Below are 57,671 nucleotides of genomic sequence, written 5' to 3'. Positions count from 1 at the left end.
GGTGTCGGCGAGCGGCAGCCGGATCTCGATTCGCGTGCCGGTACCGTCCGCCCTGGCCGACTCGGCGCGGATGCTGCCGCCATGCGCGTCAATGATGCCCTTGCAGATGGCAAGGCCGAGGCCCGTCCCGGCCCGCTGTCCATCCGCCGCTCGCACGCGATAGAACATGTCGAAGACGCGCTCGCGGTCTGCGGGCGGAATGCCCGGTCCTTCGTCGCTCACGACAATTGCCAAGGCGTTTTTGCCGGTCGAACCGGTGACGGTGATGGTGGAGCCGGAGGGGGCGTATTTGGCGGCATTGTCGAGCACGTTGGCAAATACCTGCTGCATCAGGATCGGGTCGACATCCACTGCCGGCAGATCGTCAGCGACGTCAAGGACCAATACATGGCTTCTGAGGGCCGATCCGAGCTGGTGTGCTGCCGCCCCAACCAGTTCGCGCGCCTCGCTCGGCTGCCGATTGAGTTTCAATGCCCCATACCCCAACCGCGTCATGTCGAGGAGGTTCTGGACGTATCGGTTGAGCCGATCGCCCTCTTCCTTGATCGTCTCGGCAAGCTGTCGCCGGCCGTTGCTGCCCAGCGCATCGTCCGCCTCGATCAGCGAGCTTGCCGAGCCGATGATCGAGACGAGCGGCGTGCGCAGGTCGTGGCTCACCGAGGAGAGCAGCGCCGAACGCAGCCGCTCGGTTTCCGCGAGGATACGGGAGTCCTGAAGGTCCGAGACCAGCCGCGTGCGCTCGACGGCGATCGCCACCTGATCGGTCAGGGCATCGAGAATGCGCAAGTCGTTCGGTGTCAACGACCGCCGCTCCTCGAAGGTGATGCCGAGAACCCCATGGGTTCCTTGCGCCGTCTTGAGCGGCAGAAATAGCCAGTCCGAGGAGGGAAGCGTGGCGGTTGTCCAACCGGCAGGTTCCCCATGCTCGAAGGCCCAATGGGCTGCGCCGTAGTTGCGCACGTCGAGTTCATCGAGCGGCGGAAAGGCGCCGCCGATCTCCAGCCGCCCGGCCGCACCCGGTGTGAGCGCAATTGCCTGGCATCTGAGGATCGCTCCGACATTGCTGACGGCAGTCCAGATGACATCATCGAAGGAGGCTGCGCTCGCGAGTTTGCGGCTGAACTCGTAAAGGTTTGCTGTACGCTTCGCGATCGCCCTTTGGGCGTTCACCTGATTGCGCAGCCGTGCAGCCAAATTCCCCGCCAGGACAGAGGTCGCATAGAAGAGCACCAGCGTCAGGATATCGTCCTGCCGGTGCATGACGAAGGTGTGGGAAGGCTCGGTGAAGAAGAAGTTATAGGTGAAGAAGCTGACGGTCGCCGCATAGAGCGACGGCCAAAGCCCCAGGCGGGTCGCGGTGATGAGAACGCCGGTCAGGAACACGAGCGACAGGCTGGCGACCGGCAGGACGCGCTCGATCGCGAAGGCGGTTGCGGTGGCAAGAGCGACAATGCCCGTTGCGGCAAGATAGGCCTTCGGGTCGCGCTCGACCCGGACGCGGCCGGCACGGATGGCCGTTCGACGGGCCTCCTCCTGATCGGGGGCAATCAGGGTGATTTCGAAGTCCTCTCCCTGGCGGATCAGCGTTTCGGCCACCGTCTCTCGTGTGAAGGACGCAAGGAGCCCACGCGGGCGGGGACGACCGACAAGGATTCGATTGACGTTGCGGGATCTTGCGAACTCCAGAATCTCCTCGGCGATATTGGCCTCGGCATTGATGCTGGCGACCTCCGCGCCGAGCGTCTCGGCAAGCCGCAGGCCTTCGGCGATCCGGTCCTTGGCTTCGTCTTCGAGGGTTTCGCTGGATGAGGAAATGATATTGACAGCAAGCCATGGTGCGCGGGCACGGTCGGCCATGCGTTTTGCGGCGCGCACAAGCGACTTCGCCACGGGGGACTCGTTGATGCACACCATGATGCGATCCTGCGTCGGCCAAGGACCACTGATCGCGTGCGTCTTCATGTGCGCGATCATCTGGGCGTCCACCCGGTCGGCCGCCACGCGCATGGCCAGTTCCCGTAGTGCCGTCAGATTGCCCTTGGAGAAGAAATTCTCGATGGCGCGGGCGATCTGACCATGCAGATAAACCTTGCCCTGGCGCAGGCGCTCGATCAGCTCTTCCGGGGGAAGGTCGATCAGCTCGATCTCGTCGGCAAGTTCCAGGACCTTGTCGGGCAAGGTCTCGCGCACGCGCACGCCGGAGACGCGCGCGACAATGTCGTTGAGGCTTTCCAGATGCTGGATGTTGAGCGTGGTATAGACGTCGAGGCCGGCGGCGAGCACGTCCTCCACATCCTGCCAGCGCTTTTCGTGCCGACTATCAGGCACGTTGGTGTGGGCAAGCTCGTCGATCAACGCCAGTTGCGGCCGGCGCTCAATCAGGGCGTCCAGGTCCATCTCGTGGAGGATGCGGCCGCGATAGAGATGCGGGCGGCGCGGCAGGACGGTCATATTTCTGAGTAGTCGTTCCGTCTCCTGGCGTCCGTGCGTCTCGACGATGCCCACCAGCACGTCGACGCCTTCGGCCGCGCGTTTCCGCGCGGCCTGGAGCATCGCATAGGTCTTGCCGACCCCGGGTGCTGCGCCAAGGAAGATTTTCAGTCTTCCGCGGCCCTCCTTCTCCGCCTCTGCGAGAAGGGCTTCCGGCTCAGGGCGGTTTTCACCGTTCGGCGCTGGCGCCATCCATCGATCCTGTCGCGTCCGTTTCAATCGGCGCCCGCTCATCGAGCGCCAGGTTCAGCTTCAATACATTGACGGCCGGCGCACCGAATATCCCGAAAAGCGGCGTTTCGATATGCCCGTCGACCATGCGGCGCAGGTCCTGGGCGGAAAGACCTCTCGCCTTGGCAATGCGCGCTATCTGTAGATAGGCGCTTTCGGGGGAAATGTGCGGGTCGAGACCGCTCGCCGAAGATGTTACGAGATCGATCGGCACCCGCCGGCTCCCGGTCTCCGCCGCGATCATCCGGGCTCGCTCACCAACGGCATCGACCAGGTCGCGGTTCGTCGGCGCAAGGTTTGTGCCGCCTGAAGATGCCGCATCGTAGTCGACGGCGGACGGGCGACCATGAAAATATTCCGGCTGCTCGAACGTCTGCCCGATGTACTCGGAGCCGATCACCACGCCATCACGGGTGATCAAGCTCGCATTGGCCTGGTGGGGAAACAGGGCCTGCCCGACCGCCGTCATTGCCAAAGGATAGGCGACGCCGGTCAGCAGGATCATCATCGCCAGCAGGGCGATTGCCGGTCTTATCTGCGAAATCATCGTCTTCATCCTTCTTACACAAGACCGAGCGCGGAGACCGCGACGTCGATGGCCTTGATGCCGACGAACGGCACGACCAGGCCGCCCAGCCCGTAGATCAACAGGTTGCGCTGCAGCAGCTCGCCCGCCGTCGCCGGAGAATAGCGTACGCCGCGCAAGGCGAGCGGAATCAGGGCGAAGATGACCAGCGCGTTGAAGATCACGGCAGACAGGATGGCACTTGCCGGGCTCGCCAGATCCATGACGTTGAGTGCCTGCAGGCCGGGATAGGCGGTGATGAACAGGGCCGGCAGGATGGCGAAATACTTCGCCACGTCGTTGGCGATCGAGAAGGTGGTCAGCGCACCGCGGCTGATCAGCAGTTGCTTGCCGACCAGCACCACTTCGATGAGCTTGGTGGGATCGCTATCGAGATCGATCAGGTTGCCGGCTTCCTTGGCCGCCGGCGTACCGGTATTCATCGCCACACCGATGTCGGCCTGGGCCAGTGCCGGTGCATCGTTGGAGCCGTCGCCGCACATGGCCACCAGCTTGCCTTCGGCCTGCTCCTGGCGGATCAGTTCCAGCTTCTTTTCCGGCGTTGCCTCAGCTAGGAAATCATCGACACCTGCCTCTGCCGCGATCGCGGCGGCGGTCAGCGGGTTGTCGCCGGTGATCATCACCGTGCGGATACCCAAGCGCCGGAGCTCGGCGAAGCGCTCGCGAATGCCGGGCTTGATAATGTCCTTCAGGTGGATCACCCCGAGGATGCGTCGGTCGCGCGAGACGACTAGCGGCGTCCCACCCGACTTGCCGATACTCTCGACGATGCGCGTGAGATCGAGGCTCGCTTTTGCCCCGGCATAGCGGAGCATGGCATCGCTCGCGCCCTTGCGGACTTCGCCTCCATCCGTCAGGTCGGCGCCAGAAAGACGGGTCTGCGCGCTGAAGGGCACGAATTCTCCAACCCGTTCCCGAAGTGCATCGACCTCCCTGCCCAGCATCTTGTGGGCCAGATCGACGATGGACTTGCCTTCCGGTGTCTCGTCGGGAAACGAGGCGAGCAAGGCGGTTTCGATCAGCTCGCGCTCGCTCACACCTGGCAGGGGCATGAAGGCGTCGGCCATGCGGTTGCCGAAGGTGATGGTGCCGGTCTTGTCGAGCAACAGCGTATCGACATCGCCGGCCGCCTCGACCGCGCGGCCCGACTTGGCGATGACATTGGCCTTCACCAGCCGGTCCATGCCGGCAATGCCGATGGCCGACAGGAGGCCGCCGATCGTCGTCGGGATGAGCGTGACCAGCAGCGCCACCAGGAAGGCGACAGGAATCGAGGTGCCGGAGAAAAGCGCGAAGGGTTCCAGCGTCACGACGACCAGAACGAAGATGATGGTCATGCCGATGAGCAGGATGTTGAGTGCGATCTCGTTCGGCGTCTTCTGGCGCTCTGCGCCTTCGACCATGGCGATCATGCGGTCGAGGAAGCTCTTGCCGGGCTCGGCGGTGACGCGGATCACCAGCCAGTCCGAGACCAGACACGTGCTGCCGGTGACCGCCGAACGGTCGCCGCCCGACTCGCGGATCACCGGCGCCGATTCGCCCGTGATGGCCGACTCGTCCACCGATGCGACGCCTTCGATCACTTCACCGTCGGCAGGGATCAGGTCGCCGGCCTCCACCAGAACGACGTCGTCCTTATGAAGCTTCTGGCTTGACACGAGCTCGAAATTCTCATGGGCGGCCGGGTCTCCGGTGAGGCGCCGGCATTCGGTCTCCGCTTGTGTCGCCCGCAGGCTGTCGGAGCGCGCCTTACCCCGGCCCTCGGCGATCGCCTCCGCGAAATTGGCGAACAGCACCGTCACCCATAGCCAGAAGGCGATCTGGCCGACTGTGCCGGTCATCGCTGCTCCGGTGACGAGATCGCGAAGGAAAATGAATGTCGTGAGCAGCGCGACCACGCCGGTGACGAACATGACCGGGTTGCGGGAAAGCACGCGCGGATCGAGCTTGGCGACGGCGCTACGCGCCGCCTGGGCGGCGAGCGCCCGGTCGAACAAAGAAAAGTCCTTGCGCTTATGCTTGGTCATCGAAACACCTCAGAACGTCTGGTCGGCAAGCATCGCCACCTGTTCGGCGATCGGGCCGAGGGCGAGTGCCGGAAAGAAAGTGAGGCCGCCGAGGATCAGGACGACCACCATGAGCAGGACGACAAAGAGCGGACCGTGGGTCGGAAACGTGCTGGCCGAGGCCGGTGCTGGCGTCTTCGTCGCAAGCGCCCCGGCAATCGCCAGCATCGGCACGATGAAGGCGTAGCGGCCGAGAAGCATGGCGATTCCCTGTAGCGTCGTGTGGAACGGCAGGTTGGCGCCGAAGCCGGCGAAGGCCGAACCGTTGTTGCCGGTGGCCGAGGAATAGGCGTAGAGGATCTCCGAGAGCCCATGGGGGCCGGGATCCTGAACCGCAGCCAGGGCCGACGGAACAATGGCGGCAACCGCGCCGAAGACCAGGATGCCGACCGGCATCGACAGGAAGGTGAGGACCGCGAGCTTGACTTCCTTTGCCTCGATTTTCTTGCCGAGATATTCAGGTGTGCGCCCGACCATCAGACCGGCGAGGAACACGGTGAGCACCACGAAGAGGAGCATGCCGTAGAAACCGGCGCCGACACCGCCGAAGATGACCTCGCCCACCTGCATGTTGAGCAGAAGCGCAAGCCCGGCGAGCGGCGTGAAGCTGTCATGCATGGAGTTGACCGAGCCGTTGGAGGCGGCCGTCGTGGCCTCGGCCCAGAGCGCGGAAAGGCCGGTTCCGAAGCGGACTTCCTTGCCCTCCATGTTTCCCGCCGCCTGGTCGATCGGCAGTGCATCATAGAGCGTGTTGCCGCGAATCTCCGCGCCGTAGATGACGGCAAGCCCGACAACGAACAGGATGCCCATGGCGGCGAAAATTGCGATCCCCTGCCGCTGATCCTTCACCATGTGTCCGAACAGGAAGCAGAAAGCTGCCGGGATCAGCAGGATGTAGAGCAGCTGCAGCAGGTTCGAGAGCTGCGTCGGGTTCTCGAGCGGATGGGCGGAATTGACGTTGAAGAAGCCGCCGCCATTCGTGCCGAGCTGCTTGATGGCGATCTGCGAGGCGGCGGGTCCTTGTGCGATAAGCTGCCTTGCGCCCTCCAGCGTGGTTGTCGGCACATAGGCACTGAGCGTCTGCGGCACCCCCTGCCAGATGAGCACAAGCGCTCCGATGATCGACAGCGGCAGCAGGACGTAGAGAATTGAGCGGGTCATATCGACCCAGAAATTGCCGATCGACCTGACATTGCGGGCCGCAAAGCCGCGGATCACCGCGACGGCCACGGCAATGCCTGTGGCGGCCGAGACGAAGTGCTGCACCGTGAGTCCGACCATTTGGCTGAAGTAGGAGAGCGTCGTTTCGCCCCCATAGGCCTGCCAATTTGTGTTGGTGACGAAGCTGACTGCCGTGTTGAAGGCAAGTCCCGGGGGCATCGGCGCCAGGCCTTCCGGGTTCCACGAAAGGAGATGTTGGAGGCGCAAGACGGTGTAGAGGAACAGCCAGCCGGCGAAGTTGAAGACCAGAAGCGAGAGCGCATAGCGCGTCCAGTGCTGGTCCTGCATTGCGGATTTGCCGGCAACCGCATAGATGCCGCGCTCCACCGGCACGAGCACCGGGGAAAGCAGGGTGCGCTCGCCCTGAAATACCCGCGTCATGTAGCCGCCGAGCGGCCAGGCGAGCGCGACCAGGATGGCTGCATAAAGCAGGAACTGAAGAATATCGGTAGCCACTCCGCACCTCCGTCAGAATCGTTCCGGACGCAGCAATGCGACCGTGAGGTAGGCAAGAAGCGCCAGAGCGACAGCGCCGCCAATGAAATACTCGATCATCGCCGGCACCTCACAGGCGCTCACAGGCGCGCACGGCGACTGCGAAGGCCAGAAAGCCGCCAACGGCAAGCGCGACGTAGATAAGGTCGAACATGAGCCGAATCCCTTTCATGGATATCGGCCCGAGAAATGGCGCTACCGGGCGTAAGGGCGCCATGTTGAAGGCGAGGCGAGGTCGTAAAGAATGCGTAAAGAACGACGCGAGGATGGCAGACGTAAAGCGCGCCTTCGCCAGAAAGTTCGCGACCAGCAGCACACCATCAGCTTTCCTAAGTTCCAGGAAGACAGTTCACGGTCCGTTCGATCTTAGACCAGATGAGCGATTTACGGCGGCAAAGCCGCTAGGTTTTCCTTGTCAAACGGATTGGTTTGGAAAGGAAGAAGCTTATGGAAAGAATGGTTTATGTCGGCCTTGATGTTCACGCTGAGACGATTGCTGTTGCGACCGCGGATGATGGCCGGAATGGCGACGTGCGGTTTTACGGCATTATCGAAAACAACGCCGATTCCGTTTTACGCCTGACAAAGCGGCTGTCGGCTGCGGGTGCACGACCGGTGTTTTGCTACGAAGCAGGTCCGTGTGGCTACGGGTTGTATCGCCTACTGACAAAACTCGGATTTGATTGTGCCGTTGTTGCTCCGGCCATGATCCCGCGCCGCGCTGGAGATCGGGTTAAGACAGATCGGCGCGATGCGGAAATGCTGGCGCGACTGTGGCGAGCAGGAGAACTGACGCCGATCTGGACACCTGATGAAGAACAGGAAGCCATGCGGGATTTGATCCGCACCCGCAAGCAGGCGCTGGAAGCGCTGAAGATTGCGAAGCAACAGCTGTTGAGCTTCCTGCTTCGCCATGGTCTTCGGTATGAACGCCCCACTTATTGGACGAAAATGCACTGGCGCTGGATCAACGAATTGCGCAAATTCCGCTATCCGCATCAGCAGATAGCTTTCGAGGAACTGAAGCGCGCTATTCGCCAGATCGAAGAACGCATCCGGACGCTTGATCTGGCTATTGAAGATGCGGTGAAGCCCTGGCGGTTTGCTCCGGTCGTTGATGCGTTGAGAGCGTTGCGTGGGGTCAATACCATGATTGCCGCAACCCTGGCTGCCGAAATCGGCGATATCAGTCGGTTCTCGAACCCGCGACAGTTGATGGCCTGGCTTGGGCTGGTGCCGAGCGAACATTCCAGCGGCAGCACTACACGGCGCGGGCGCATCACCAGAACCGGCAATGCTCTGGCCCGAACCATGATGGTCGAGGCGAGCTGGTCCTACCGACATCCCCCTCGCGAACGGCACCTTCATCTTAAACGCAGCCAGCACCTTCCGCACGAGATCAGAGACATTGGGTGGAAGGCGCAGACGAGGCTTTGCAAGCGTTATCGCGATCTTTCGAGAACTGGGAAACCCCAGCCACGTGTTCTAACCGCTATTGCACGGGAGCTTGCCGGCTTCATCTGGGATATCGCTCGTAAAACACCGCTGTCGGCCTGAATGCATCGCCTTTATCTGCCTGTGCAGCATGCTGGAGATGATGGCCAGAGATCAGGGAAACCTCGACACACGCTGGGATAAATATCCGTTCTTAGAGAGAGGCAAGCCCGCATCGAATATGGTCAGGCGGTGAAAATCCGCGGATGAGAGTATGATAACCATCGGTTCGGACCATCGTCTCCAGCACCGTGCACAGGCTACATCATTTGACCTGCCTCGTGTATGCGGGGTAGTTTAAACATGCCCGGAAACCCTTAATCGCTCATGAGCAGCTCTTGTTCTGACCCATCAACGCTCGCTCGAGCTGCGCGACCGCACCAAGAACCTGAAGCGAAAACATACCCTGGGGGGTCGAGGTGTCGATCGGATCGCGGATCGACCGGAAATGCGCGCCGCGCTCTTCAAGATCCTCGATCACCTGCAGCAGGTGGCTGACCGACCGGGCCAGCCGATCGAGGCGGACGACGACGAGGACGTCTCCCGCGGTAAGCTCGCCAAGCAATTTGGTCAAGACGGGGCGAGCGCGCGATGCCCCAGAACCGTGCTCCTGTTAGATCCGATCGCAGCCGGCGGCTCGCAGCTCGTCGATCTGGGCGTCGTGGACCTGGTCGTCCGTCGACACGCGGGCGTAGCCGATCAGCCGCTTGAGGGGTTGTTGGACGTTAACGGATTTGGAGTGCGCCCCTTGGGGTGGACAGATTGGGAAATGGAATTGACCATGTCTGCCGTGTTTTCGCAGAGAGAACCATGGCAAAACATCGCAGCCACAGCATCGAGTTTAAGCGCCAAGTCGTGCAGGAATATCTGTCCGGCGAGACACTGCACGGTCTGGCAAGACGGCATGACCTCCAACGCCAACTGATCCGCATCTGGGTCAGCAAATATGAGGAAGGAGCCTTCGACGAGGATGCTCAGGCCGCTGACCTCATTCAGGCGTACGAGGCCCGGATTGCAGCACTCGAGCGCCTGGTCGGCAAACAGGCTCTGGAACTGGAGTTTCTAAAGGGGGCACTGAAAAACGCACCGCGGCCGAGAAACGAGACTACATCCGTCATCACCGGCCCCATGGCATCTCCGTCTCGGAAGGATGTCGACTGATGGGGATCGCTCGTTCGACCTATTATGACCGCCGCGATGGGCAGGCCGACGACACCGCTGTCGTCGAAGCCATGTTTGCGATCTGCGACGAGTTCGAGTTCTACGGCTATCGCCGCGTCGGCGCAGCTCTTCGTCAAAAGGGCCTTGTCGTGAACCACAAGAAGATCCGCCGTCTAATGCGCGAACACGGGTTGCAGCCGAAGGTCAGGCGGCGCTTCGTTGCCACGACCGACAGCGATCACAATGGGCCGATCTTTCCGAATTTGGCGCGCGAATTCGCTCCGACCGGACCGGACCAGCTCTGGCAGGCAGATATAACCTACGTTGCCCTGCCGGATCGCTTCGTCTATGTCGCCGTCATCCTTGATGCCTGGTCACGGATGGTCGTCGGGTATGCCATCGGACGGTCAATCGATGCCCGTCTGACTTTGGCGGCACTGAAGACGGCCATCGAATGCAGACGACCACCGGCCGGCTGCATCCACCATTCCGATCGTGGATCGCAATACGCTGCGGAAACCTATCGCCAACACCTCGGCCATCACGGGCTAGCCGGTTCCATGGGGCGCCGAGGCAACCCCTACGACAATGCAAAGGCCGAAAGCTTCATGAAGACGCTCAAGGTCGAGGCCGTGTATCCGATGGCGTTCCAAACCTATGACGACGTCATCGAACATCTTCCCGACTTCATCGAGACCATCTACAACAAACGACGGCTGCACTCGGCGCTGGGTTATCTCAGTCCGCAGCAGTTCGAGGATCAACACATCCGGCAGACGGGCAAAACCGCAGCCTGATCACTGTCCACCCCAAGGGGCGCACTCCAGAAGGGGGTCGAAATTGGGCCCGCTTTGCCAGCCTGATCGGCACGTGCAAAATGAACGGCGTCGAGCCCTACGCCTACCTGTGCGACCTCTTCACCCGTCTCGCAAACGGCCACCTCGCCAAGGACATCGATGCCCTGATGCCATGGGCATACGCCGCCCGCATCAAAGCCTCACAATGAGCTCGTCAGATACTATCCGGTGAGCTCACATCCGGCACGCAGGTAGCTTTGCCCCGTAGCCGAAATTGTAAAATCAATGGGGCGTAGACGGCGCATACACACAAATTGAGGAAGACCCAGTTAATTATGAGTCGTTAGAGAGCACGCGCGCTTAGGCTTTTGCTGCAATATAAGACCAGCCAGTGGCGGAATAGTTTTGCCCTCGATGCCGAGCCGGTCGCCAAGGTAATGGTAGAAGGAAAGGCCCTGATTCTGGCAAGTCTTCATCTGGCCAAGCATCGGGTCACGGGCAACCCGACCATCTCTGCTCATGGTGCCGCCAGAGATTTTTCGCTTGATGACAAAACTGCGCAGGTCGTTCTCTGACGTGTTGGTGTTCAGCGGGATTTCCGGTCGCTCGAGCACCCGCAGCAGTTCGGCCTTGCGGCGCATTGCTGGTCCGACTGACGATGGTCATGGACCATTCTGGCCTAACAATCCGTGCTCAAGCCCGGAGAAGTTACGGTCTCCACCGGCTATGACGTCCTTGACGCGCTTTGCTCAAGGAGGCGACGGTGGCGGTGGAGTGGACGATCACGATCCCAGGGGAAGAACGAGTTCGGCGACGTCTGCCGTCGGTGCGCGTTGAGGAGCGCCTGTTCGACGGAGAGATCGGCTTGTCGATCGAAGCGGGCAAGAAGATCATGGCGGCGCTGCAGGGCGCGGGCGTGAACCACGAGGCGGAGACCTATTCCCTCTTTCGTCGGGTTTGCCCGGATTGCCACACGTTCCGGCCGGTCAACGACGACGCGGCGGCTCCGAACCGTCTTCGGCACGGTCAAGGTGCGCAATCCCAGTGGGTGCTGTGCCGTGATTGTCACCCGGGCATGGCCGGCGTATTCGCGCCGCTGAAAGAAATCTGCCCCGATCGGGCGACGCCCGAGTTCATGGAACTGACGGCACGCTGGGAAGCATGATGTCCTACCGGCAGGCAGCGACGATGCTGGCCGAATTCCTGCCCGTCGAGCCGACAGAAACGCATGCCACCGTGCGCAAGCCACCCCTCCTGCGCGCCGCCTGACCCCAGAAAAGTACCCGGTCCACTTGTATCTAAATATAATTTCTCACTTGGCATGCATATTGCTTCTTTCCATGGCGACTTCTGCCGGGGCTGTCCTCGGCGAGGATGGCAACTCTGCAGCCTCCGACCGATTCCCGGATAAAGGGCAACAGAGAAGACAAAGATGCACTGCAGACAATAAACCATCGCTAACCCTGAAGGAGGGTAATTCGACGTGTCCAGCTTTCAGTGACAACATCTCGCCGGCCAATCGAGTGCGGCAAATATATAAATTATGTGAGGTAAAGTTAGGATGCACGTACATTTCAATAGTATTTCGACATCTATAGTTTAATATACTTGACGCAGTTAGTTGGAAGTTGTAATTTAACAGTGCACTACATGTTAAATCATCTTATCTGAAAGGAGCATCATCATGTCTCAGAATTTTATCCAGTGGCGACAGAGCACCAGCCTTGGCTTGGGCGTTAATCTGAAAATCGCCATCGCATCAGCGCTTTTCACCCTGACCGCAACCGCCGCGATCGCCGGTAGCAGCACCTTCCAGAACACCTGTTCCAACATCAGTTTCCAGTACACCGACAACGGTGGAGCCGAAATTTCCGCAACTTGCCTTCGTGCCGATGGTTCGCCGAACGGAACCAGTATTGCCATGCCCGCCATCGCCAACGTAGACGGCGCTCTGAAGCTGGAGGGCGACAGCGCGACGTTCCAGGAATCCTGCGGCAGCATCGAACTTGTCCCATCCATCAGTGGCGTCACATTGAACGCAAGCTGCCGCGATACCGCCGGCGCCTTTCACGCCTCGTCGATCCCGATTAACGGCATTGATAACAGTGACGGCACCCTGACCAACTAAAACAAGCCGGAGACGTCGATTAAGCGACGAGAGGGGTGGCCCATAGCCACCCCTGGTCATCTCAACTGACGCCGTTCGTTTCGAGAGCGGCCGTGCAAAACCCGCCACGGTAGCGGCGGAATAGTCCTGCCATGCAGGAGCTGGAGCGGCAGAGGTGATTGGCGATCTGCTGCATCGGCTGCATCCCTGGCTTTTCATTCAGCAAGATCAGTCGCCGAGGTTCCTGAGGCAGCGCATACTTAAATTCATTCTCCCGTATGGTGCGTTGGAAGTGCTCGGCACGAACACCTCCTGGCGGCGCTGTTCCCGCTCGCGAATGTAATCCTTGATGATTGTGTAGCCACCGGTGAACCCGCACTCGTCGCGGAGCCGGTCGAACACCCGTTTGGCCGTATGGCGCTGCTGCGCGGTACCTTCAGATCTTCATCGAGCCAATGGTCGATCATCGACACAAATGCATCCAGCTTCGGCCGCCGCACAGGTGACCGGCGCTGATAGCCGGGCTGAACCGAATACGACAGCATCTTGGCGACACACTGTCACGCGATATGTTGAAATGCTTGGCTGCCTGACGCCGGCTCATCCCTTCCGAGACGGCAAGTCGAACCTTCAATATAATTCCACGGTATAGATCCCCAACCCTCCTGCTTTCATCGCAGAAGGAAAATAGGTGGCCGGCTTTTACGCCGCCCGCAGCGGGACAATCCCGCCGCTACCGTGGTCTAATTTTGCACCGCCGATCTCACCATTGTTGGGGTCGGAACAAGAATTGTTCAAAATCGTACGCGGCGTTTATCAACGTTACCCTTCGCCGAAGCAGCTTGGCCGGATGGTTGCTTAATCAACCAAAGACAGCGACTGCTGATTTGACGATGATCCCACCATCCGGACTTCTGCGCATTTGATGGCCAGCGGCCGCGCGGAAGACTTGCAGCAATTGCAGCGCCGGCGACACCCGCGACCACATAATTTTCGAGCGTTCCCTGCTTCGGCTTTTTCGCACAGCCTAGCCCGTAACAATGCGCTGAGCGGAAGCCGATCTCGTGGAAAACTGTAAATCATAGAAATGCTGGCCCAGTTCTTGCTGGGGGCTATGAGCATCAAGGATGACGCCAGAAAGGATCTTCCCCATGGTGAAGCTATATGAACAGAAGGATGTCAACGAACTCGATGACAGTTCGGCATCTACGTCCAAGGCTGGCTCCGCGAGCCTAGAAGAGTTTTTCAGCGTTGGGGACTTTGCCGCAGCCGCCCATCAGGCAGTCAAACGCCTCGCAGACATGCTGTCCGGCGACAGCTTGGAAGGTGTTCGGCTGCAAAGACCTGCCGATCTTATGGCTCGCGCCCGAAACTTGATGGTGCCGGCGGACAGGGGGCGCTTCGACCTGCACCGTTTCTCGGAGATCCTCGACCTTTACCTGGAAACCGCTATCAAGGTGAACTCCCGCGGATATATGGCGCGGCAGTTCAGCTCTGTGATGCCCGTCGCCGCCGTCTTCGACATGGTTTCCGCAATGGTGCCGCAGCCGGCCTCATACTACGAGGCGGGACAGCTCCCCAACATCGCAGACAGATTGCTGGAAGAGACATTAGGTCGTCTCGTCGGCTGGCCCCATGGCCGCTTCGAGATGGTGACAACGTCCGGCGCATCGCTAGCGAACATGACCGCCGTGCTGGTCGCCCGAAACCATTGTTTTCCCCAAAGCTGGAACGGCGGTCTCGCGGCCGCCGGCTCGAGGCGCCCTGCCATCGCCGTTGGCGAGGATGCCCATTTTTCCGTCACACGCGTGGCCGGGATCATCGGCATCGGTCAAGATCAGGTGGTTCGGTTGCCGCTGAACTACCGCCGACAGATCTGCCCGGCGGGTGCAGCGGCGGCATTGGACTCAGCGGCGTTCTGCGGGCTCGATGTGTTTTGCGTCATTGCGTCGGCCGGGACAACGTCGATTGGCGCTAACGATCCGCTTCCGGAACTCGCCGCCTTGGCAAAGCGGCACGGAGCCTGGCTGCATGTCGATGCCGCCCACAATGGCGCTTTCCTGGTTTCCGACCGGCTGCGACCGCGACTTTCGGGCCTGGAACTCGCGGATTCCTTCTGCATGGATGCCCATAAGACTCTGTTCGTCCCGGCCCTTTGCACCTTGCTTTTTTACAAACAGAAGGGAATGGCGGAGACCGCCTTTCCCCAGAAGGACAGTTATGTGTTCGACCCGTTCGAAGACGAGATGACCGCCGTGCAGAGCGGCGTGAAAAATTTTGAGTGCACCAAGCGACCCGCCATCCTCAATCTGTGGTTGGCCTGGTCGCTCTATGGCCGCCACGCCTTCGCGGACAAGCTTGAGCATTTAGTGACGATGACCGGAGCCGCGCACGATTATTTGGCTAGCCAGCCAGACTTCCTCGTGCCGCACCGACCGGAGTCCAATATCCTATGCTTCGTCCATCGCCCGGCCGGAGTGGACAGCAGACGCCTGTCCCGTCTGCAAATTCAATTGCGTGACCGCGTCCGGGCGGCCGGGCAGTACCTTCTGTCGAAGGTCGACTTGGACGGACGGACAATGCTTCGCATGGTCCTCATGAACCATCAGATAGGCCTGCACGACATAGAGGGCGTGGTTGCTGAGATCCGCCGCCACGCGCGCGACATCCTTGAAAACGATGCAACGGAGAGCGAGCAAATGCGGCTTTTCCGGCTCCAGCCTGGGGAGTGACCATGCTGAACTTTGCCCCCTCTTCGCACGACTTCGCCAACTCGGTGCTGCCGGAGACGATGATGCATCCGCGCACCGTGGATGATGTTTTGGTCCTGCCCTCTTTCCTGTCCGCCCTCCAGCACGCGCAGGCCCATCTCGGCTGCCGGGTCGATGAAATGTCCCTAGAAACCCAGGCCGCCATTATCGAGCGCAGGCTATCGCAGCTCATCTCCATCGCCCGCGTCAACCCGCTCTGGCGCCAGCGCATTGACGGGGCCGTTGGCACCGGTCCCGTAAACAGTCTAAAGCGGTTCCAGGGGCTGCCGCTAACCGATAAGGAAGTCTGCCAGCAGATGTTCTCGCAGACGCGGCCCGGCATGGTCGTTCCCATCGAGCGTTGCGGCTTTCAGATTGTGGCCAGTGGCGGCACCAGTTCCGGGAAGTCGTCGGAGACCGTCTACGCGCTCGACGAGTTGCAGGAGACCTACGGTTGGGCGGGGGATTTCATGGGCCGGCACGTGATGGCGCGTTACCTCACCGGCGACGGCGCCAAATGGGTGGCCACAACGCTCGCCGATTATCAGATGTGGAGCAGCGGCACCATGGTGGGCGGCGTGCTCCAGAGGATCCCCGGCGTCAACTATATCGGCGCGGGCCCGATGAGCTTGGAAGTTTTCCAGCTGATGATGTCCTACCCGGGACCAAAGGCGATCATGGGCATTTCCGGGAGTATCGCGCTGCTGGCGAAATTTGCCGACGGGCTGTCCCGCGAGGCGCGGGACAGCTTCCGCGTCGCCCTTTACGGCAGCGGCGTGCTAACCCCCAAAGTGAGGGCGGACCTGAGAGAAGCCTATCCCAACTTGACCGTTCTCAGCTATTTCGCCGCCGTCCAGGCGGAAACCATAGGACTGCAGCTCGACCCTGAAAGCCCCGTCGTGACCGCGGTTCCAGGGCTGCACCTGGTGGAAGTGGTCAGGCCCGACGGGCAATGGGTGGAGGAAGGCGAGGAAGGCGAGCTGGTCGTCACGCGTCTGTTCGGTAATGCGACCCCGGTGCTGCGCTACAAGGTGGGTGACCGGGTCGTCCGCCGTCCGGACCTTCGGTCGCCCGGCCTTAACGCAATGCAGTTCGAATACGCGGGCCGCAGCGGCGATTTCATCCATATCGGCGACACTCAATATTCGGCGCCCCAAGCCCTAGCGGCCATCATCGCCGAATTCCGGCAACGGCAGGTTCTGGAGATCGACAGGGTCGCCACGGACACCCAATTCCAGATCGACCGCACGAAACGGCAGTTGCATATGGTGATCGGGACGCCGGACGCGGCATCCCTGTCGGCGCAGGTCGCCGCCCGTCTGGGGCCGGAAGGCTCCTCGTCCGTAATGATCGCCGGATTCGTTCGGTCCCTGTCAGTCTTCAATGCGCTGGAAGCGAACGAGGCGAGCCTACTGAGTTCCGGCTACAACTTTGCGATTCGGCTCGTCGATCCAAATGGGGCGGACCTGGTCCGCACGGAAATCGGCAAGGTGCCCTTGGTTGTCGACCGTGTTTGACTTCTGCAATCAGGACCGCCAGCGGCGGTAGAAGGGAAGATGATGTCACCACTCAATATCCAAGTTTTTGTAGATGTCGTCGCCCTGCTGCTGGGCAATCCGGCCGACGACAATGCCTTCCTGTTCGACGATAGCTTTTGCGGCGGCGAGGATTCCGGCACCGCTAAGCTGGCCAGTCCCGTCTGGCCAAGGCAGCTGGTTCGCTGGAGCGTGACACCGCTCGATGTCCAGACCCCAGTTTGGTTGTCCGGACTCTCGTTCGACGGGCTCGCAATGCCGGCAGAGACCAACGCCCCCCCGTGGGCCCTGCACTGGCAGGGATACGCCCCTTGGTGGCTAGCTCCGGGCACGCGCCATTCCTACAGGTTGACGCTGGTCACAGGCGGCCTGACCGGGCGGGCCATCAGCATCGCGGGACCGTCCCTTGTGGTTAATGCCTCCGCTGGTACGACGGCGGATTCCGTTTCGATCCACGCCGCCGCCTGACCGGGTAGCCGCACAAATCGTTGCAACAGGAGGGTACGATGCAGATCTCCATTGTCGCCGTCATCGACATCGTGACGGCCCTGAAGGAGGGCACTCTCGACGGGAATGCCTATGTCATTGATAATACGGGCCCACTCGCCTCGCCGGCGGGCCTCCGCATCACCAACGTTCCCGGCGTCCACAATGCCGACGGATCGCAGGCGACGGAGGCCGTCCTTAACTGGATCCCGGTCGGCATCGGCGGACTACCAACGACGCTGCCCCGCAGCTATCGTCACCGCTTCATCTCGAAGCCGTGGAACGATCGGAAAGCCGACATCCGCCCGCGAGTCCGCCAGCACGACAAGGTCCGATATTATGACGCCGCCCTGCTGAGCGCGGCCTGCGAGGTGCTGAAGCCTGACAATCCCGACGCGGCGGCCAGCCTGCCCCCGGTCCTCACCCGCATCGCTGGGCCGGCAGTGGAGCAGGGTGTGCTGTATCCCGCTCTATACGGTTCGCCCGATCTACTGACGGACGGCTGGTACTGGAGCGCGACTGTCGATACCGCCAAGGTCGGCCGCCACGACTACACGATGGAGGTGGCGCTCTACCGCCCCATTCAAGGGAACGGCGAGACGGTGTGGGAGCCGCAGCTCTTTACTCTGACGTGCGGCATTCAGATTACCTCCGCTCCGGGCGTCAACGGATTCACCGGCAGCTTCGCGCCCGGGCTGCTGCCGGTCACCCCTTGCTCCACCGTTGTTGCGGGAGACGCCATATGACGATTCCAAAAACGATCAATGTCCGAATGGTGGTGGACGTCTGCGGAGCACTGGAGGCCGATACGCTCGCGGGTTATCTCTACATGATCGATGACAACCGTCTCGGCGGCTCGCGCAACGAGGCAACGGCCGAGCTCGCAACGGCGGTCACATCGGGAGACCGGATTATCTGGACGTTGCTGCCCATCGAATGCGAGACGCATGCTGCGGTGCGGGCAATCGAACTGCCGGCTGAAACCTGCAAGGTCGAGCGCAATACTTATCGCGACTCCGATGTCAGCTACTGGGTCGGTCTGGTGAAACAGCCAGTCGGCAACCTGCCCTATGGCTTGACATTGGAACTCGGCAGCCGGACGCACACGGTCGACAATGGTGCCAACCCACGCCTCATTGAAGCCACTCTCCAAATGCCGCCTGGCCCAACCCAAACCGGGAGTTCATGATGCAAGCCACGATGGTTTCCCAAAACCCCCCTAGTAGCCCTTCCTTGGCTTCGACGCAGCTGAACATCGTCGCCATAGTCGACGTCTCAAGCACCCTGCGGACCGGCAGCGTCACCGGCAAAGCCGCATTGATGGACAATGGCGGTGACAGCACCGGCAAGGGTACGAACGCCCTGCGCACGGTCTGCCGCCAAGGCCAAGTTCTGAACTGGTTAGTTTATTGCAGCGACATGGAAAAGAACCCCGATGGGGGCTGGCCTCCCCTCGCGCGGATTGTGAACATTGTTTTTTTGCAGCCCGACGGCACGCCGCAGCACCGCAAAATATGTAACGATCTCAAGGTCTATGGCGGCCCAGACAAGATCCGGAGTCGGTGGACGCCGTCCTACTATTATTGGGCGGGCTCGATTCTGTCCGATTTGGTGCCCGGTCTCTATCCATATCGCCTCGTCTTCGAATGCGACACGTGCGATCCGAACTGCAAACAGTATTTCAACTTGGACGGACCCGCCCTCGATGTGATCCGGCTGGATGGCGCTACTGAAACCTAGTTTCCGCATCCGTGATGGACGGCGGCTCGAGGTCGGTCATTCCCAGTATCGCAACTGTTTGCCCGCCTCCGCGCAGGACAAAATCCGGTACCATGAGATAATATTTATCGTATCAAATCTCGTCATTTCTAAAATGTCAGAACCTGTGACAAACGGCCGCATCAACGGTTCACGTTTGACGGCAACAAGAGGAGAAGCCCCGTGAGCAAGCGCGCTGTCATCGTAGTGGATCTTCAGAAAGACTACCTTGCTGTCGGCGGGCTCGCGCTCGTCGAAATCGATGAGGCAGTCGCCAATGCGGCCAAAGTGATCAACGTGGCTCGCTCCGCGGGGGACAAGGTCATCCATGTCCGCCACGAAAACCCGGCCAATGCACAGTTTTTCGCGCGAGGAACGGATGGGGCCGAAATCATCCCGACGGTCGCACCCGCCAAGGGGGAGTTGGTAATCATCAAGCAATACCCCAACGCCTTCCGTGGGACCCAACTGAAGCACGCTCTGGACGCAGAAGGCATCAAGGATGTCGTCATCTTGGGCGCGATGTCCCACATGTGCATCGATGCCACCAGCCGCGCGGCCGCCGATCTCGGCTACAATACGACAATTGTTGAAGACGCTTGCGCCACGCGCGACGTGGAGTTTAACGGGAAGACGGTTTCAGCCGCACAGGTCCATGCGGCCTACATGTCCGCCTTGGCCTTGGCCTATGGCAAGGTCGTTACGACACGCGATCTGACCTCCAGGGATCCGAATCCAGCTTAGCGGCGGAGGGTTCCGATGGCGCTGTGAACTTAATCGCTGTAGGGCGCTGGTGCTCAGTTCGTCGCTGGGCATCGTACTGAATACGAGGACACGAAGCCAAAGAAAACGGCGCGCTGGTTTGGGCTCGATAAGAATAGAGTTCGTTTAGCAAATCGTTACCATGATTTCAATGGCTTACGATTTGTCAAAAAATAAGCAAGACAGCCCTGACGCGACCGGCTTTTGACGCCGGTGTCGCTCTGACGCGTCTGGACGAGCGAATTGCCCGATCATCCGTCGGGGCAGGGTGGATCGAGCGCCAGAATTTTGCTGACGCCTGCGCCTCACCGTGGATTGATGGCGAACTGGTTCACCTCAAAGACCTCGTCCTCCACGACGCCACTCGCGACATACGTGCCCCCACCCACGAGCTCACCATCGCCCGCGACGTCCTGCGCACCCGTCGGCGCATCGCCGGGCAAGTCCCCAACTGGGCGCTGTCCGCCGACGGCATTCGAACTCTGCGACAAACTTCGGAGATTATGTCGGCCGATGCTGACGAGCCGGCGACAGCCGACGCTATCCGGCGCGCTGCCGCCATTGATCCAGAAGTGGAAGGGGACGATGTCGATGGCGCTGAGAATCTCCCGGGCGTCGACTATGCGGCCATCGATGCTGTGCTCGCCCGATCGGAGGCTGCGATTGCGAACGCAGCACGTCCCGGCCTCGGTGGCGTCTGCAGTCAGCGTGAGAAGACATGACGGAGACGTTAAAGTTTGTCAGATTTAGGTTGAAGCATATCCTGCATGCCTCAGATAGGCGGCGCATTCGTACGGGCTGAAGGCTTTGAGAAACTTCGCCGACGCGGCGCCATGTTGCCTCGACGCTACGCTCGTCGGCCTTGCGCAGCAGGGTCTTGAGTTTGGCGAACATCATCTCGATCGGATTGAGGTCGGTGCTGTAGGGCGGCAGGAAGAACAGATGGGCGCCGGCGTCGCGGATAGCGCTGCGCGCCGGCTTGCCAGGCATTGCTCGACCCAGGCGGTGAAGGCAATGCCGTTGATCGGGCCATCGAGCACGAAAGGCGCGACGATGCGGTCGTGGCGCAGCCCGGCGAGGAAGGTCAGCGTCTTCCAATGGCCATGCGGTATTCTGGCGATCAGCGGCTGGCCGCGCTGACACCAGCCGCGGCTGCGCGTCATGTTGGTTTTGACCCAGGTTTCGTCAACGAACACCAGGCGGCGCGGATCAAGTCGATGTTGATGGGGGTCTTCCAGCGGCTTCGGAACCGCGCCACCTTCGGCCTGTCCTGCTCGCTGGCGATCAGCGTTTTTTCAAATGTCTTGCCTTCGCGGCGCAGGAAACGCCAAACGGTGTCATGAGAGACATCGATCCCGGATCGGCGGCAAGCGCCCGCACCGTCCAATCGGTCTTGGCCGCCAGCCGGCGGTGAACCGCATCGGCCGCCGCGCCCCGCAGCATCGGCTTGACATGGCCACCCATCTTGGCCGGCGCCAAACCGCGGCCGGACCGGTCGAGCTGGCCGATCCGCACTGCCGTCGCCGCCGATATCCCAAAGCGCAACGCGGCGCACCGTCATGCCCCCGGCCAAAGCGGCGGCGACGCGCTGGCGTAAATCCACAGAATAGGTCGCGCCATCATTGCTGGCCTCCTCACCAGCAATGATCTTGAATCACAATCGCAGCAAAAAGGGAATCCCGGTGCGATTCAGCTTAAAGCTGACCGACTCTAGATGAAGAACGACCGATCAGCGTGCCCAGCATCGGTATTTCGGTCCGGGGCATGGAAGAAAATGCAGGCAAGAAGCTCGCCTATTGCGTAGGCGACTATGTGCGGGAATTGAGCCGTTATATCAATCTTGAGCGGTTGGACGGCATTACCATCGCCGTCGACTACAACGAAGCGTTGCTCGATCTCGATCGAGGGTGTGAAACGGACCACCGACTTACCCCCAGCTCCGAGTTGGTCGAAGGCGTTGCGATGGCACCGAGCGTCATCCGTGACGGTGTCCTCAAATCGCATCTCGTCCTGAACGCCGCTTATATTTTTCCCTGCCTGACGACAAGGACGAGCACTACGCCCACTCCCTGCATCTGCTTGCCCATGAATGCGCTCATGTCGAACTCACAATGACGACCGACAAGGAATTCCCCGATACGCTTCTGAAAAAAATCTACGATGATGCCGCAGATGCCTGCGAAGGGCAGGCCGAAAGCGCCTGCTGGGATGAGTATGCTGCTTGCCGTATCGCAGCCCCGTTCGACCGAGATCCTCTGCAGGATTACACCAACGCATTCATCACCCATCTTCGACGAGACGATGAACCGGGCCAACGAATGTATCCAGCGCTATCGCACCGATCACGACCATGACCGAATAATCTCCGAGGTCGTGCGGTATTACAGAACCTGATGACGAGCGGCAGCTACCTGCTCGGCCATCTGGACGGTTGCAGCTTGACGATGGACGATGGCCCTGCGGTCCGCGATGCGCTAGGAGGGCATTGGTTCGCGCCGTTTTTCGAAAGGCAGCGCACCGCGCTAAGAGAACTGTGGTCAAGGTACGGGCAATGGGAAGATCGAAGCGAATTCGCACCGATCGGCGAGATCATCATCGATGTGCTGGGCGAGGGTGGCTTCTTCTTCCAATGGGACGAGCATGGTAATTGCGGCTTCCGCATTCCTTTCACGTTCGCCACGATGTAGGAAGGCCATATAGAGGCGCGGGTGCCCTCATGAGGCTGACGGCATGGGTAAGGCTGCTGCGATCCACTTCGCCTCTCGACAATGGCTTGGCGCTGACGGCTTCCGACTTCCTGATTACCGCATAGTCGCATCGAATTCCGCTGAACCATTTGGCGGTGGGATTGTCATCCGGGATTTTGGTTCCGCATGTACCGGTAGAAACCAGGAGAATCGCGTGGGTGAGGATCAGCCCCAGATAAAGGAAGGATGGCTGCAATGGATGAGGGATTTCCGCATGGCTGCGGCGAAGCTCGCAGATGTGGACAGCTTAGATGCGCCGAAGGGCGAAGAGCCCGAACTGCTGTTCGTAAAATTTGCGCTGTTTGCCCGTGCCCTGACATTGTTCGACACCGCATTATTGCTCGCCGAGCATGACAAGGTGCTCGACGTGCGCAGTACCTGCCGCAAGGTGGTCGAATGCGCGATCCATATGGATGCCGCGTGCCGCAAGCCTGACTATCTGCAGGCGCTCAAGGATGACGAAGCCAAGGCATTAAGGACATGCAGAAGGACCTTGATGCGGGATCGCGTAAGCTGCTGCAGGAATTCCTGAACGACAAGAAGGGCGCGCAGCTCAAGCCGAGTGACTTGAGCAAGGACAGCCAGTTCCCGCGCATGGCGCACATGTATCGGGAGCTCTCGGCCGACACGGCACATGTCACTTACAGCTCTCTATTACGACATCGTTCGTTCCTTCCGGACGAGACCGCCTTGTTCAGCCTCGACCCTCTACTGGAGGAGGACGAGCTGCAGGAGACACTGAACATACTCGGCCTCTCCGTTTTGCTGTGCGTCTTCAGCCTAGTGCGCATGATGCCCATTATGGCGGGCGACGAAGCATTCTATGACCTGCATGCCCGCTATAAGGTACTTGTCGCCGGCGGGCAGGCGTAGCTGGGTGAAACTGCATAAAGCGACCGGAGAGGGGCTGATGGATAAAAGCACCGTGCCACAGGAGGAGGTACATGCCTCCACTCTTTCCGCAGATCAAGGTGACGGTACAGGGCATTACCAACCAGTATGGCGCCGAATGCTTCGGTACGCAGATGTTCCACCTTCCGCGCAAGGTAGGACAGTATATTGATATCAGCACGCTCGACGGCGTGTCAATCGCGGTCGATTACGACGAGGCATTGCGCGACCTCGATCGGGGCTTCGAGGGGCTTGCCGCCAGAGAGTCGCACCAATGACGAGGATGTGGCTGGCGTGTGACTGGCCGAGCTATGATGGGCTGATCGATGTCGGGGCGGTCGGTTTCCGGCTTTTTGAAGAATTCGGCGTGCATGCACAGCCGCAACTGACGGGCAGGCCTATATCAATGTTCCTTTCACAGTGGACACGATGCCGGCAGGCTCTGCACAGGCCGAAGTGATACATAATTGTATATAGACAGGTTCAGTGATACGGTTCTGTATATCGCAGTTGCACTGACCCGCAGAATTAGCTATATAATATCCTGTATATACCCTATTATTCGATACAGGATAATGATCGTGGCATATAAAACAGCGCATATAACGCAGCAGTTACGCGCTGCTAGGGAAGGACAGAAGATTAGCCAGCGTGAGCTGAGCGCACGTTCGGGCCTGACGCAGAGCCATATTTCCCAGATCGAGCGGGGTACAATGGAGCCTGGGCTCGGCAGCTTGGTGGATGTGGCACGCGCGCTCGACCTCGAGATCATCCTTGCGCCGAAGAAGCTGATGCCGGCGATCCGCAACATCCTCGATAGCAGCTCGGCCTCGAATGATGTCCTCACATCCGACCAACGCAAACTGGTCGCGCGTCTCGAGCGATGGTCGGCGCAATACGGGCATGGCGTCGGGGCGAGTGTCGACGCGGACGCATTCAAGGATAGTCTGGGCCTCCTACGGCATCTGCCTCTGACGCCCGACGAGCTGGACATCCTCAGGCAGGCAGCCGACCGCCTTGAAAATTCTCAGGCCGACAAGATGTCACGTCAGGAAATGAGTGCGATCGCCCGCGAGATAAGGCAGCTGCGCAACGCAGCGGTTCATCGCGACAGAGATGACGCAATCCCGCGCTCGGCCTATGCGCTGGATGAGGAGGACGATGATGCCTAAGGTGACGGTACTCGATGTCAGGCTGTACGCCGAACCGGTCGCGACCCTGACGAACCTGCAGGACGGGCGCACCGTCTTCGCATTCAATGAGGACTATATCGAAAACGACAAGCGGCCGACACTCAGCTTGTCCTTCAAGGATCCGTTCGGCGCCCTGATTACGAAATTCCGCCCATACAACATGGTGGTCCCACCCTTCTTCTCGAACCTGTTGCCGGAAGGGCCGCTGCGAAAATACCTCGCCGAGCGTGCCAGCGTAAAACAGACGCGGGAATTCTTCCTGCTCTGGATGCTCGGCCGCGACCTGCCCGGTGCAGTGACGGTCCATCCCTCCGCGGGTGATGACCTGCCGCCAGATTACGAGCAGGCTTCTGTCGAAGCGCGACCGAATGCGTTGCGATTCTCGCTGGCTGGTGTACAGCTGAAATTCTCGGCCTTCAAGAATACCACGAAGGGAGGCGGGCTGACTATTCCGGCCGAGGGTACAGGTGGATCATGGATCGTAAAGCTGCCCTCCCAGCAGTATAGCGGCGTGCCAGAAAACGAATTCTCCATGATGACCATCGCCGGCATGATGGGAATGGACATACCGGAGATCCAACTGGTCGAGCTGGATGCGGTGAGCGGCCTGCCACAGGGCGTGGGCGAACTGCACGGACAGGCACTCGCGATTAGACGTTTCGACCGTATGCCGGAGGGTCCGGTGCATATCGAGGATTTTGCGCAAGTGTTCGGCGTGAAGCCGGATGACAAGTACAGCAAGGGCAATTACCGGATGATCGCCCGCGTCCTCGGCATCGAGACGAGCACGGCCGACGTGGCGGAGTTCATCCGCCGGTTGGTCTTCAGCACACTGATCGGCAATGGCGACATGCATCTGAAGAACTGGTCTCTGATCTATCCCGATCGCCGCACTCCTGCGCTCTCGCCGGCTTACGACCTGCTATCGACCATCCCCTATATCGAGGGAGAGGATACGGCCGCGCTTAATTTTTCGCGCACGAAAAGAATGGCGGAGCTATCGAAGGACGAGCTTGTACATCTGGCCGCCAAGGCGGCGCTGTCCGAAAAGCTGGTCCTCGACACCGCACGCGAGACGGTCGGACGATTCACGGATGTGTGGAAAAACGAGAAAAACAACCTGCCGATGGCCGCGAAGGTGCGCGAGACTATCGATGCACATCTGCCCACAATCGAGCTGTATCGGGAATTCACTGAGGCTACTTAGAAAAACGTCATCGTCGAAAGATGACGCCTCACCGGCCAGTTGAAATCATAGATCTGTATAGGGTGCAGCTTCCGAAGATTTCCTACTGGAACAATGTGAATCTTGGAACGACTTCACCATCGGCAAGGTCATGGACCACCGCTACCGTATGCTTGCGCGGGTTAGGGCAACATAGAGTTTCGCACGGGTTTCGGCTTTCAACGCCGATTGGGCACTCTTCAGCCAGTCCATCATTTCTTTCGTCGGATAGATAATGACGCGGTCAAAACCGAGTCCCTTGGATCGTCCGAACGTAAGCGACGGCAGTTCTGCAGATGCGACCTTAACGGCGGAACTCCATCGCAGCGTGCCGGTCGTCCGGTATTGAGATAGCGTGGCAGATCGTTACGTCGGACGATGTAGAGACCCGCATCATCAGGGACCGGCTGCCTACAGTCGGCGCATTTACATGCAGTCGCAGCCGCCAATGTTGGATGAGCTTTGATGATAGCTCGCAGACGGCGGTGCTATTTGCGATGCGATGTCATGAGACTGGTCACATCAATATCGCACCTAACCTTTTGGGGAAGTTCCGCCCGAACGAAGTCGGCAACGCCGCCATCCCTGTGCTTTTTGAGGCGAGCCTCCCCTTGCCGCGGAACTGCTTCTTCGCGAGCTCGTGCTGGTCGTGTGACGCCAAACCGGGATAGGTAACGAATGCGATACGATCCTCGGTCTCGAGATAACGAGCCACAGCCTCGGCGGTCGAGAACTGCTGCTTCAGGCGAAGTGGCAGGGTGACGGAGCCACGCGTGATGAGCCACGCGTTGAAGGGGGAAATGGTGGCACCGAGATCAACGAGGGCGTCCGCTTTGAGGTGATGTATAAGTTCCTTGGGGCCCGATGACAACGCCGCCCATCGCGTCGCCATGGCCCTTGATGTACTTGGTCAGCGAATGGACGACCAGATCGGCCCCCAGTTCCAGCGGACGGAAGAACGGAGGAGGGGTGAACGTAGAGTTCACCGAAAGCATGGCACCGGCACCCTTGGCGATGTCTGCAAGGATCGCTACGTCGGCGACCTTCGTCGTGGGGTTTGCAATCGACTCGGTGTGAATTAGTTTCGCGTTCGGCCGGACAGCCGCACGTACCGCAGCCATGTCGCTCATGTCCGCAAATGTTGCTTCGATGTTGTAGCGTTGGGGAAGGAGTTCGGCGAACAGCCGCCATGCCGCTTCGTAAGTCACGTCGCCGACGATCCCGTGATCACCCGACTTGAGGAAAGTGAAAAAGATGCCATGCAGCGCGGCGACGCCAGTCGAGAAGACGGCTGCATCCTCGCCGCCTTCTATCGCCGCAAGCTTGCGCTGCAGGCAGATTTGATTGTGGCCCGAGTTGCGGGTGTAGGAGAGGTTGGCGGCATCCGACCAGTCCTTCATCGACGGATCGTAGGGCAGTGTGTACGAGTTAACGTCGCGCTCCGGCATGACGAAGTCCATTGCCGCGATCTTCCCCTTGCAGGCCGCGCCCTTGATGAGGTCAACCATCTGATAATAGCTCAGGCCACCGGGAGAGCGCCCAATGACACTGGGAACGATCGACGGATCAAAGGCATCGGCATCGATGCAGATCACGATGTTGCTCGCTTGCGGAATCAAATTGGTGACGGCTTCTGCCTTGTGGTACTCGTAGGCGGTGATGAACTTCACGCCGCTCTTGATGGCCTCTTCATAGTCCGTGGTTTCTGCCGAGCCGATACCGCGCGAGCCAACCTGGATGATGCGCTCGACGTGGTTCATCTCCGATGCGCGGCGCATCGTGGATGAGAGGCCATAGCTCTCGCCCATGTGCACGTCGCGCCAGTCGATATGGGCATCGATCTGGAAGATCGTGTACTTGCGGCCGCTGCCGTCGCGCCCGAGTGCCTCCAGCATGGGGATAGGAACGGGGTCGTCACCCACCGAGGAGAACGGGAACGGCACCCGCGCGGAGGATCGCGTCGATGGCTTCCCCGATGGTCTTCCGGTTAAGGGCGTAGTCCTTGTTCTCATAGGGCAGGTTGCCGCAGTCGACGGGACGATTGCTCTTGTTCGGAAACAACGGGCCGCCATGATCGAAATCGTGCCGATCAACGTTTGCGGTCAGTGAGCCGGTGGCGCGCCGAAGCGCATTCGGGACATTGCGGCAATAGGCCCCGACGGAAGCGTAAGGGGTCGCGCCGGCGGCACCGATGATGGCAACGGGGGCATTGATGTCTTCGAACGCAGGTCAGCTCCCGGGAGAGCCGCGCGGGCACTTCCCAGCATCATTCTTCACTTTTGTCTGTCGTGAATGTCCTGTATTTGGCAACTGGTATGGCCGCGCGCTCGCCGTTGCTTGCCTTGATAACTTGGTTGTTGAACAAATCCCGCGGATCGTTGACCATCACCGCGAGGTTATGGCGTGTTGAACAGCCCATCGGCTGGTCGACGAATTCGTCATTGGGTAAAGTGCTGGAAAATGACGGGCAGACAGAAGGGCTCGCAGCATAGACGATTGACTCTATTCGCGCTAAATGGCCCTCGTGTTGATTAAACAACTGAATATTGGAAGCGTCGATGCCCATCTGCTTCGCCTGATGCACTGCCTCTGCGCTGAGCGGGGGCGACCCACTGATTAGCAGATGAAGCGCGTCGGGCCGACCGCTGCTGGCCCTCGCAAGGAAAATACGCAAGCGCTGCAGTTCGGAGGCGCGAAGGCTCTCCAAAATCAAGACGCTGGTCTGCTGCCGGATAAGGATCGGTGTCGATGGCTCGACATGGACCGGCGGGCTTGCGCAGCCACTTAGGCTTGCTGTTAGAGCGACTAGGTGAACTTTGACCCGGAACGTCATTCGATGATAAAGCCGACTCTGCTCTTGGCGCTTGGCATGCCGGTGCGGCCAATAGCGCGGCTGCGTGGCAGACGTAGCGAATTCGATCCAGGGTCCCCCCGATCCAAGGGCGACGCCATCGTGGGCGCGCTCATCTGCTCCGGGTTCGACCCTGGTCTTACGATGTAAGGAGTAACCAGAATAACCAATTCCGACTCCTCTTTTTGAAATGACGACGAACGGAATAGGGCGCCAAGGATCGGCACCTGACCGAGTCCGGGAAAGGCACTGATATCATTGGTTACGGTACGCCTGATGAGCCCACCAATTGCGAAGCTCTGCCCACTGGCGAGTTCGACGACTGTATCGGCTCGGCGGGTAGAAATTGCGGGCACGGAAATTCCGTTGATTTGAACGGCACCTTGTGACGTGAGTTCACTGACTTCCGGCTTTACGCGAATATTGATCTGGTTGTTGCTGAGAACGGTGGGTAGGAATTCCAGGCTGACGCCGAAGCGACGAAATTCAATTGAGACTTGCCCATTTTCCTGCGGGACAGGAATGGGGAATTCGCCGCCAGCGAGGAAGCTGGCGGTTTCGCCGGACATCGCAGTGAGATTCGGCTCCGCCAAGATGGAAGCGACGTGCTCCTTGGCGAGCGCGTCGAGAACCCCGCCGATGTTGATATTACCATCATTGTATCCAATTTTTGCTGTACCGCCACCACTAGCGGCACCAGAGCCGCCGCCTCTGCCGCCGCCGCTTAACATGCCCACCTTGAAACTTCCGATTTGCCCGAGGGCCGACAGGTTAACACCAAGTTCCTTCATCGCGCCGCGGGAGACCTCCGCTACCTGCACACTGAGATTCACCTGCAACGACCCTGCGACCCTGATCTTATTGACGACCTGCGCACCGTCACCGAGAAATTGCTCGGTGATTCTTTTCGCAGTGTCGACGGCTTCGGCATCGGGCGCTGTACCACTAAGAATCGCGCCGCGCGGGGTATACTTGACGCGGATTGGATAGTCTCCGACCTGATCCCTCAACATGGCTCGGAGGTCGCCGATTGGATCCGTAACGACGATCTGCACCTGGGCGAGAGCCACGCCCTTGTCGTTCAAGGCGAACAGGGTGGTTCGCCCGGGTTTCTTGCCAAAGACGAAGATGGTTTCGCTCGAGGGGGCCTGGTAGTCCGCAATCGTCGGGTCGGCAACAAAGATGGTCGCGGCTGGCGCGGGGAGACGGACTGTCTGGCCGAGCGAAGAGGAGAGGTTCAGCGTGGCATTGATACTATTGGAAGTGGCACGCGGCGCCCCTTCATCCCCGCTGCTTTGGGCCGCGGTAGAAAGTGGAGATAACAGGATGAGCGCGCAGATGAGAGGGCCCAAGTAAAGACAACTAGTGGCCCTTGGTCCGTCGATGAGAGCCGGAGGCCGATGGGCGGCAGGATGACGAATTGAGACGATATTCAAGGCAGTCTTTCTTTCATAATCGATCAATCATGCTGATACCGCGCCAGGCAATTCAAGAATGTAGCCAATGCCGCGCACGGTCTTTATCTGTGGCGTCGCGCCTGACCTACTCAGATGTCCACGTAAGCGATAAATCCCGACTTCAAGTGCGTTGGTAGACACCTCGTCGTTGAAGGAATAGAGGTGACCTTCCAACTGCGCACGCGGCACGATGCGGCCGGCACGCTTAAGTAGATGCTCAAGAATACATAGCTCGCGGCGTGCGATCGTTAGCCGATCACCTGCAACGGAAAGCTCTCGGCTGATTGGGTCGAAGTTGAGATTGCCGAATACAAGGATGGGATCAGTCAACTGTATCGCTCTGCGCTGAATGGCTCTCATTCTAGCGATGAGCTCAACAGGAGAGACGGGCTTGCGCAGGAAATCGTCCGCGCCACCATTGAAAGAGGCAATTCGCTTCTCGCGGTCGTCGAAGCAGCTCATAACGACGGCGGGAACTGAGTGCCCCTCGCTTCTTAGTTGCTTCAGCCAGCCCAAGCCGTCGCCATCAGGCAGAACCAACTCCAGCAGGAGAATTTCATAGCTCGCGCAATGAAATGCATACGATGCCTCCTCGAGAGTGCAAGCTACATCAACGGCAAACCCGCTATCCGCGAGCGCAGCAAGTACCGCGCGTGCAACATCCGCATGGTGATCAACGAGCAGCGTTCGCATTTCACCTCATACTCAAGCTAGAAGAATCGGAGCAGGTCACCGCCGGCTATGGAGCTAAGGTGACAGCAGAATTCACGCAACGCGTTGCCTTTTTGGGACGAGCATGCAAACGCCGAAAATACTCGCGGACAGCAGCATGTGAAGACTATTGGACCAGAACCGTAGGTCGGCGGACCAAAAACACCACCAACCTCGCTGATGATTTTTTCTCGCATCGATTCTCCTGAGTGCGGCCCTAGGTTTATGAGCTCCGGCATCGCCCAGGAGCCCACGGTTCGGATGGCTGAAAGAGTTATCTTCGAGAAGCGGATTGGAAAAATCCATTTTTCCAATCGGTTACATTTAGGGGGTGGATGCATGCCGCGGGCTCTATCCCAGCGTGAGCTGCTGTCCACACGCTGCTCGGGGCTGAACGCCAGCCTTCTGGTCAACGGGATCGATCCCGACGGGATGCGGCTGCTGGTCGAAACCGACCGAACGGAATAGGCTAATTGCAGGCCGGATGAGAAAAATCGTCCGCAACAGCGCGCCGTACCGTCGCCGGCAAGATGAAAGGCATTCGCCCTAACGGCGACGGCATTGTTGCCTAAGGACCGGCACTTGGCGCGTGGCTTGGCCTAGTGCTGTATCAGCAATCAAGTCCGACTATTCGACGTCAGCAAACGCGATGACCATATTTGCGCAGGTTAGGCGCTCGCGCAGCTCCGGGATTGTCGACGGCAAAACAAGATTCGCCAAGCCTCCGGCCGCAAGTTAAGGCACCGGCGACGTCGCGGCGGGCTCACCAATAAAGCGAGAATTCTCTCGCCAATGCTCTGAGTAAACTGGGCCGCACGCGCGTCATCGTGCGAAGCAAGTTTGCCCGGCTCCGCATTGTACTCCATCAGGCCACGCTACGGTTGCACACCGGCTGGCTAGTCGATACCAAGATCATGCAGCTGCAATCGCAGATCGCTCCCGAGCAAGTCAAGACTAGCTCGCAGGCGAACGGGTTCGAAGCACCCGTCAGGGAAATCCTCCTGGGTCAGAACGGGCATGTTCGTCCGCTGGCAAGCTCCATAGACGACGTTTTCCCGGCATTCATCTCGACGGCCGAAGCTGTAATGTTGAGCAAGGGGGCGGCAGCTCGAGCAGAGCACTGCGCCGTTTTTGGAAGGGGTCTTGGAGAGGCTATCGGAGTTTGCGTCGGCGTCGCACGGTCTGCTCGCAAAGCTAAGCGACCACCGAACAGCTGCCGACTTCCCATTAGAACTGTTGGGCCAGGTCGTGGACAGTGCGTGGATCACTGCGGACGAGGTCGTCAACCTCCTAGAACTGCAGCCGAAGTTGCCAGCCATCGCTCCACGGCCGGCCGACGGCGGCACTGCGAGACCGGCAGAAACTGCTGGCAAGGCTGTTGTCGGCAGCACTGCCGCGCGCCGCAGGAAAGGGAAAGGCAAGAGCAAGCCGGCCGCTGCCATCGGGAGTTTGGCCTCGAGGCGGGCAGAAGCGCAAGTCGCCACGAGCATCAGCGACTTGGCGCCAGCAGCCAAGGTCCTCGTGCGCTCAGGACTCGGCACGAAGAAGCTCGTGAGCGCGAGCGAGGCGCATGCGAGTGAGTCGGAGGCGCGGGGACTGGTCAAGACTGTGAGCCAGGCGAAGGCCACAACTGCGATGGAGCGCATGAAGATTTACGCCTTCCCGCCTTAGAAGCGCCTTGAATACTTGCGGGACGCGAAGGAAATGGTGCCTGCGGATCCCCCGCACGCGTTGAAAGGCGAGCCGGGCGATCTGTTCGAGATTCGGCTGCAGCCAAAGGCGCTGCGTAACGGTGCACTGCCGTGTCCGATGTGGGTGCACATCCTACCGCGCGCGGGCCGGTGCATGCCCGTCAGCTGACAACGCTGTATGGCGCCGCCTTCACCGCCTGTCACGTTAAGTACCCGCGCCATCCGGTTGCCCAACGGAGCACCGGCAAACGCTGGCTGCTCGACAAGGAAGGCAGTTTAGGCAGGCCGTTTTGGCAAAGGGCTATTGGGTTTCTATCTGATAAATAAGGGCCCGTTTCAACCGCTTTCGACATGCGCATCGAGGCCGTGCTGCGCACAGTTATGCTACGGTGCCAACGCACGTGGATCGGACTTCCCGTCTGTATCCAGTGACAGGTTCAGATTGTGTTGCAACATCTGATTGTCTGGCTCTGCTTTGAGAGCTTGCCGATATAGCACTTGTGCGGCGTCATGCCGGCCCTGAAGATCCAAGGCAACTCCTTTCGCGTTCAATACACGCAGATTACTTGGATCCGTAGCAAGCACTCCGTCGAGTACCTGAAGCGCCTCATGTTCTCGTTTCTGCGCCAGCAATATCTTGGTAAAACTGATTGCCGCATCAACATTATCCGGATGCTGCTTCAGATTGTGTAACGCTCGCTCTTCAGAATCCTGACCAACTGCGCTCAATATGCGTTCGCGCATTGCCGGGTCGATATGATTGGCGCCGAGCAACGCTGGGGGCGACGTCTCCTTCACCGAAAGAGCTGGCTTATTCCAGCTGGCGCAACCGCCGAGAGGCAGGATGGCGAGTACAGCGAAGAGGACTGAGTTCAATCGAAATGAAACTGATGGTGCAGCGACTGTATTCTTATGCGAAGTCATCTTCGGTTCTCACCTATCATCGAGGTCTTGGCTATCAACTTGCGGCAATGCGGAAATCGCGAGCCCCTGACGGTCCACTGTTGGTTCCAGGCGGAGCTTAACGGATCCGGCGGGCTGGATGGTGAAGTCGGGCGCGAGGTCCTGGTAAGACAGCACAGCAAGATCAATCTCGTTTCGCGCGAGAAAGCCGCGGACGAAGCGTCGGATATCCGTTGCAGTTAATACGACAGGCCGGGTCTGATCAGGCGCTGTGCTGGAAAGGATCTGACGCATCTGTGACAGTAGTGCTTCACTTTGCCGATCCTCTAGTGCGAGGTAGGGCCCCGCAGCCGATTCCCGAACCGCGCTGCGCACCACATCCTCAGTCTCACGTTCGATGATGAACGCGGGCACGATTCCGTGTTCATTGGCATAGCGGTGACAGATCTGCCGCTTCATATCAGAACGAACGTACTCGGTGAGAAGGGCGACATTTTGCTCACGTTCGCTCCGTTCGGCCAATGCCTCCAAGACAACGCGGGTGTTGCGGATCGGGATACCTTCATCCAGCAGACGGCGCAGTACGTCGGCAATCCGAGGAATCGGTGTCGTGCGCAGCACCTCCTTTACCAGATCAGCATATTCCTGCTCCATCCGCCCCAATAATTGGCTGGTCTCCTGAATGCCGACCAAGCGCGGTGCATAGCGGGTTAACGCCCCTTGCACACGCAAGGCGAGGAGTTCGCTGGGGCGGTAATGTCGGATGCTGGCGGCCTTAAGAGCCTGTGCATGGCATTGTTCGACCCAGATTATGTCCTTTTCAGAATCTTGGCGAAAGGGGATGCCGCTCGACTGAATGTTCGCCCGATCGTCTTTAAGCATTAGCTGTGTCGAATCAATCAGATCCTGTTCTACCGGCACGCCCTCGATATCTATCCTGAATTTCGACTCGGGCAGCTGCTGATCGACCGCAACAGGGATGCGGGGAACAATGATGCCAAGATCGGCTGAGACCAATTGCGACACGCGTGCAATGTGCTGTTTTAGTTCGACTTGGCCGATCGCTTGCATGACGTTCGGCGCAAGGAAGAGAGCGATTGGACATGCCTCCGCAGGCATCGTTTGGTTTTGAGGCTCCACTGGAGCTGCAGGTGTAGCATCGACACCGCCGGCGCCCAGCACATCACCCTTGACAATGCTTGCCGCGGCGAATACCGCGGCCAAGATAAAAAAGACGGGTAGAGGGAAGCCAGGAACGAACCCCATCGCAACCAAGACGGAAGCCGCCAACCGTAATGCTCGCCTGCTCGCCGTGAGTTGATTAACTATGTCGGTCCCAAGGTTGAGGCTCCCAGCCCCAGTTACACGAGTGACGATGGTCGCCGCGGTAATTGAGAGCAGCAGGGCCGGGATCTGCGAGATTAGGGCATCACCGATGGTGAGAAGGGTATAATGTCGCAGCACCTCGCCGAAGGGCATACCTTTCGAAAGCAAACCGATCGAAATCCCACCCAGCATGTTGATGAAAATAACGACGAGCCCGGCGATCGCGTCACCCTTCACGAACTTCATCGCGCCGTCCATAGCGCCGTAAAGTTGGCTTTCCTTCTCCAATGCGCCGCGCCGCCTGCGAGATTCGCTGGCATCTATATCGCCGTTCCTTAACTCTGCGTCGACCGCCATTTGCTTGCCCGGCAGGGCGTCGAGCGTGAAGCGGGCGGCCACTTCTGCTACGCGTTCAGCGCCCTTCGCGAGGACCATGAACTGCACCATGGTCACGACTAGGAATATGACGATACCTACGACGATATTGCCTGAGATCACGAAATCGCCGAACGTGTGGATGATGCTGCCCGCCTCGCCTTCGGCCAGGATCAGTCGCGTCGTTGCGATGGTGAGCGCCAGACGAAAGACCGTGGAAATCAAGATGACGCCTGGCAAAGAAGAGAATTCAAGTGGTGTGCTGATATACAAAGCAACCATTAGCAGCAGTATGGCCAAACCCATGTTGAAGCCAATCAGTGTGTCGATCACTGCGGTCGGTACTGGCATCACCATCATAGCCACTGCCACAAGCAGCATGAGCGCAACCATTAAGTCCGGGCTGGCCGGCGCGCGCTCGATGAGGTTACGAATGATATTGCCCATGGAGGCCCCTTTGTTATCGTTTGAGAATTGCTCGGCTTTTACGCAGCTTTCGAAGGTCCACCAGCGCATGGCGACGCTTGAGACTAAGAGACTGCGAAAGCGGTGGCCCCCCGGGTGTATACAGCGTGTCCCGGCCCGTCAGGCTCCTACCGCCAACATCGGCCGATACGAGCGCATAGGCGAGAAGTCGCAGCAGTTGAACATCCCGAAAATGATCGGATGTAGGTGCCGCAACCGGGGCAGTTTCCTGCGCTCTTTCCACATGCGAGGCAGACGTAGGAGAGGGAGTACAGGAAATCGCGCCTTCCTTGGCGATAAGCGCGCGACACCACCTGCTTCGGAGACCTTCGTCGTTCACGCTGAGTCCTGTGCCGCTATCGTCTCGCCCTTGATTAAGCTGGTGGCCGATCTGCTGGAGCAGGAGCACCCGCCGTAACGGGACAACAATTTATTCCTGCATCTCCGGATGATACCGAGTGCAACAGGGCAGGTGGGGCAGCTTGAGCATTGGAGTTCTCCTATGGCCTGCGAACCGGAAAGCACTTAATAGGGGAGAGAAGCAACGTGGCCATTCCGGCTCAGCAGCACGCGGCTGTTTTCGATCCGATCGATTGTCCATCCATCATCCAAAAGGGCGCCGACGAAGTACTTCTCTCCATCAATGACAACATACGGCGAGGACCCGCGCCAAACCGCTTCAATCGCGATTGCCGACGGCGCCTTCTCCTCTTTGGTGATCACTTTATTGACCAGTGTTAGAGCTCCATTCGTGCGATGATCGAACCACTCCTGAACCTTCTGCCAACTGGTGGCCGATGCAGACGAGACGGTGCCTTCAGCTGTAACAACCCCCTTGGCCCAGTCGACCTTAATATTGAGCAGGCCTGCTCTAGCCGCTTCCCGTTGCAGATCTCTGGCCGCTGCAACGGCCATCTGATTGTCAGCATGGTTTTCGGTCAGCTTGGGTTTAGGGATAGCAGCAGGTGAATTGGCGCTCGATACATCGGCGCTAACGTAGTAGGAGAAAATCATTGCGAGCGCGCCGATCCCGACGGAGCCCAATAGTACGAAGGCCAGTATGCGGATCGAGAGGCTTGGTGTGTCGACTGATTCAGCGGGCGCTGCACCCTCTGCCGACCAGAGCATGGACATCGCGCCTACGTCGATCACGACCGGAAGAGGAAGCACAACACGCTCGCCGGCGGCAATATTCCCTTTGCCCTGAACGCTAATTCCGGCTGCAAGGGTTTCGACATCGATCGAATCTGCAAGAAAAGTGATGCGAAGATGTTGAGGCGCTAATCCTTGCTCGATAAAGATTATGTCGGCATCGAGGCCACTACCGATTACTTTCGCTTCTGGATCCAGCACACCGGTCAGCCCGCAATAGAGGCCAGACAGGACTTCGAAATGAAGAGAAATCGTGTCATTCAAGGATATTCTTCCGGACAAGGATAGAAGCCGCACGGCAATTGCCGTGCGACTCATTTCAGTTCCACATCGCGTCACCAAATGGTGCAATCGAGACTACGTGAGTCACGCTTCAAACATTATTGAACGCGCTCGTCGGCGACCTTCTTGACCGTCGAGAGTTGCGTTGTAACAGTGCGCAGCAACATACTCCTATTCGTAGCCTCCGTGCTAACCGCCGCCAGCTCCTCCATTTGCGCTTTGAATGCATCAGCCCCATCATTCTTGGCCTTTGTATTTGTAGACCCCGTGGCGGATGAACTAACTTTGCTACTATTGGACCCAACTTTACTTGACATATTGCTTTCCTTTCTTCAATTGTGCCGTCATCAACGACACGCCGGTTCCTGACGAGGACCATCTATCCAGCATCAGGTATCCTCTTCTGTCTCTGCCATAGCCTCCTCGGCATCAGCCATGACATCATTCATGATAGTTAACGCTACGGCGTTGAGAGCCAGCTGAAAGGCTTCTTGTTGAGATGCAGCCTGCGAGCCGTCGCCAGATTTGGGCGGAATGTCCGTCCGACCGTGCCCCCTTTCGGACCTCTTGGGGTCTGGCTGCGTGTTAGGATCGGCCGGCTTTTTATGATCAGGTACGTGCGACTGATGTCGGTTCGAACGTTCATGACCCCCTGTACGAGCCAAGAAAGCACCGAAGCTGCCAAAACTTCCATTTACTGCGACCATCAGGTACTCCGGCGTTTATCTTTATTTGTCAATGGGCGGCGATGCCGTCTTCTGCATCCACCTCCTCAAGCTAAAGTCGTCACCTTTCGACAAGCTGACGAGCTTTAGAAAAAAATAGCGTCGTGATAGATCATGGCTGCGGGCGATCTGACGCCTCCTGTTGAAGCAGATTTCTATCTAACGTCACGTTCTCGTCGAAGTGTGGTGAGGGCGCGCGCTTCTACTGCAGACACCGGATCAAATGTCGTGATCTTTGAAAGCTTGAGAAATGGCCGGCTTCATCGGAATATTCGGGCGAGCGGCAGCCTCGGTGAATTGGTAGGAATTTCCCGAAGTCGCCGCATGCCGAACGCATCGCTGCTGAATCCACGTATGACATCGACAAGCGCTTTGTCGCCTAGGTGCTATATTCTCCCGACACCGACCACTACTTTGCATAAGCGCCTGAGATTGAAAGTGCCACCATAGACTTCGCAGCCGTTCCTCCTTGTCGCGTCCGTGCTCCGCTTCAATCTTCTTGGTCGCCGTCGGCGGACCAGCAGCTCACAGGCGTGTTCAGCATGCTCGGCCCCAGCATTGTCTCGCCGCGCAGTCCCTTTCAGGCTGGCTTACGCGCGCCGGCGAACATAGTTGTCGTTGGACGCGCCGTGCGTTGGGGAGAGTTTCCGCTACTTAAGCCGCCGGCGGCGTGTCCTCACCCAATATGGTCTTCCTCCTGCTTCGTTAACCTGTGCAGGATCAGACGGGAGCTACGGGATCTGAGACCCCCGCAACCTGATGGCCGCGATACGCAGGAAGAAGCCCTGCGCGGGAAGGGGCCTTCGCTGCCGCCCCCGGCGCCTTGACCAGCTCAGTCGATGTACCGCTCGCTACTGCATGCCGATTCCGATGAAGCCGCCCCTTTGTTCCGAGATGATTGCGCCCCCGGATTCCGGGATGATCTCGCCCCCTGTTTCAGCGGGGTCTGCGGGCAGTGATTGTTGTCAGTTCGTTCAATTCCGGTGTCAAGCTTTTCGAGGCAGATTTCGACGTAGGCTTTCTCCGCTGAGCTCGATGCGGTGGGCGTTGTGTACGAGGCGATCCAGGATGGCGTCGGCGTAGGTGGGGTCCCCAATGACGCCATGCCAGGCGGATACGGGGAGCTGGCTGGTAATGATCGTCGATCGGCGGCCGTAGCGGTCCTCAAGGATTTCCAAAAGATCGTGACGGGCCTGTTCGTTGAGCGGCTCAAGACCCCAGTCGTCCAGGATCAGGACCTGAACATGGCCCAGGGTGCGTTGCAGCCTGGCGTATCTGCCGTCACCGCGGGCGAGCGCGAGCTGGGCAAAGAGCCGAGGGACACGCTGATAGAGAACGGAACGGTCGTCGCGGCAAGCCTTATGGCCGAGGGCACATGCCAACCAGCTCTTTCCGACGCCTGAGGGGCCGCAGATAGCGAGATTGTCGTGAGCGCCGATCCAGTCACCACCGAGCAGCTTCATGAAGAGCGCACGGTCAAGGCCGCGTTCGGCGCGATAATCGACATCCTCCGGAGTAGCCTGGTGGCGGAGCTTGGCGAATCTGAGGCGCGCGGCAAGCTTGCGGTCATAACGAGAACTCCATTCCCGCTCGAGCAGCAGTCCAAGCCATTCAGCATGCGAGAGATGTTCGGCTTCGCCGTTGGCGACGAGTTCGCCGAAGGCCTTTGCCATGCCGGCCAGGCCCATGGCGTTCAGTCTATCAAGTGTCGGATGAGCAAGCATTTTCCTTCTCCTTAGTGGTAGTAGCGAGGTCCGCGGATGTTTTCGTGGTGGATGGGTTCACGCGACGCGGCTCCTTTTGAGTCCGCTGTCCGGTCGAGGTGATTGTCGAGGATGGAGCGCACCGAACCATAGGTCCGGGCCCCGATCTCCAGCGCCCGGGCGCAGGCGGCATTGACCCTGTCGCGGCCAAAGCTTCTGCCGAGACGGATAATCCCGAGGCAGGCGCGAAAGCCCTGCTCGGGATGCGGCCGATCGGCAAGGATGCGATCGCACAACAGGCCGACATCCGACCCCATGGCAGAGGCTTCGCGCCGAATGCGTTCAATCGCCCAGTCGGCAAAACGACGATGCGCCGAGGGCATATGATCGGGGATGGTCGTGTGCTTGCCGTTACCGCTCGCGCGGCGGTGAGCGGCAATCCGCTCGCCCTTGTGGAATATCTCGATCGTATTGGCCGTGATGCGCGCCTCGACCTGCTCGCGGGCAAAGCGATAGGGAACGGAATAATAATGCCGTTCGATCTCGACGTGGTAATCCAGCCCGGCACGCCGGATACGCCATTCGGCGAAGACATAGCGCTCGACAGGCAAAGGCCGCAAAGCCGGACGATCAAGCTCTTCGAACAGTTGGCGGCGGGTAACGCCAACCCGGCGCAGGACACGCTTGTCGTTGAGGTCGTAAAGCAATTCGGCGATCGCCGCATTCACCTCGGCCAGGCTGTAGAAGACCCGATGGCGAAGGCGACCCAGCAACCAACGCTCAACGATACGAACCGCGGCCTCCACTTTTGCCTTGTCGCGCGGCCGCCGCGGCCGTGTCGGAAGAACAGCGCTCCCATAGTGCGCCGCCATTGCGCTATAGGTCCTGTTGACCTGGGGATCGAAGTGGCATGCCTTGATGATCGCCACCTTGGCATTGTCGGGAACCAGCAAGGCTGGCGCAGCACCAAAGAACTCCAGCGCCTGAATATGGCATTCGATCCAGTCGGGTAGTGTCTCTGTCCAGCGCGCCTGCGCAAACGAAAGGCTGGACGCTCCCAGGACCGCCACGAACAAGTGCGCCTGCCGCGTCTTGCCCGACAGCCGATCAATGACGACCGTGACCGTGTCGCCGGCATAATCGACGAACAGCTTGTCGCCGGCAGCATGATCTTGCCGCATCGTCACCGGCAGCTTCAGCGCCCAGCCGCGATAGAGGTCACAATACCGGCTGTAGCGGTAGCCGTCGGGATAACGGCTCATGTATTCGTCCCAGAGAATTTGCAGCGTCACGTGCTTGCGCTTCAGCTCGCGATGGACCTGCGCCCAGTCCGGCTCCGGCGCGCGACGATGACCCGTCTTCGTCCCCGCCGCCTTGTAGAGCGCCGCTTCCAGGACGGCATCGCTCACGTCATCACCCAACGGCCACGAAAGACCCGCAAGCGTTGCGCGCCGCAGCGTCTCGCGCACCGTCGACGGTGCTGCCCCGACCCGAACCGCAATCGATTTGTGGCCCAGTCCTTGTTCGAAACGATATCTCAGTATCTCGCGGACACGCCGCATCTCCAGTCTCTCCGCAGGCATCCCGTTCCTTCCTCGTCAACATCGACGGAAGGAACTTCACACCGGCAGAACCCCCACGCCACATCCCTGCCAAAGGGGGCGGCATCATCTCGGAACAAGGGGGCGACTATTTCTCGGAATGGAGGGGCGAGATCATTTCGGAATCAGGGGGCGGTTTGCCTCGGAATTTGCATACTGCACTGGTTTTCTTGCTCTGGTGCTGTGAACGAAACACCTGATAGCCTGGTAGATCTTGGCTCACTCGACTGCCCTTAGCTCGGCGCGAGGCGCGCCAGCGGCTGCTTCGTTCAATCCTGTCGCGAAGACCAGGGTTTGGCAAATTCGACTGGCTTGGCATGCTGTTTCCAGCATGCGTATCAATACCTCGTCAGTCGGCTTTGCAGCGCCTGCCGATCGGCGATGAGGGTGTCGAGGTGCAGTGGCTCGTGGTTTGGCCGCTCCCCGTCCACCAATCTCTTGACTAACGCCCGCGTGCCGTCCACGACAAAGACGCCGCAATCGTAGTCGTTCGGCTGTGCGGCCATGCGGGCTGGCGCCAAGGTGGCGTCCAGCCGTTCTGCCAGCTGTGTTGCGGCCTCATCGTTGTATCTTCTATGCTGGAGGGAGTCGTAATGATAGGCGACCTGCCGCTTCGGATCGCGGCGATCGACGAGCAGCAGCGACCAATGGGTGCCGCGGCCATCAAGAGTGCCATTGTTCACTGGAAGGAACAGGAAGTCGGCCGGGGCGGCGTTTCGATTATAGATCGACTGCAGCATGCCTCGCGCGTGTTGCAGCTCCATGTGGCGCAGCAGATGGGATACCGACGGATCCACTAGCCTTATGCTGGCGGCAAGCGTTGGATCGATCCCCTGCAGCTGCTGCTCGAGGAAATCGTAATCCCTCTGAATATGGGCATCGCTCAGCCACTCGGTGGTCCCGAGCACCGACGCCTCCGGGCGTTTCGAAGCTGGCGCATCGGACCTCCCGATCCGAGCATCGAAGGTGGGGGGCGTCGGCGTCGGCGCAGAACGAATATCGTCGCGCAATGCGGTACCTGGGGGGCTGCGGTCTGCGTTGGGCGCGCACAGGTACGCGTGGAGCGCCTTCAAACATGGGTCTGCGTTCTTTCGATCGTTTCCGTGGGGTGGGACAAACCTGAGGTTGGCTTGTTGATAGAGCGGCCGGCGCTCGCTCATCAGCCGGGCGAGCTTCTGGTCCGGATCGGGGTCTTGCAGCAGGGGGCGTTTGGGGTCCTTTCTTGTTCGCTTTCGGATTGCGTCTACGTCGGTATCTAACCAGATCGAGAGCCCTTTGCTGCCGATGAGGTGTCGGGTCTGCTCATTCAAGACCGCGCCGCCGCCGGTCGCGATCACCCCTATCCCGGCCCCAAGCAACTTCGCGATCTCACCTGCCTCCAACTTCCTGAAATAATCCTCGCCGTGCTCCCTAAATATCGCCGATATCGATTTGCCGATTTTCTGCTCGATTCTTCTGTCGGTATCAATGAAGGGCAGCCCCAACCGACCCGCGAGAACTGGGCCAATAGTGGATTTGCCAGCGCCCGACATTCCGACGAGCACGATCGGCCGCCCGCCGAGGGCAGCGACAATGTCCGTAGCCTCCGGTGGCCTGGCGATCTCCGACTTTCTTGATTGTCCCGCAGCTCGCAATCCAGCTACTGCGACGCTACCCTTACCATCGCTCCAGTGTGTTATGCTCAGCACGTCATCGGGTCTTCTAACGGCCTTGTAGCTCTCTATTACCTTCTGCTCGAGTTCCTCTGTCTTCTCAGGAGCATCGCGGCGCTTCAGCTGCTGCAGCTCTTTATAAGTATCGTGGTTGTCAACTTTGGCGCTGTAGCTGGCCGGGGTGTGGAATTCCATCTGGAAGCGATAGCCTGCTGCTGTGGCAAGTACCGCGTGGATGCCGAGATAAGCGGGACGCTCGAACTTGAACCAGTTGGTCACCTCGATTTCGGTGTAATCCTGCTCCTCGAACGCCAGAATGGCTGCCTTGAAGGCACGTGTAAAATCCTTGTCAGGAATTTCGAAGACGTGGCGTACCGCATTGCTGATCAGCTGTTGGGTGCTGTCGGATGAAACGCTCGTTCCGGCGAGCTGCTCTCGTATGGAGCGTTCCGATCTCAGCCGGCGCTCCAAATGAGGCATTTTCACCTGAATGCCCATTTTTCTGAGGCTTGCAGCGACGTTGAGTGCCGCTGCGGTGATTTTGCCCTCTTCTTTCATTGCGCGGGCAACCTCACTTCTAGCGCGCTCTGAGGCCTCCTCGCGGGTCAGCGTAATCGTCTCATCGGAATTCGCTGCTGCGGGCGGTAAGCCCGAGGGCTCGCGCAAGATGCGCTCGTCCACAGCGAGACTGATCGAGGTTTGCATGACTGAAGCCGTCAGCGTGGGATTGTCCTCCAGATTCTTCAAGGCTGCCCTGAAGTCAAAACTTCCATGGTTGAGAGACGTTGCCAGGCTCTTGACGTATGGCACGGACCTCAAGCCAGGCGTTGTATGCAGCAGCCGCTGAAGGTCCCGGCTCTTCTTCGAAAACAGCTGAGCGCCAGTATTGGATTTGTAGGCGTCGGTGCCGACCTTGATGCCGAGGCTCAGGAGGTTGTTTGCGCTTTGCACCAGGTCATCCGGATTGTAACCGTCCGGGCGAGGATCGATCCGCGCCGGATAGTTGTCGATCAAAGCCCGGATGCGGTCTTTTGGTTGAGAAGTTGCCGGATAGGCATCCGCCAAATCCGGGAGAAGATCTGAGACAGCTGCGCTGAGCGTCGTGCTTTCGGTGCCCTCCGCGTGTTCGACTGTCTCGGGCGCTGGCTCCACCTCATGCCCCTCTGCCCATGCTTCAAGGTCGGCAACGAGCAACTCGGCCATTTCGCGAGCAACCGGATGTTGAGCGATCTCGATCTCGCGCCTCGCTCTCGCAAACAGGTTCTCGATATCCTGGCCGCTCACCTCTTCCCGGCCTAGCAACTGACCAATGTCGCGTCGGAGTTCATGGTGGACGCCCTCGTAGGTGCCAAAGATGGCTCGCTCCGCAAACCAGCGCCGTGATTCATGAGACTGAGCCAGAAAGTTTCGCTGTAGACCGCTGTAAGTTTCCAGGACATCCTGGGTGGCAGCGAGAATCTGGCTGGCGCGACCAAACTGGTAGGTGTCGCCGTCAAGTGCTGGGGTATGCGACTTTGGCGGCTTAAGGGATGGAAGTCCGAGAGCTTGCTCCTTTTCATCGAATTCACGCACATGCTCATAAAGCTGCGGCCGGTCGCCGATGATGATGACGGTGTCGCCGTCGAAGTCGCCGTCAAGTTTTTTCTGTTCACCGGTCGGCACGGCGATCAACGAGCCCGGGGCAAACACCTCGGTGGCCTGCAGGACGCCGAGGCAGTCGAGTGCCGTATCCTCCTTGACGCGGTCCTTGCCTGTCGTCCACTGCGAATGGCACTTGACGTCCTCCGCAGACATCACCAGCGCACGATCGGCGTAGTTCGCCGGCCACATCTCGTCCGGCACGACGATCAGAATGCCTTTAGCAAAGAAAGTCGGATCGTCGGCCGCGAGTTCCTCGCCCGATTTCTGGGCGACATTAAAGCTGTATTGCATGGCCACACACGCGCCGAGGAACACTGCTGTCGGGTCCCCACCAGCGGCTGACCTGACCAGGTCGGTGGCGATTGGCCGCAGGTTGGGCTTATCGTACGGCGAGCGCCCGATCAGCACGCCGTTCGTCCCCGTCAAGGTCTCGCTTTTGAGCGTCGGCACATGGAGACATTCATCACCGGACGGTACCGCAACCGCGCCGGGACCGTCGATATGTCCGCTAGTCAGGGTTCGAAACAACTCCTCGGCCGTCAGTCGTTGCCCCTGTCGACTATCGAGCCAAATCTTAGCTTTCTCTCGCACCTCATTTGCCACCATCTCGCTTCGCGGATAATGTTGCAGCGCCGTGGCAGGCAGGGACGATCTCCTTCCTTCACCAAACGCAGGCACCCGAGCAGCACCTTCCTGCCCGCCGGCCAGGCGAACAGCCTTCATACGAGTGGCCAGCGAAGCCTTGATGAAGCCGCAGCCGTCATGCGGTCGCAACGCAATCGGGCCTTCCCGCCCAGTTAGCTTGAAGGGATGTTCACTGGCAGGGCGGTCCGGCAGCAACGACAGTTTGAATGCGCCTTCCAGCGCATAATCGTGAGGACCTAAGTCCTTGAGAGCCGGCGGCGCGGCAAAACCCCGGCGCTGAGTGTAGTAATATGCCTCTTTGAAAGGTGCCCAGGCGCGCGACAGCTTCTCAAAGGAAGTGCCTGGTGCGGTTTCGGCATAGGGAATCGCCAGCAGCTTCCCGCCGGAAGGCTCTGGTTCCCCCCGACCTGGAAGTTTGGCCGCGATCTGGGAAAGGGTTTTTCGCGGCGGCTTTAACTTGCTTCCGCCGAACAGATCCATGCGGTATGGCACGCCCTCGACGGTCAACGTGCGTGCCAGCATAAACGGGCTCGGCTTTCCTGGCAGTTGCACCGCAACCATCTTCACTGCCCCCGAGGTCAGGCGATGAAAGATCGAATAGCGCGTCTCGGGGTCCGTGGCCAGTTGCCGGCCCTGCATGTCGACTACCGGCAATCGCATCAATCCCGCCTCACCCTGCGGCGCTCTGGGTTCATGGTCCATGGCTCGCAGAACCTGATGGACGTCGAAGACGGACGCCGAATGTTGGGCTTGGACCGTCGCGGCATTCTGCGCCACGAACGTGTCGAGCGCATCGATCGGACGTTCAGCCTCGATTTGCGCGATCAAGTTCCAACTCATGCTGGAAAGGTCGCTTTCGATGAGCTCGCGCGTGCTGTCCAGGATTTCCTTGGTCTTGGACTGCAGCTCGTCGCGCCTCACACGCAAATCAGACTTGCTGCCCTCAACATACGGCCGCCGCAGCAATGTTGCCAGGTTCGCACGGGCCTTGAGCACTTGATAAATCGACAGCGCGGGACGGCGTGTCGAGTTCGGCCCCCGGTTCCGCTCGGCATCGCTTGCCCTGAGATGGGCCTCGATCTTGTGCTCCACGATAGGTTGGATATCATTAAGCAAGTTCAAAGCCTGCCTTCGGTGCCAACGCAGCTGCTTGCGCGGGCTGCGCGCCAGCGGCAGCAGAACGGCGCAAATGTTTCCCATAATTTCGAGGTTGTTCTCAACGGCAAAGCCAGGGGCCTGATGCAATTGCCTCAGTCGATTTATTCCAGGGGCTGCGAGCAAGCTAAGATCGTCATGCAACTGGGCCTTGGCCAACGCCTTCAAGATGCTCGTGACGGCCACCGCGTCGGCCTCGCCGATGCGATCGCTCGCATAATGAAGATAATGAGCCAGTTTGTGTAGTCGATCTTTCAGCAGCGCGGCCTCTGCGATCTCTCCGGCGTCCTCTCTCCTCATAACCCCACGCGCCAAACTGTTGGCGATACTGGAGAGCCCGTGCGTCGTAAAATGACGGTATGGTCGACCGGCCGGGCCAAGTCTGCGGGCGATCTCCAAAACCGCCTGGCTGCATGCCTCCTCTTCCGCACACCTGTCGAAGCCGTTGAGCAGATTTGCCAGCTGCTGCGAGCTAAGACCAGAGAGCCGATCGGCGTCGCGAATCACCTCGCCGGCGATCACCGCGGTGGCCTGGCGTGATTTCTCCTCTTGCGGCCACTTGCTGAAGCCGTTCACCAGGTTCGAAAGGTGCTGCGATGTAAAATCAGGGAGCTGGTTAGCGCTGCGAATTACCTCGCCGGCGATTACCGCGGCGGCCTGGCGTGATTTCTCCTCTTGCGGCCACTTGCTGAAGCCGTTCACCAGGTTCGCAAGTGCCTGCGGATCGAATCCAGGCAGCAGGTCGCTGGGGCTGGCGCGACTGACCACCTCCGCAGCGAGGGCAACGACGGCGTCGCCGCAGCCCGCCTCGTCAGGACACTTGCTGAAGCCGTTCACCAGGTTCGCCAGTGCCTGCGGACCAAACACAGGCAGCTGGTCGGCCCGGCCACCGACCTGACGCGCGACCGCAACGATGGCGCCGCGGCAGTCCTCGGGCCACTTGCTGAAGCCGTTTACCAGATTCGCCAGATCTAGCTCATTAAATCCCGACAGCTCGCCGGCGGCGCGAGCCACCGCCCGCGCGATCGCGACGATAGCTCCGCGGCAGTCCTCGGGCCACTTGCTGAAGCCGTTCACCAGGTTCGCCAGATCCTGCCCAGTGAATCCCTGGAGGCGCCCGGGGCGGCTAACCACGGCACCTGCGACCGCAACTGTGGCTTGATAGGAGTTTTCCGATTGCGGCCACCTGCTGAAGCCGTTCACCAGGCTCGCCAGGTGGTGCGCATCAAACATAGGCAGCTGGTCGGCGCAGCGAAGCACCTCGTCAGCGACGATGTTGGTGGCGTGACCCAAATTCTCCTCTTGCGGCCATTTACTGAAGCCGTTCACCAGGTTCGCCAGATGCTGCCCATCAAAATCAGAAAGCCAGACCTCGCGGCGGCTGGCGCGGTGACAGACCTCACCGGCAATTGCGACGGCAGCGCGTGAGCACTCCGCCGCCTGCAATTTGCTGAAGCCGTTCACCAGGTTCGCCAGATGCTGCGGATTGAAATCAGAGAGCCCGACCTCGGGGCGGCTTGCGCGATGACAGACCTCACTGGCAATTGCGACGGAAGCGCGGGAGCACTCCGCCGCCTGCAACTTGCTGAAGCCGTTCACCAGGTTCGCCAGATCCTGCCCAATGAAACCCGACAGCTCGCCGGCGGCGCAAGGCACCGCACGCGCGATCGCAGCGATAGCTCCGCGGCAGTCCTCGGGCCACTTGCTGAAGCCGTTTACCAGGTTCGCCAGATCCTGCGGATGAAACCCGGATAGATCGGCGTCTTTATCGGCGCGGCGACAGACCGCATCGGCTATGACGACGGTTGCTTGGCGTGAGTGTACCAGTTCCGGCGCTTTGCTGAAGCCGTTCACCAGGTTTGCCAGAGCCTGCGGATTAAACCCGGATAGATTGGCGTCTTTATCGGCGCGGTGACAGACCTCATCGGCGATTGCATTGATAGTGCCGCAACACTCCGCCTCTTGCGGCCACTTGCTCAAACCGTTCACAACGTTAGCCAAGTTCTGCGGACCAAAATCAGACAGCCCGGCGGGGCGGCGGCGAATCTCGGCGGCAACTGCTATCGCGGCTTTACGAGCGTTCTCGTGTTCCGGCCATTTGCTAAAGCCGTTGACCAGCAGTGCCAGACTTTGACCGTTGAGCTCCGAAAGCGCTCCGCGTTGCTCATGAAAAACCTTGGCGATACCAATCATTCCATTGCGACATTCCGCTACTCGGGGATAGCGACTGAAAGACAATACGAACAGTGAAAGCGTTTTACTTTCAACGTCGTTCAGCGCGCTGCCGAGTCTCGACACCTGAGCTGCCATGGCGCTGCAAGCTTCCATGCCTGCCTGACCGCCAGTTTCCCGGCTGATCGCGTTGCAGGAGGTGGCGTACCCCCAGGTATTGCGGACGCGGACATCTTGCTCCCATCTTGGAATAAATTGACGAGTGAACTCGGAAGCGGCCCTTTGGAGGAATGTTGCATGATGTGCCTGGCCTTGCAGACTCTTGTCGTACTTCACCACAGCGCACGAGAATTCAGTGATGCCGGGAGCGAAGGAAATCTCATGTAAAGCGTCATTAAGTAGTGCTTCGTTGTAGCTCTGTGCGGCTACATTGTCGAAACGCCGCCGTCCCGCTCCTGCCGCTGGCCTGGGCTCGCTTTGCTCCTGAGGTGGGAGCGTGTCTGGTTGCGAGCGACTCGGCTTTGGATCGCGGAGCCGCCAGTTCTCATGAAAACGCAAAGACTTTTTTTCCCTGGCCGTTACTTCGCCTTGCGGACCTTGGGTAGAATGATGCTGAGGCCCACTGGCTGCCCGTCGCGGAGTCGTGAGGGCTCGGGCGGGACCTATGGATGAATCGGCGGATTTGCCGCCAAGGGCTTCGTCGGCCCCTAGCACAACGCGAGCATAGGACATTCGTTTATACTGGGAGCCAGCGAGCGTCCGCTGCACGCCGACATCGGACGATTGGCTGCTCTGTCCAACGGCGTGACTTGATTGCGGGGGCGAGCTGCTTGATCCAGCTTCCCCAATGCCCACAGTCTGGCTACCAGTTGGGAGCGCGTCCGGTTGCGATGTTCCGGGTCCTTGATCGCCGGGCCGGGGTTCGCCCACGAAGCTTTTTTCTCGAGCTCGCGCTCCATCAACCGACAATGAGGGAAGAACACGCCCCGCGGTAATGCCTGCACGGGGCGCAGCGTCCGCAATTCGATGTGGACTAATGGAGGGGCCCGATGAACTGTTGCCAAGGGAGAGAACCTCGGTTGCTTGCGCCGTGCCGCTCTTGCCCGAAACGACTTGCGGTTCCGGTCGCCCGGGGGCCGAACTTCGGGCGCCAGCGGAGGGCTTGCGCCTGCTTTTCCCCTTCCTGCGGGTCGAAGTGCCTTCGGCCGGTGCAGCCCTCTCCGTCACAGCCTGGCCGGTAGTGTCGGTCGCAGTCACAGCGGCAGCCGGCCGTTCGCTGATGGATGATCTCGTTGGCTGCAGGTCCAAGAGTTGCAGGACCTGGTCCGCAGTGCCTCGCGCGCCTTCCGCTATCTGACCCAACAATTCCAACGGGAGGTCGGCACCTGTTCGGTCGTCGCTTAGCCTGCCAAGCAAGTCGGGCAACGCCGATGCAAAATCCAAAAGCCTCTGCATGACGCCTTGCAGAACGGAGCAGTCTATCGAGTCGAGTGGGCGCCCTGCCTTGGTCTGAAGAGCGCCGCGCGTCCGATGCACCGCCGGCAAAACTGAGGCGCTGAGGGCATCCAACAGAGGTACTCGCCCGTTCTCACCGATAAGCATTTCCCTCAGTGGCGCTTGGAAACTGCTCGCTCGTGGCTCAATTAACAACCGCGCCAGCTCGATCCGCGATTGCAGAACCATGAACCTCGACATCAGTGTCGAGCCGGTATGCAGTCGCAATTTGGCCTCTTCGGCCTGCTGGATCTCGGCATTTGTATTTGGTAGGTTGGCAGTGACGGCATAGGCTAACTGGATGCGTTCCGCGCGCCATGTCTTCTTTTCCCAAAACTCCACGCAAGCTATATAGTGCCTTGCCACACTGGAAACCGCTTGGCTCAGCTTGGCGGGGCTAGGGTTGGATCGGAGGACCAAGGCGAGCACGGCGTGCGCCTTGTTACGAATCTCTAGCAATTGCATGCCGTCCTTGGCGAGTTCCATGCATTCCGATGCCGCATCGAGCACCAGATCCCGGGTTAGACGCGCATGATCATTGGACAGAATGCTATCGCTCCCTGGGGCCAGACTCGCGTGATATTCCAGAACTGTTGAGCCTGCATCGACGATTCGATCGAGCGCCTCTTGCTTCTCCTCCAGGGTAGGGCCTCGGTTGGCGGTTAGGCTAGCTTCAAGGCGGCTAGATTCAAATTCTGCAAGCAAGCCTTTCATCTGTTGATCTTCTGCCTTGATTTGTCCGGCGGTTATACAAAGCGGGACTGCCATATCCGACTTGGATGGCTGGTCAGCGACTAGAACTGTGGCATCACCCTCCGGGACTGAGGGAAGACGGCGCCGCCGCACGGCGCCTGCTCTTGTCAGCGCGGTTGCTCGAACAACAGCGGCCAGCACTCGCCGTGCGCCCGCGGAAGGGCCGGACGACCTCTCCCCAGGGTCTTCGTCGGCAGTGCGTGCGCAGGACGCACCTGTGCCTTGAGACCCAGAGTGCATCACCTCCAGGATGGAATTGAACTTTTGGCGGCCCTCCGCGAGGGGAGGGCCTGATTGCGAGCGCGAACTGCTTGATCCCGAAATATTGTCGGCCCCAGCATTCCTAATACGCGAGTTCCCAGGTGGGCCAATGACCGTCATATTCCATCTCCGAAACGGCGAAAATGCCGTGCCTATCATTTTGCGGGCTGGTGTCGTTCAGCGCTCGTTGGCCAGGGTTTGGCTGACATGTGCAATCGCTCAGATGCACACGTAAATCTCATCGCCAATATCCCATCCCATCCCGCCTGAGCGGGTTTAGGCCAGAGGACGCTCTGGAAGTTGCACTGCCTGCGGCGCGAGTTTCACCACGAGATCGATCGGAGTGACCGCCACGCACAGCCAGGCCGGGAAGCTGCCGAACTTTCCGGCGAATACGTCGAAGAAACATAGATGGAGGCCCGATGCGTCTCCTCCTAACGTTTCTGACATGGCTGCAGACTTCGGTGCGGCGCTCGCTAAAGCACTTGCAATGTTCAGGCGGTAGCTGCTCCGCTTGAGTCTGCGCCGGCCGGGGCCGCCCGTGGTGCGCGTTGCCGTTTCGGTCGAGCCATTTCGCTCACCGCACATGACAATGGACACGGCACATAGCCATCAGCGGCCCGCCATCGCTGCTATCTCCACGAGCGTCCGATCACATAAAGTCATCCTCATAGGAGTCTGAACTTGGTTCAGTGTTCCCGCTATCCTTAGTTTTGCAGAGATACTGCTGCGGTTTGCCCACACGCTGCCATTCACCGGCACTGTTCTTCGTCCACTTGTCGGGATGCTGAGTAGGGTCAAGGACCATGTCGCCATCATCCACTTCAACAAACCCCATCGTCGCTGCGCGGGCTTGTGCTTCTGGATTAGCCGCACGCCAATTCAGTAACGGTCGTTCGCCGTCCCTCCGAAGTTGATGCTCCAGCAGAATATCGCCTGCATTCTCGACGAGCGGATGAGTTACCTGAAGATCCACTATAGAGGTGACCTCAGTTCGACCGGGAAATTGTTCCCGCCACCTTTCGGATTCGAACTCAGTCATGCTGAATCCGCCTTCTGTTCTCAGCAGTCCAACACAGTGGTCTCCCAGTTGGTAGCTGTAATATCGCGCGTGCTCCGAGTCTCGACTCACGCCGTATTGACTAGCAACGTCCGCAGTGCGTCTGGCGCGTGATGATATGAATTCCGAATACTCTTGTGGATTGTCTGCGATGCGCGTGATCTCAGCGCCGTGAAATTGCCTCGCCTCCCTCCTGAAAGTAGATCTGTCGATCTGCACCACCGGAGGGTTGGCTTGGAGGGAGTAAGCTTGCGTAGCCGCTGACGATGAGCCGCCGCTGGAAGCCGATGCGGTTATGTGCATCCGGGCAAACGTGGCCGCGAACTCTTGGCTTCCTGCATCCGTTTGCCGCCTCCCCCTACGCGTGTATTGGATATCAGAAGAGTCACCAATTCGACCATACATGACGATTCGCTCCTGTGTTTTGACGTGAGTTTAGGTTGCTTGGCGCGGCAGCCCTAGATAGACGACTTGGCTGACTACTGGCTGACGAAGGCGTTGTCCGGATGCACGGTCATCCATCCGGCAGGGCTGCCGATTGACCCACATCGTCGAGCTTGATCCAATAGAGATGCCGAAAGCGATGTCGTGCAAACCGGTCAAGGTTTTGATAGCACTTCACCTGCAGCCAAGTCGGGTCGTTGTGATCAACTGCGATGACATCCCGTCCAAGAGCGCCGCGGCAAGCTGGGCGAAGGCGCGAAGGCCAGGATCTTGGGGCGACACTCGGGCAGCCTGTTCGTCTGCGCCCGCACGAGGAAGGCGGTACCAAGGTCCTACGTGGCGCAATAGAGCTCGTAGATGTCGCTGTCTCGATCTGCACGCGCGCGAGATTGACGAGCCGCTTGAGCGAGAGCGTTCCCTTGAATTTCGTTCGTATCCACAGCCAGCGAGGGTGACGGCCAGACTGTAAGCATTCGCCGAGGGACGCAGGCTCGAGTTCTCTTGCGTGATCGGCGTTTCCATTTTGCGGCTATTGAGTCGCCGTTGTCGCTGAGTTTCGCAACATGGACTTTGATGGGATGTGTGCGCGACGAGCATCCCACGGCTTTCGTCTGTTGATGGAGGAGGAAGCTTATCTCGCGGTCGCAATCAGCAAAGAAAAGGTGGGCTGTTCGTCGCGCTCACGGTGGGATCGTAGTGTGACCAATTCGTCGTGCAGTTCATGGTTGCTGTCGGCAAGGGCCACAGGGATTGCTCGGATCCCCACGGACCGCCGACGTCCTCTGGAGGGCACCGCTCGATCACGTCGAGAAGGACCGGACCGTTGAAGCGCGCAACATTGCAAAGGCCTTTTTCGATCTTGACGGCATGCGCGGCTGGGCGCGGCTGTAGATACGGTCGCGCCTTGCAAGACTAGGATCGGCCCATCGCGCGGCGTATCGCGGCGAAATCATGCGGCCGACATTGGCCGGCCAAGGCGGTGGTCACATCTATACCACGCCTGCGGCAAAGAGTGCTTTGGCGACAGACTCGAAACATTGCGCAGGAACGGCGTCGCTCAGCTTCGTTGTGCTGATGAGCTGATGCGCAAGCACATGATCATCGACAACATAGACACGTAGCGCCCGCGCTTCATTCAACAATTCTGAAGCAGCCTCGCCCGCGGCGCGGCAAACCAAGACGGGTACGCCGCTCTCGCCGCGAACGTAACGCAGACCAACGAGTATGCCCTTCCCCCTCACCACCAACGTGGCCCGGTGCACGCCAAGGGGAGGGTCGTGCGCGGACTCCTCGCGTAGGCGACGTCGTTCACTCTTCAGCTCCGGCGTGCCTTCCTGTTCCTTGAGCTGGCGCGCCACTTCGCTCTTTGTCATGCGCATTTCTCGCAGAAACAAAGCACGCTGCAACAGCAGATCGATAAGTCCGCCGACCAAAAGTGCAGCGGCGCCAATCGCGCTCAGCAGCTTCACCTGCGTAAAAACGAGACCGATACAGCCGATGCCGCAGATAGGCAAATAGACCATCGTTTTCCACGTTCCGAGAAGGAAGAGGAGAAAGCTCGCGCTCAGGACCATCACTTTAAACTGCGTCTTGCCGGCTTCCACAGCAGAACGTGCAGAGGCCATGCGCTTAAGCCCTTCAAACGGGTCAATTTTCTCGAGGTTGGGCTTGATCGGCTCCAGTGAGAAGACAAATCCACCATTGGCTATTAGCCCGGCCAAAATCACCGCGGCGACGAGAGTTCCAAGCAGTGGTCCAACCGTCTCGAATGTGAGTTCGATCAGCAGGACCAGTGCCTGCCGGACCGCTAGATTGAAGGGCAGATTCTGCAGATTGTCGACTACTAGTAGCGCTTCCTGGCATTTGTCTTGTACGACGCTCCCTCTCAGCCAAAGGTAGCCGAACCCAGCGCAAGTGGCGACCGCACGGACGAAATCGGAACTGTGCGCAATCTGCCCTTTTTTGCGCGCTTCGTTTAGCTTGTGCGGGGTGGCGGCGTGTGTCTTCTCTTCACTCGTGTCACTCATTTCAGCAGCTTGTCCATCCACTCAAGCGCGCCATTCGCTTGTGTGATCTCCAGGCTGATCCCCTCGATGAGATAGGCAGTGTAGGCAATCATAATAATCGGAAACCCGAGATTCTTGATCATTGGTGACAGTTGGCTGGACTTGAACTGCGGCGCAAAGCGCCGCAATATCATCATTGATATGTCAACTAACAGAAGGAAGGACACTACGGGTCCAGAGACCAGCAAGGTCGTGAGCATTGTGTGATCCAGGAGCCTCAATAACTCCATAGCTGCTTGCGCGGTGAACGTGGGGTGAAATCGATACACAGGCCAGATCTGAAAGCTTCCATAGAGGGTACTGACCACACCTTCTAAGCCTCCCGACGCCACGAAGATCGTCAGTGCCGTGATCCCGAGAAAAATTCCCATCGCGGAAGCCTGACTGTTCGTTGTGGGGTCTGACGAAGCTGATGGGCTGCTGATGCCGCGTTGGTTGTCGATAAGCTCACCGGCGGCCTGAAGGCTCCATAACGGGATGCCAAGAAAAGTGCCAAGTAGCAAGCCGACAAAGATCTCCTTAACTCCCAGTAGTGTTACTTGAATCAGACGTGTCTCAGGATCCAGCGTCTGTAACCCGTGACTGACGGGTGCAAAACACGGGAGCGTGAAGGCTACAGCCAGGCAGCTGCGGATGAGCCCGCCTATTTGAGCCCGTGTAAATACAGGAAGAATCATTATGAGGCCCATTGCGCGGGCCGCGCCTATGCCGGCTGCGAGGACGAGCTCAATAGCCTCATGGATCAGGGATTGAATTTCGGACGCAATCACGATCAAGGCTGATAGCTTGGGGTCATTGTGGGAAACTCCGCAAAGATCTGGTAGGCCAGCCTTAGAAGCGGCGCGCTCAGAACAGGGGCAAACAGGCTAATTACCGCCACAACGATCAAAAGCTTCACGGTGAGTGGCAAGCTTTCATCCTGGATCTGCGTTGCCGCCTGGATGATACCAACGACCAGGCCAACAATCACTGATGCAATGAGCGGTGGGAGAATCCAGATCATGAAAACCACCAACGACTGGTTCATAAAAGTAAAAATGCTGGACTGAGTAATGATCAACCTCCAGGTGTGGCGTAACTCAAAACAAGTCCGTGCATCAATCTCGACCAACCATCAATAGCGACAAATAGAAAGAGCTTGAACGGGACTGATATGACTGTCGGAGATACCATTGACATGCCCATCGCCATCAAGATCGTTGTTACGATAAGATCGATCACGATGAAGGGAAGATAGAGAAGAAAGCCTATTTCGAACGCACGCTTGAGTTCCGATATTAGAAAAGACGGTACAAGAACGGCAAAATCTTCCGGGGTGGTTCTGTCGCGCATCTCCTCTGGCCAAACTTTTTCCGTCGAAGATAGAAAAAAACGGCTCTGCTCTTCGTTTGTGAACTTCTTAAGGTAATCGTGCAGGGGTTCACGCCCTTCTTTGGCGGCGTTTACCCAGTCGTCCAACGTTTGATAGCGGAGCTTTGGATCGGTGATCCGATCATAGGTCTGTTCGACTACAGGTGCGCTGATGAAAATTGTTAGGATGAGTGCCGCAGCGTAAAGTACGATGTTCGGTGGGATTGTCTGGGTCCCCAGCGCATTGCGGACCAGGAAGAGAACAACTGAGATTTTTATAAATGCCGTGGTTGTGACGAGCGCTAAAACAAGCAGGCCGATTCCGGCTGTAATCGCGAGAAGCGACAGAATCGCTGGTTGAATCTCAGTCATTGCATGCCAACCTGCCGCGCAGCCTAATGCCCAGTTCATCTCCGATCTGCACGATGTCGCCACGCCCGATACGCCGCCCGTTGGCCAATATGTCGACCGGACCATCGATCGGCCGACCAAGTTCGAAAACATGCCCTTCGCCCGCACTCCTCAATTCGCCTAGAGGCATAGCCCAGCGGCCGCATTCAAAGACAAGCACGATCTCGAGATCATCGAGATCGGCTTCTGAGGGATCCTGCTGTAATTCGGGTTGTGTCGTCATATGCACAGTCTCCAAGGGGGATGATAGTGGGCGGAAGGGCCCCCGCAGGATGAGGTCGTCGCCTTCAATATCTGCACAGGCCCATAGCTGGCCCGCGGATAGCGTGATCTGGCCGTGGCCGAACGGCGATATGTCTGGCAACAGAGCATCACCGACACATGCCTTGCGAAGAACCACTGCCGGAACGGAAAGCGTGCCGATTCTTCCTGCAACTGCAACCGGTAGCTCTGGGAAGTGCTCGCGCGGCTGTCGGGGCAATTGGCCAAGCAGTTCGCCTAAGGCGTGGAATGCAGGCGGGACCAAGCCATCAAGGGGAGAAAACAGGAATAGACGGCCCTTGCCATTGACTGAGCCGAAGGCGATATCAAGTTCCAGACAAGGAGCCTTTGTCAAAGCCTCACGCACCTTCAAGAGCTGCACATCCAGCTGCGTCTGATCCTCTAATCGAGCGACAAGCGGCTCAAGTGCAAGCTCGAGAATGAGCGAAGCAGTTGGGTCGGAAGGGAATGCAAGACCGCTCTGCACCGTCGCGATAAGCGCCTCAACAAGGCCTCGTGACAGCGATAAGACGATCGTTTCAGTTCCCAAGCGCCAAACACAGTCAAGCATCGGAATGGCAGAAGGTTTCTGCTGCCAAATAAGCCCTTGTATCCGCACCGACAGCGGCTTCTCGCTAATCCAGCTCTGAAAGGGGCTGCGGAAAGCGGCAACATCATTGAGCCACGAGACGACCACGTGGGACAGTGTTAGCGCAGGTTCGAATATAGCAGGTCTGACCACTGTGGTTACCAAGGCGACTCAAGGCTGGGGTATAGCGTTTCCAGAGAAGCTCCCATCATCGGGTCTGATCGCGCGACATCTGGGCGAGCAAAACCCTGCCATATCGAAGCGATATCTCATCGTCGCCCTCTATCTCCCCTGCCGCCTCGGACTGTATTTCGACGGCGCGCCTGACTTCGTCCTCGATTTGTTGCCATTTGTGGCTTGCGGCCGAACGTCTGACCCACACGGTTCTCATCTTAGATAACACTGCCTCGGCCTCTTTTTGAGCGATGTGCGCATCGTCGAGCATCTGACGTTTCGAAGAGACCTCAGCGGCAAGCCGCT

General features: G+C 59.2%; 47 protein-coding genes and 9 pseudogenes (2 of these 56 cut by a window edge). 25 read left to right on the top strand and 31 right to left on the bottom strand.

The genetic code is table 11. The features are described 5' to 3' along the window. The 6 genes in view from EKH55_RS27585 to EKH55_RS27560 are tightly spaced (at most 14 nt apart) and all read right to left on the bottom strand, a layout consistent with a single transcriptional unit that may run on beyond the window. Window positions 1-2,682 carry the 5' portion of a sensor histidine kinase gene (locus EKH55_RS27585; protein ID WP_069456636.1) on the bottom strand. 15 nt of this gene lie to the left of the window's left edge, so the window shows 2,682 of its 2,697 coding nt (coding positions 1-2,682); its start codon is at window positions 2,680-2,682; its stop codon lies off the left edge, out of view. Further along, window positions 2,660-3,268, bottom strand: a complete 609-nt coding sequence (kdpC, locus tag EKH55_RS27580) for a potassium-transporting ATPase subunit KdpC (protein ID WP_069456635.1) — start codon at window positions 3,266-3,268, stop codon at window positions 2,660-2,662. The genes EKH55_RS27585 and kdpC overlap by 23 nt, the downstream gene beginning before the upstream one ends. A 14-nt stretch (window positions 3,269-3,282) precedes the next feature. Continuing rightward, entirely contained in the window at window positions 3,283-5,334 is a 2,052-nt protein-coding gene (gene kdpB, locus EKH55_RS27575; RefSeq protein WP_069456634.1) for a potassium-transporting ATPase subunit KdpB, read from the bottom strand. Between the two features lie 9 nt (window positions 5,335-5,343). Further along, window positions 5,344-7,050: a potassium-transporting ATPase subunit KdpA gene (gene kdpA, locus EKH55_RS27570; protein WP_151613984.1), complete on the bottom strand. Its 1,707-nt coding sequence runs from the start codon at window positions 7,048-7,050 to the stop codon at window positions 5,344-5,346. A gap of 12 nt (window positions 7,051-7,062) precedes the next feature. Continuing rightward, the gene (gene kdpF, locus EKH55_RS27565) at window positions 7,063-7,149 is read right to left on the bottom strand and encodes a K(+)-transporting ATPase subunit F (RefSeq protein WP_069456633.1); all 87 of its coding nucleotides are present in this window, start codon (window positions 7,147-7,149) and stop codon (window positions 7,063-7,065) included. 10 nt (window positions 7,150-7,159) lie between these two features. After that, complete coding sequence (locus EKH55_RS27560) at window positions 7,160-7,405, bottom strand: hypothetical protein (protein WP_069456632.1); 246 nt, start codon at window positions 7,403-7,405, stop codon at window positions 7,160-7,162. A gap of 131 nt (window positions 7,406-7,536) precedes the next feature. Between EKH55_RS27560 and EKH55_RS27555 the strand changes: the two genes are divergently transcribed. Next, window positions 7,537-8,646: an IS110 family RNA-guided transposase gene (locus EKH55_RS27555; RefSeq protein WP_069456631.1), complete on the top strand. Its 1,110-nt coding sequence runs from the start codon at window positions 7,537-7,539 to the stop codon at window positions 8,644-8,646. Between the two features lie 280 nt (window positions 8,647-8,926). Here EKH55_RS27555 and EKH55_RS27545 read toward each other — a convergent pair. Next, window positions 8,927-9,346 (bottom strand): annotated as a pseudogene (locus EKH55_RS27545) (recombinase family protein); the annotation flags it as partial. Between the two features lie 47 nt (window positions 9,347-9,393). Here EKH55_RS27545 and EKH55_RS27540 point away from each other — a divergent pair. From EKH55_RS27540 to EKH55_RS27530, 3 genes and pseudogenes are all read left to right on the top strand, one after another. Next, the gene (locus tag EKH55_RS27540; RefSeq protein ID WP_069456383.1) at window positions 9,394-9,744 is read left to right on the top strand and encodes a transposase; all 351 of its coding nucleotides are present in this window, start codon (window positions 9,394-9,396) and stop codon (window positions 9,742-9,744) included. Further along, complete coding sequence (locus tag EKH55_RS27535) at window positions 9,693-10,541, top strand: IS3 family transposase (protein ID WP_151613983.1); 849 nt, start codon at window positions 9,693-9,695, stop codon at window positions 10,539-10,541. Before EKH55_RS27540 ends, EKH55_RS27535 begins: the two co-directional genes overlap by 52 nt. Window positions 10,542-10,567: 26 nt before the next feature. Further along, window positions 10,568-10,750 (top strand): annotated as a pseudogene (locus EKH55_RS27530) (transposase domain-containing protein); the annotation flags it as partial. Between the two features lie 120 nt (window positions 10,751-10,870). Here EKH55_RS27530 and EKH55_RS27525 read toward each other — a convergent pair. Continuing rightward, window positions 10,871-11,179: pseudogene (locus EKH55_RS27525) on the bottom strand (IS66 family transposase); the annotation flags it as partial. 125 nt (window positions 11,180-11,304) lie between these two features. On the opposite strand from EKH55_RS27525, the gene EKH55_RS27520 reads away from it, so the two are divergent. Both EKH55_RS27520 and EKH55_RS27515 read left to right on the top strand, forming a co-directional pair. Next, a complete protein-coding gene (locus EKH55_RS27520) occupies window positions 11,305-11,706 on the top strand; it encodes a hypothetical protein (protein ID WP_131820453.1) in 402 nt (133 codons plus the stop codon). A 519-nt stretch (window positions 11,707-12,225) separates the two neighbouring features. Then, complete coding sequence (locus EKH55_RS27515; RefSeq protein WP_069456571.1) at window positions 12,226-12,669, top strand: CVNH domain-containing protein; 444 nt, start codon at window positions 12,226-12,228, stop codon at window positions 12,667-12,669. Window positions 12,670-12,945: 276 nt separating this feature from the next. On the opposite strand, the pseudogene EKH55_RS27510 reads toward EKH55_RS27515, so the two are convergent. Then, window positions 12,946-13,252 (bottom strand): annotated as a pseudogene (locus tag EKH55_RS27510) (IS21 family transposase); the annotation flags it as partial. Window positions 13,253-13,510: 258 nt separating this feature from the next. Further along, a pseudogene (locus EKH55_RS30405) lies at window positions 13,511-13,699 on the bottom strand (IS1595 family transposase); the annotation flags it as partial. A gap of 325 nt (window positions 13,700-14,024) precedes the next feature. Here EKH55_RS30405 and EKH55_RS27500 point away from each other — a divergent pair. The 8 genes and pseudogenes from EKH55_RS27500 to EKH55_RS27465 form a co-directional block, all read left to right on the top strand. After that, entirely contained in the window at window positions 14,025-15,380 is a 1,356-nt protein-coding gene (locus EKH55_RS27500) for a pyridoxal phosphate-dependent decarboxylase family protein (RefSeq protein WP_246232045.1), read from the top strand. Window positions 15,381-15,382: 2 nt separating this feature from the next. Beyond that, window positions 15,383-16,915 carry a phenylacetate--CoA ligase family protein gene (locus EKH55_RS27495; RefSeq protein WP_069456569.1) on the top strand — a complete coding sequence of 511 codons (1,533 nt, stop codon included), beginning with the start codon at window positions 15,383-15,385 and terminating at the stop codon, window positions 16,913-16,915. Window positions 16,916-16,954: 39 nt separating this feature from the next. Next, window positions 16,955-17,401: a hypothetical protein gene (locus tag EKH55_RS27490; RefSeq protein WP_069456568.1), complete on the top strand. Its 447-nt coding sequence runs from the start codon at window positions 16,955-16,957 to the stop codon at window positions 17,399-17,401. 38 nt (window positions 17,402-17,439) lie between these two features. After that, the gene (locus tag EKH55_RS27485) at window positions 17,440-18,165 is read left to right on the top strand and encodes a hypothetical protein (RefSeq protein ID WP_069456567.1); all 726 of its coding nucleotides are present in this window, start codon (window positions 17,440-17,442) and stop codon (window positions 18,163-18,165) included. After that, the gene (locus EKH55_RS27480) at window positions 18,162-18,608 is read left to right on the top strand and encodes a hypothetical protein (RefSeq protein WP_069456566.1); all 447 of its coding nucleotides are present in this window, start codon (window positions 18,162-18,164) and stop codon (window positions 18,606-18,608) included. The genes EKH55_RS27485 and EKH55_RS27480 overlap by 4 nt, the downstream gene beginning before the upstream one ends. Continuing rightward, window positions 18,605-19,159: a hypothetical protein gene (locus EKH55_RS27475; RefSeq protein WP_131820451.1), complete on the top strand. Its 555-nt coding sequence runs from the start codon at window positions 18,605-18,607 to the stop codon at window positions 19,157-19,159. The genes EKH55_RS27480 and EKH55_RS27475 overlap by 4 nt, the downstream gene beginning before the upstream one ends. A gap of 201 nt (window positions 19,160-19,360) precedes the next feature. After that, entirely contained in the window at window positions 19,361-19,921 is a 561-nt protein-coding gene (locus tag EKH55_RS27470) for a cysteine hydrolase family protein (RefSeq protein WP_069456564.1), read from the top strand. Between the two features lie 160 nt (window positions 19,922-20,081). After that, window positions 20,082-20,625, top strand: a pseudogene (locus EKH55_RS27465) (RHE_PE00001 family protein); the annotation flags it as partial. 60 nt (window positions 20,626-20,685) lie between these two features. Here EKH55_RS27465 and EKH55_RS27460 read toward each other — a convergent pair. Next, a pseudogene (locus EKH55_RS27460) lies at window positions 20,686-21,500 on the bottom strand (transposase). A 203-nt stretch (window positions 21,501-21,703) separates the two neighbouring features. Between EKH55_RS27460 and EKH55_RS29960 the strand changes: the two are divergent. From EKH55_RS29960 to EKH55_RS27435, 8 genes are all read left to right on the top strand, one after another. Further along, window positions 21,704-22,054 carry a hypothetical protein gene (locus tag EKH55_RS29960; protein WP_246232044.1) on the top strand — a complete coding sequence of 117 codons (351 nt, stop codon included), beginning with the start codon at window positions 21,704-21,706 and terminating at the stop codon, window positions 22,052-22,054. Continuing rightward, window positions 22,051-22,293: a hypothetical protein gene (locus tag EKH55_RS29955; RefSeq protein WP_245314438.1), complete on the top strand. Its 243-nt coding sequence runs from the start codon at window positions 22,051-22,053 to the stop codon at window positions 22,291-22,293. Before EKH55_RS29960 ends, EKH55_RS29955 begins: the two co-directional genes overlap by 4 nt. Before the next feature lie 39 nt (window positions 22,294-22,332). Next, the gene (locus EKH55_RS29950) at window positions 22,333-22,626 is read left to right on the top strand and encodes a hypothetical protein (RefSeq protein ID WP_245314437.1); all 294 of its coding nucleotides are present in this window, start codon (window positions 22,333-22,335) and stop codon (window positions 22,624-22,626) included. 214 nt (window positions 22,627-22,840) lie between these two features. Continuing rightward, the gene (locus EKH55_RS29945; RefSeq protein WP_245314436.1) at window positions 22,841-23,218 is read left to right on the top strand and encodes a DUF5677 domain-containing protein; all 378 of its coding nucleotides are present in this window, start codon (window positions 22,841-22,843) and stop codon (window positions 23,216-23,218) included. Then, on the top strand, window positions 23,167-23,559 hold the full coding sequence (locus EKH55_RS29940) for a hypothetical protein (protein WP_245314435.1): 393 nt from the start codon (window positions 23,167-23,169) through the stop codon (window positions 23,557-23,559). The genes EKH55_RS29945 and EKH55_RS29940 overlap by 52 nt, the downstream gene beginning before the upstream one ends. 71 nt (window positions 23,560-23,630) lie before the next feature. Then, entirely contained in the window at window positions 23,631-23,855 is a 225-nt protein-coding gene (locus EKH55_RS27445) for a hypothetical protein (RefSeq protein ID WP_245314434.1), read from the top strand. Window positions 23,856-24,158: 303 nt separating this feature from the next. Next, a complete protein-coding gene (locus EKH55_RS27440) occupies window positions 24,159-24,749 on the top strand; it encodes a helix-turn-helix domain-containing protein (protein WP_069456574.1) in 591 nt (196 codons plus the stop codon). Continuing rightward, on the top strand, window positions 24,742-25,977 hold the full coding sequence (locus EKH55_RS27435) for a type II toxin-antitoxin system HipA family toxin (RefSeq protein WP_069456563.1): 1,236 nt from the start codon (window positions 24,742-24,744) through the stop codon (window positions 25,975-25,977). The genes EKH55_RS27440 and EKH55_RS27435 overlap by 8 nt, the downstream gene beginning before the upstream one ends. 625 nt (window positions 25,978-26,602) lie before the next feature. Here EKH55_RS27435 and EKH55_RS27425 read toward each other — a convergent pair. From EKH55_RS27425 to EKH55_RS27410, 6 genes and pseudogenes are all read right to left on the bottom strand, one after another. Then, window positions 26,603-27,425 (bottom strand): annotated as a pseudogene (locus tag EKH55_RS27425) (trans-sulfuration enzyme family protein); the annotation flags it as partial. 78 nt (window positions 27,426-27,503) lie between these two features. Further along, a pseudogene (locus EKH55_RS30110) lies at window positions 27,504-27,890 on the bottom strand (arginase family protein); the annotation flags it as partial. A 19-nt stretch (window positions 27,891-27,909) separates the two neighbouring features. After that, a complete protein-coding gene (locus tag EKH55_RS30105; RefSeq protein WP_269808431.1) occupies window positions 27,910-28,188 on the bottom strand; it encodes an arginase family protein in 279 nt (92 codons plus the stop codon). A 73-nt stretch (window positions 28,189-28,261) separates the two neighbouring features. Continuing rightward, window positions 28,262-28,828 (bottom strand): CpaD family pilus assembly lipoprotein, encoded by a 567-nt coding sequence (locus EKH55_RS27420; RefSeq protein WP_069456561.1) that lies wholly within the window; start codon window positions 28,826-28,828, stop codon window positions 28,262-28,264. After that, on the bottom strand, window positions 28,825-30,282 hold the full coding sequence (locus tag EKH55_RS27415; protein WP_069456573.1) for a type II and III secretion system protein family protein: 1,458 nt from the start codon (window positions 30,280-30,282) through the stop codon (window positions 28,825-28,827). The genes EKH55_RS27420 and EKH55_RS27415 overlap by 4 nt, the downstream gene beginning before the upstream one ends. A gap of 27 nt (window positions 30,283-30,309) precedes the next feature. Beyond that, entirely contained in the window at window positions 30,310-30,996 is a 687-nt protein-coding gene (locus EKH55_RS27410; RefSeq protein WP_069456560.1) for a response regulator, read from the bottom strand. A gap of 357 nt (window positions 30,997-31,353) precedes the next feature. Here EKH55_RS27410 and EKH55_RS30100 point away from each other — a divergent pair, with 357 nt between their 5' ends. Both EKH55_RS30100 and EKH55_RS27400 read left to right on the top strand, forming a co-directional pair. Further along, window positions 31,354-31,482: a hypothetical protein gene (locus EKH55_RS30100; RefSeq protein ID WP_269808429.1), complete on the top strand. Its 129-nt coding sequence runs from the start codon at window positions 31,354-31,356 to the stop codon at window positions 31,480-31,482. A gap of 675 nt (window positions 31,483-32,157) precedes the next feature. Next, complete coding sequence (locus EKH55_RS27400) at window positions 32,158-32,685, top strand: hypothetical protein (RefSeq protein ID WP_069456558.1); 528 nt, start codon at window positions 32,158-32,160, stop codon at window positions 32,683-32,685. A 404-nt stretch (window positions 32,686-33,089) separates the two neighbouring features. On the opposite strand, the gene EKH55_RS27395 is transcribed toward EKH55_RS27400, so the two are convergent. The 8 genes from EKH55_RS27395 to EKH55_RS30095 all read right to left on the bottom strand — a co-directional run bounded on the left by EKH55_RS27395 (window position 33,090) and on the right by EKH55_RS30095 (window position 52,052). Continuing rightward, a complete protein-coding gene (locus EKH55_RS27395; protein ID WP_083265174.1) occupies window positions 33,090-33,629 on the bottom strand; it encodes a hypothetical protein in 540 nt (179 codons plus the stop codon). Window positions 33,630-33,638: 9 nt separating this feature from the next. Continuing rightward, on the bottom strand, window positions 33,639-35,756 hold the full coding sequence (gene sctV, locus EKH55_RS27390) for a type III secretion system export apparatus subunit SctV (RefSeq protein ID WP_069456556.1): 2,118 nt from the start codon (window positions 35,754-35,756) through the stop codon (window positions 33,639-33,641). Window positions 35,757-36,299: 543 nt separating this feature from the next. Further along, window positions 36,300-37,190 carry a SctD/MshK family protein gene (locus EKH55_RS27385; RefSeq protein ID WP_069456572.1) on the bottom strand — a complete coding sequence of 297 codons (891 nt, stop codon included), beginning with the start codon at window positions 37,188-37,190 and terminating at the stop codon, window positions 36,300-36,302. 1,729 nt (window positions 37,191-38,919) lie between these two features. After that, window positions 38,920-39,657 carry an IS21-like element helper ATPase IstB gene (istB, locus tag EKH55_RS27370; RefSeq protein WP_069456397.1) on the bottom strand — a complete coding sequence of 246 codons (738 nt, stop codon included), beginning with the start codon at window positions 39,655-39,657 and terminating at the stop codon, window positions 38,920-38,922. Between the two features lie 11 nt (window positions 39,658-39,668). Then, window positions 39,669-41,198 carry an IS21 family transposase gene (gene istA / locus EKH55_RS27365; RefSeq protein WP_083265143.1) on the bottom strand — a complete coding sequence of 510 codons (1,530 nt, stop codon included), beginning with the start codon at window positions 41,196-41,198 and terminating at the stop codon, window positions 39,669-39,671. Between the two features lie 377 nt (window positions 41,199-41,575). Continuing rightward, window positions 41,576-50,710, bottom strand: a complete 9,135-nt coding sequence (locus tag EKH55_RS27355) for a shikimate kinase (protein ID WP_246232041.1) — start codon at window positions 50,708-50,710, stop codon at window positions 41,576-41,578. Window positions 50,711-51,286: 576 nt separating this feature from the next. Further along, a complete protein-coding gene (locus tag EKH55_RS27350; protein ID WP_131820479.1) occupies window positions 51,287-51,610 on the bottom strand; it encodes a hypothetical protein in 324 nt (107 codons plus the stop codon). Window positions 51,611-51,662: 52 nt separating this feature from the next. After that, window positions 51,663-52,052 carry a hypothetical protein gene (locus EKH55_RS30095; protein WP_269808428.1) on the bottom strand — a complete coding sequence of 130 codons (390 nt, stop codon included), beginning with the start codon at window positions 52,050-52,052 and terminating at the stop codon, window positions 51,663-51,665. A gap of 1,212 nt (window positions 52,053-53,264) precedes the next feature. Here EKH55_RS30095 and EKH55_RS29555 point away from each other — a divergent pair. After that, window positions 53,265-53,405: a hypothetical protein gene (locus tag EKH55_RS29555; protein WP_165614708.1), complete on the top strand. Its 141-nt coding sequence runs from the start codon at window positions 53,265-53,267 to the stop codon at window positions 53,403-53,405. 98 nt (window positions 53,406-53,503) lie between these two features. On the opposite strand, the gene EKH55_RS27340 is transcribed toward EKH55_RS29555, so the two are convergent. The 6 genes in view from EKH55_RS27340 to EKH55_RS27315 are tightly spaced (at most 43 nt apart) and all read right to left on the bottom strand, a layout consistent with a single transcriptional unit that may run on beyond the window. After that, window positions 53,504-54,541, bottom strand: coding sequence for an EscU/YscU/HrcU family type III secretion system export apparatus switch protein (locus tag EKH55_RS27340; RefSeq protein ID WP_069457999.1), 1,038 nt, complete (start codon window positions 54,539-54,541; stop codon window positions 53,504-53,506). After that, complete coding sequence (gene sctT / locus EKH55_RS27335) at window positions 54,538-55,356, bottom strand: type III secretion system export apparatus subunit SctT (RefSeq protein WP_069457998.1); 819 nt, start codon at window positions 55,354-55,356, stop codon at window positions 54,538-54,540. Before sctT ends, EKH55_RS27340 begins: the two co-directional genes overlap by 4 nt. Next, window positions 55,353-55,607, bottom strand: a complete 255-nt coding sequence (locus EKH55_RS27330; protein ID WP_083265289.1) for an EscS/YscS/HrcS family type III secretion system export apparatus protein — start codon at window positions 55,605-55,607, stop codon at window positions 55,353-55,355. The genes sctT and EKH55_RS27330 overlap by 4 nt, the downstream gene beginning before the upstream one ends. A 29-nt stretch (window positions 55,608-55,636) precedes the next feature. Beyond that, entirely contained in the window at window positions 55,637-56,302 is a 666-nt protein-coding gene (gene sctR / locus EKH55_RS27325) for a type III secretion system export apparatus subunit SctR (RefSeq protein WP_069457997.1), read from the bottom strand. Then, window positions 56,295-57,356 carry a type III secretion system cytoplasmic ring protein SctQ gene (gene sctQ, locus EKH55_RS27320; RefSeq protein WP_069457996.1) on the bottom strand — a complete coding sequence of 354 codons (1,062 nt, stop codon included), beginning with the start codon at window positions 57,354-57,356 and terminating at the stop codon, window positions 56,295-56,297. Before sctQ ends, sctR begins: the two co-directional genes overlap by 8 nt. 43 nt (window positions 57,357-57,399) lie before the next feature. Then, window positions 57,400-57,671 carry the 3' portion of a hypothetical protein gene (locus EKH55_RS27315; RefSeq protein WP_069457995.1) on the bottom strand. The gene runs 265 nt beyond the window's last position, so 272 of the gene's 537 nt are visible here — the last part of the coding sequence; the start codon falls outside the window, past its right edge — the gene reads right to left on this strand; its stop codon occupies window positions 57,400-57,402.

It is taken from the genome of Sinorhizobium alkalisoli, assembly GCF_008932245.1.
Taxonomy (GTDB): Bacteria; Pseudomonadota; Alphaproteobacteria; order Rhizobiales; family Rhizobiaceae; genus Sinorhizobium; species Sinorhizobium alkalisoli.
This window is presented reverse-complemented; position numbering and strand designations above follow the sequence as displayed.

Excerpts from the sequence above, each read along its gene's own strand:
- kdpC (WP_069456635.1), bottom strand. The coding sequence starts at position 3,268 with ATGATTTCGCAGATAAGACCGGCAATCGCCCTGCTGGCGATGATGATC.
- kdpB (WP_069456634.1), bottom strand. The coding sequence starts at position 5,334 with ATGACCAAGCATAAGCGCAAGGACTTTTCTTTGTTCGACCGGGCGCTC.
- kdpF (WP_069456633.1), bottom strand. The coding sequence starts at position 7,149 with ATGATCGAGTATTTCATTGGCGGCGCTGTCGCTCTGGCGCTTCTTGCC.
- EKH55_RS27555 (WP_069456631.1), top strand. The coding sequence starts at position 7,537 with ATGGAAAGAATGGTTTATGTCGGCCTTGATGTTCACGCTGAGACGATT.
- EKH55_RS27540 (WP_069456383.1), top strand. The coding sequence starts at position 9,394 with ATGGCAAAACATCGCAGCCACAGCATCGAGTTTAAGCGCCAAGTCGTG.
- EKH55_RS27515 (WP_069456571.1), top strand. The coding sequence starts at position 12,226 with ATGTCTCAGAATTTTATCCAGTGGCGACAGAGCACCAGCCTTGGCTTG.
- EKH55_RS27500 (WP_246232045.1), top strand. The coding sequence starts at position 14,025 with ATGGTGCCGGCGGACAGGGGGCGCTTCGACCTGCACCGTTTCTCGGAG.
- EKH55_RS27495 (WP_069456569.1), top strand. The coding sequence starts at position 15,383 with ATGCTGAACTTTGCCCCCTCTTCGCACGACTTCGCCAACTCGGTGCTG.
- EKH55_RS27490 (WP_069456568.1), top strand. The coding sequence starts at position 16,955 with ATGATGTCACCACTCAATATCCAAGTTTTTGTAGATGTCGTCGCCCTG.
- EKH55_RS27485 (WP_069456567.1), top strand. The coding sequence starts at position 17,440 with ATGCAGATCTCCATTGTCGCCGTCATCGACATCGTGACGGCCCTGAAG.
- EKH55_RS27480 (WP_069456566.1), top strand. The coding sequence starts at position 18,162 with ATGACGATTCCAAAAACGATCAATGTCCGAATGGTGGTGGACGTCTGC.
- EKH55_RS27475 (WP_131820451.1), top strand. The coding sequence starts at position 18,605 with ATGATGCAAGCCACGATGGTTTCCCAAAACCCCCCTAGTAGCCCTTCC.
- EKH55_RS29960 (WP_246232044.1), top strand. The coding sequence starts at position 21,704 with ATGGAAGAAAATGCAGGCAAGAAGCTCGCCTATTGCGTAGGCGACTAT.
- EKH55_RS29955 (WP_245314438.1), top strand. The coding sequence starts at position 22,051 with ATGACGACCGACAAGGAATTCCCCGATACGCTTCTGAAAAAAATCTAC.
- EKH55_RS29950 (WP_245314437.1), top strand. The coding sequence starts at position 22,333 with ATGACGAGCGGCAGCTACCTGCTCGGCCATCTGGACGGTTGCAGCTTG.
- EKH55_RS29940 (WP_245314435.1), top strand. The coding sequence starts at position 23,167 with ATGCAGAAGGACCTTGATGCGGGATCGCGTAAGCTGCTGCAGGAATTC.
- EKH55_RS27445 (WP_245314434.1), top strand. The coding sequence starts at position 23,631 with ATGCCTCCACTCTTTCCGCAGATCAAGGTGACGGTACAGGGCATTACC.
- EKH55_RS27435 (WP_069456563.1), top strand. The coding sequence starts at position 24,742 with ATGCCTAAGGTGACGGTACTCGATGTCAGGCTGTACGCCGAACCGGTC.
- EKH55_RS27420 (WP_069456561.1), bottom strand. The coding sequence starts at position 28,828 with ATGACGTTCCGGGTCAAAGTTCACCTAGTCGCTCTAACAGCAAGCCTA.
- EKH55_RS27410 (WP_069456560.1), bottom strand. The coding sequence starts at position 30,996 with ATGCGAACGCTGCTCGTTGATCACCATGCGGATGTTGCACGCGCGGTA.
- EKH55_RS30100 (WP_269808429.1), top strand. The coding sequence starts at position 31,354 with ATGCCGCGGGCTCTATCCCAGCGTGAGCTGCTGTCCACACGCTGCTCG.
- EKH55_RS27395 (WP_083265174.1), bottom strand. The coding sequence starts at position 33,629 with ATGACTTCGCATAAGAATACAGTCGCTGCACCATCAGTTTCATTTCGA.
- sctV (WP_069456556.1), bottom strand. The coding sequence starts at position 35,756 with ATGGGCAATATCATTCGTAACCTCATCGAGCGCGCGCCGGCCAGCCCG.
- istB (WP_069456397.1), bottom strand. The coding sequence starts at position 39,657 with ATGCTTGCTCATCCGACACTTGATAGACTGAACGCCATGGGCCTGGCC.
- istA (WP_083265143.1), bottom strand. The coding sequence starts at position 41,198 with ATGCGGCGTGTCCGCGAGATACTGAGATATCGTTTCGAACAAGGACTG.
- EKH55_RS27355 (WP_246232041.1), bottom strand. The coding sequence starts at position 50,710 with ATGAAAGGCTTGCTTGCAGAATTTGAATCTAGCCGCCTTGAAGCTAGC.
- EKH55_RS30095 (WP_269808428.1), bottom strand. The coding sequence starts at position 52,052 with ATGACTGAGTTCGAATCCGAAAGGTGGCGGGAACAATTTCCCGGTCGA.
- EKH55_RS27340 (WP_069457999.1), bottom strand. The coding sequence starts at position 54,541 with ATGAGTGACACGAGTGAAGAGAAGACACACGCCGCCACCCCGCACAAG.
- EKH55_RS27330 (WP_083265289.1), bottom strand. The coding sequence starts at position 55,607 with ATGAACCAGTCGTTGGTGGTTTTCATGATCTGGATTCTCCCACCGCTC.
- sctR (WP_069457997.1), bottom strand. The coding sequence starts at position 56,302 with ATGACTGAGATTCAACCAGCGATTCTGTCGCTTCTCGCGATTACAGCC.